The sequence below is a fragment of the Pseudomonas sp. TE3-3-F2023 genome, assembly GCF_036784815.1.
Lineage (GTDB): Bacteria > Pseudomonadota > Gammaproteobacteria > Pseudomonadales > Pseudomonadaceae > Aquipseudomonas > Aquipseudomonas pudica.
Genome location: NZ_CP145113.1, coordinates 3,707,679 through 3,765,349 on the forward strand (window position 1 = coordinate 3,707,679; position 57,671 = coordinate 3,765,349).

General features: G+C 63.4%; 49 protein-coding genes and 3 pseudogenes (2 of these 52 cut by a window edge). 30 read left to right on the forward strand and 22 right to left on the reverse strand.

The window, feature by feature from the left end:
* The 3 genes from V3314_RS16695 to V3314_RS16705 form a co-directional block, all read right to left on the reverse strand.
* A protein-coding gene (locus tag V3314_RS16695) for an Ig-like domain-containing protein (protein WP_338459319.1) crosses the window boundary here: on the reverse strand, positions 1-355 show its beginning. It extends 8,027 nt beyond the left edge of the window; 355 of the gene's 8,382 nt are visible here — the first part of the coding sequence; it begins with the start codon at positions 353-355; its stop codon lies beyond the left edge, outside the window.
* 409 nt (positions 356-764) lie between these two features.
* On the reverse strand, positions 765-1,076 hold the full coding sequence (locus tag V3314_RS16700) for a hypothetical protein (protein ID WP_046617246.1): 312 nt from the start codon (positions 1,074-1,076) through the stop codon (positions 765-767).
* A gap of 130 nt (positions 1,077-1,206) precedes the next feature.
* The gene (locus V3314_RS16705; protein ID WP_338459320.1) at positions 1,207-1,539 is read right to left on the reverse strand and encodes a hypothetical protein; all 333 of its coding nucleotides are present in this window, start codon (positions 1,537-1,539) and stop codon (positions 1,207-1,209) included.
* Positions 1,540-2,107: 568 nt separating this feature from the next.
* Here V3314_RS16705 and V3314_RS16710 point away from each other — a divergent pair.
* The 4 genes and pseudogenes from V3314_RS16710 to V3314_RS16725 all read left to right on the forward strand — a co-directional run bounded on the left by V3314_RS16710 (position 2,108) and on the right by V3314_RS16725 (position 6,274).
* Positions 2,108-2,773, forward strand: coding sequence for an SOS response-associated peptidase family protein (locus V3314_RS16710; protein WP_046617244.1), 666 nt, complete (start codon positions 2,108-2,110; stop codon positions 2,771-2,773).
* 86 nt (positions 2,774-2,859) lie between these two features.
* Positions 2,860-3,066, forward strand: a pseudogene (locus V3314_RS16715) (site-specific integrase); the annotation flags it as partial.
* A gap of 20 nt (positions 3,067-3,086) precedes the next feature.
* On the forward strand, positions 3,087-4,673 hold the full coding sequence (locus V3314_RS16720; protein WP_046617243.1) for an ABC-F family ATPase: 1,587 nt from the start codon (positions 3,087-3,089) through the stop codon (positions 4,671-4,673).
* A gap of 407 nt (positions 4,674-5,080) precedes the next feature.
* A complete protein-coding gene (locus V3314_RS16725) occupies positions 5,081-6,274 on the forward strand; it encodes an MFS transporter (protein ID WP_338459321.1) in 1,194 nt (397 codons plus the stop codon).
* Here the strand turns inward: V3314_RS16725 and V3314_RS16730 are convergent.
* The gene (locus tag V3314_RS16730; protein WP_085598655.1) at positions 6,236-7,282 is read right to left on the reverse strand and encodes a dienelactone hydrolase; all 1,047 of its coding nucleotides are present in this window, start codon (positions 7,280-7,282) and stop codon (positions 6,236-6,238) included. The two genes, V3314_RS16725 and V3314_RS16730, sit on opposite strands and share 39 nt — an antisense overlap.
* A gap of 200 nt (positions 7,283-7,482) precedes the next feature.
* On the opposite strand from V3314_RS16730, the pseudogene yghU reads away from it, so the two are divergent.
* The 6 genes and pseudogenes from yghU (at position 7,483) to V3314_RS16760 (ending at position 14,588) form a co-directional block, all read left to right on the forward strand.
* A pseudogene (yghU, locus tag V3314_RS16735) lies at positions 7,483-8,323 on the forward strand (glutathione-dependent disulfide-bond oxidoreductase).
* Between the two features lie 139 nt (positions 8,324-8,462).
* Positions 8,463-10,166, forward strand: a complete 1,704-nt coding sequence (locus V3314_RS16740; protein ID WP_108481696.1) for an amidase — start codon at positions 8,463-8,465, stop codon at positions 10,164-10,166.
* 122 nt (positions 10,167-10,288) lie between these two features.
* Positions 10,289-10,963 (forward strand): PAS domain-containing protein, encoded by a 675-nt coding sequence (locus tag V3314_RS16745; protein WP_108481697.1) that lies wholly within the window; start codon positions 10,289-10,291, stop codon positions 10,961-10,963.
* Positions 10,960-11,877, forward strand: a complete 918-nt coding sequence (locus V3314_RS16750) for a pyridoxal-phosphate dependent enzyme (RefSeq protein WP_046616558.1) — start codon at positions 10,960-10,962, stop codon at positions 11,875-11,877. The genes V3314_RS16745 and V3314_RS16750 overlap by 4 nt, the downstream gene beginning before the upstream one ends.
* Positions 11,878-12,214: 337 nt before the next feature.
* Positions 12,215-13,312: a carboxynorspermidine decarboxylase gene (gene nspC / locus V3314_RS16755; protein ID WP_013972889.1), complete on the forward strand. Its 1,098-nt coding sequence runs from the start codon at positions 12,215-12,217 to the stop codon at positions 13,310-13,312.
* 31 nt (positions 13,313-13,343) lie between these two features.
* Positions 13,344-14,588 (forward strand): saccharopine dehydrogenase family protein, encoded by a 1,245-nt coding sequence (locus tag V3314_RS16760; RefSeq protein ID WP_003248123.1) that lies wholly within the window; start codon positions 13,344-13,346, stop codon positions 14,586-14,588.
* Between the two features lie 99 nt (positions 14,589-14,687).
* Here the strand turns inward: V3314_RS16760 and V3314_RS16765 are convergent, their stop codons facing one another.
* Together V3314_RS16765 and V3314_RS16770 are read right to left on the reverse strand one after the other, a co-directional pair.
* Positions 14,688-15,734 (reverse strand): class I SAM-dependent methyltransferase, encoded by a 1,047-nt coding sequence (locus V3314_RS16765; RefSeq protein ID WP_046616560.1) that lies wholly within the window; start codon positions 15,732-15,734, stop codon positions 14,688-14,690.
* A 120-nt stretch (positions 15,735-15,854) separates the two neighbouring features.
* Positions 15,855-16,718 carry a type 1 glutamine amidotransferase domain-containing protein gene (locus V3314_RS16770; RefSeq protein WP_338459323.1) on the reverse strand — a complete coding sequence of 288 codons (864 nt, stop codon included), beginning with the start codon at positions 16,716-16,718 and terminating at the stop codon, positions 15,855-15,857.
* Between the two features lie 116 nt (positions 16,719-16,834).
* On the opposite strand from V3314_RS16770, the gene V3314_RS16775 reads away from it, so the two are divergent.
* The 3 genes and pseudogenes from V3314_RS16775 to V3314_RS16785 all read left to right on the forward strand — a co-directional run.
* Entirely contained in the window at positions 16,835-17,770 is a 936-nt protein-coding gene (locus tag V3314_RS16775; protein ID WP_338459324.1) for a LysR family transcriptional regulator, read from the forward strand.
* Between the two features lie 48 nt (positions 17,771-17,818).
* Positions 17,819-19,156, forward strand: a complete 1,338-nt coding sequence (locus V3314_RS16780) for a UDP-glucose/GDP-mannose dehydrogenase family protein (protein WP_338459325.1) — start codon at positions 17,819-17,821, stop codon at positions 19,154-19,156.
* Positions 19,144-19,329: pseudogene (locus tag V3314_RS16785) on the forward strand (GDP-mannose 4,6-dehydratase); the annotation flags it as partial. The gene V3314_RS16780 and the pseudogene V3314_RS16785, both read left to right, overlap by 13 nt.
* Positions 19,330-19,675: 346 nt before the next feature.
* Here V3314_RS16785 and mqo read toward each other — a convergent pair.
* Entirely contained in the window at positions 19,676-21,253 is a 1,578-nt protein-coding gene (gene mqo / locus V3314_RS16790; RefSeq protein WP_338459327.1) for a malate dehydrogenase (quinone), read from the reverse strand.
* Positions 21,254-21,399: 146 nt separating this feature from the next.
* Between mqo and V3314_RS16795 the strand changes: the two genes are divergently transcribed.
* The 5 genes from V3314_RS16795 (at position 21,400) to V3314_RS16815 (ending at position 27,259) form a co-directional block, all read left to right on the forward strand.
* Positions 21,400-22,620 carry a putative DNA modification/repair radical SAM protein gene (locus V3314_RS16795; RefSeq protein WP_196174563.1) on the forward strand — a complete coding sequence of 407 codons (1,221 nt, stop codon included), beginning with the start codon at positions 21,400-21,402 and terminating at the stop codon, positions 22,618-22,620.
* Complete coding sequence (locus V3314_RS16800) at positions 22,611-23,495, forward strand: TIGR03915 family putative DNA repair protein (RefSeq protein WP_046616570.1); 885 nt, start codon at positions 22,611-22,613, stop codon at positions 23,493-23,495. Before V3314_RS16795 ends, V3314_RS16800 begins: the two co-directional genes overlap by 10 nt.
* 30 nt (positions 23,496-23,525) lie before the next feature.
* Positions 23,526-25,592: a maltose alpha-D-glucosyltransferase gene (gene treS, locus V3314_RS16805; protein ID WP_338459328.1), complete on the forward strand. Its 2,067-nt coding sequence runs from the start codon at positions 23,526-23,528 to the stop codon at positions 25,590-25,592.
* A 328-nt stretch (positions 25,593-25,920) separates the two neighbouring features.
* Positions 25,921-26,547 carry a riboflavin synthase subunit alpha gene (locus tag V3314_RS16810; RefSeq protein WP_338459329.1) on the forward strand — a complete coding sequence of 209 codons (627 nt, stop codon included), beginning with the start codon at positions 25,921-25,923 and terminating at the stop codon, positions 26,545-26,547.
* 10 nt (positions 26,548-26,557) lie between these two features.
* A complete protein-coding gene (locus V3314_RS16815) occupies positions 26,558-27,259 on the forward strand; it encodes a YoaK family protein (RefSeq protein WP_046616574.1) in 702 nt (233 codons plus the stop codon).
* Here the strand turns inward: V3314_RS16815 and proP are convergent, their stop codons facing one another.
* From proP to glaH, 6 genes are all read right to left on the reverse strand, one after another.
* Positions 27,260-28,762: a glycine betaine/L-proline transporter ProP gene (proP, locus tag V3314_RS16820; RefSeq protein WP_153671088.1), complete on the reverse strand. Its 1,503-nt coding sequence runs from the start codon at positions 28,760-28,762 to the stop codon at positions 27,260-27,262.
* A gap of 162 nt (positions 28,763-28,924) precedes the next feature.
* Entirely contained in the window at positions 28,925-29,899 is a 975-nt protein-coding gene (hemB, locus tag V3314_RS16825) for a porphobilinogen synthase (RefSeq protein ID WP_013972900.1), read from the reverse strand.
* Between the two features lie 207 nt (positions 29,900-30,106).
* Positions 30,107-31,000, reverse strand: a complete 894-nt coding sequence (locus V3314_RS16830) for a PA4780 family RIO1-like protein kinase (RefSeq protein ID WP_196174566.1) — start codon at positions 30,998-31,000, stop codon at positions 30,107-30,109.
* A gap of 87 nt (positions 31,001-31,087) precedes the next feature.
* Positions 31,088-32,479, reverse strand: coding sequence for a GABA permease (gabP, locus tag V3314_RS16835; protein ID WP_338459330.1), 1,392 nt, complete (start codon positions 32,477-32,479; stop codon positions 31,088-31,090).
* A 151-nt stretch (positions 32,480-32,630) separates the two neighbouring features.
* Entirely contained in the window at positions 32,631-33,893 is a 1,263-nt protein-coding gene (gene lhgO / locus V3314_RS16840; RefSeq protein ID WP_338459331.1) for an L-2-hydroxyglutarate oxidase, read from the reverse strand.
* 115 nt (positions 33,894-34,008) lie between these two features.
* On the reverse strand, positions 34,009-34,986 hold the full coding sequence (glaH, locus tag V3314_RS16845) for a glutarate dioxygenase GlaH (protein ID WP_338459332.1): 978 nt from the start codon (positions 34,984-34,986) through the stop codon (positions 34,009-34,011).
* Between the two features lie 195 nt (positions 34,987-35,181).
* Here glaH and csiR point away from each other — a divergent pair, with 195 nt between their 5' ends.
* From csiR to V3314_RS16860, 3 genes are all read left to right on the forward strand, one after another.
* Complete coding sequence (csiR, locus tag V3314_RS16850; protein ID WP_015270630.1) at positions 35,182-35,877, forward strand: DNA-binding transcriptional regulator CsiR; 696 nt, start codon at positions 35,182-35,184, stop codon at positions 35,875-35,877.
* 210 nt (positions 35,878-36,087) lie between these two features.
* Complete coding sequence (locus V3314_RS16855) at positions 36,088-36,768, forward strand: response regulator transcription factor (protein ID WP_046616581.1); 681 nt, start codon at positions 36,088-36,090, stop codon at positions 36,766-36,768.
* Positions 36,746-38,137: a HAMP domain-containing sensor histidine kinase gene (locus tag V3314_RS16860; RefSeq protein WP_135002715.1), complete on the forward strand. Its 1,392-nt coding sequence runs from the start codon at positions 36,746-36,748 to the stop codon at positions 38,135-38,137. The genes V3314_RS16855 and V3314_RS16860 overlap by 23 nt, the downstream gene beginning before the upstream one ends.
* A gap of 134 nt (positions 38,138-38,271) precedes the next feature.
* Here the strand turns inward: V3314_RS16860 and cysS are convergent, their stop codons facing one another.
* Both cysS and V3314_RS16870 read right to left on the reverse strand, forming a co-directional pair.
* Positions 38,272-39,654, reverse strand: a complete 1,383-nt coding sequence (cysS, locus tag V3314_RS16865) for a cysteine--tRNA ligase (RefSeq protein ID WP_085598612.1) — start codon at positions 39,652-39,654, stop codon at positions 38,272-38,274.
* A gap of 9 nt (positions 39,655-39,663) precedes the next feature.
* On the reverse strand, positions 39,664-41,367 hold the full coding sequence (locus V3314_RS16870; protein WP_046616584.1) for a glutamine--tRNA ligase/YqeY domain fusion protein: 1,704 nt from the start codon (positions 41,365-41,367) through the stop codon (positions 39,664-39,666).
* 247 nt (positions 41,368-41,614) lie between these two features.
* On the opposite strand from V3314_RS16870, the gene V3314_RS16875 reads away from it, so the two are divergent.
* Both V3314_RS16875 and V3314_RS16880 read left to right on the forward strand, forming a co-directional pair.
* A complete protein-coding gene (locus V3314_RS16875; RefSeq protein WP_003259195.1) occupies positions 41,615-42,115 on the forward strand; it encodes a peptidylprolyl isomerase in 501 nt (166 codons plus the stop codon).
* Positions 42,112-42,834 (forward strand): UDP-2,3-diacylglucosamine diphosphatase, encoded by a 723-nt coding sequence (locus V3314_RS16880; RefSeq protein ID WP_046616585.1) that lies wholly within the window; start codon positions 42,112-42,114, stop codon positions 42,832-42,834. The genes V3314_RS16875 and V3314_RS16880 overlap by 4 nt, the downstream gene beginning before the upstream one ends.
* 121 nt (positions 42,835-42,955) lie before the next feature.
* Here the strand turns inward: V3314_RS16880 and V3314_RS16885 are convergent, their stop codons facing one another.
* Positions 42,956-45,271 (reverse strand): acylase, encoded by a 2,316-nt coding sequence (locus V3314_RS16885; RefSeq protein WP_338459334.1) that lies wholly within the window; start codon positions 45,269-45,271, stop codon positions 42,956-42,958.
* Between the two features lie 195 nt (positions 45,272-45,466).
* Here V3314_RS16885 and V3314_RS16890 point away from each other — a divergent pair, with 195 nt between their 5' ends.
* On the forward strand, positions 45,467-45,841 hold the full coding sequence (locus tag V3314_RS16890) for a fe2+ zn2+ uptake regulation protein (RefSeq protein ID WP_046616587.1): 375 nt from the start codon (positions 45,467-45,469) through the stop codon (positions 45,839-45,841).
* Positions 45,842-45,877: 36 nt separating this feature from the next.
* On the opposite strand, the gene V3314_RS16895 is transcribed toward V3314_RS16890, so the two are convergent.
* The gene (locus tag V3314_RS16895; RefSeq protein ID WP_003248064.1) at positions 45,878-46,066 is read right to left on the reverse strand and encodes a hypothetical protein; all 189 of its coding nucleotides are present in this window, start codon (positions 46,064-46,066) and stop codon (positions 45,878-45,880) included.
* Positions 46,067-46,217: 151 nt separating this feature from the next.
* Here V3314_RS16895 and V3314_RS16900 point away from each other — a divergent pair, with 151 nt between their 5' ends.
* The 4 genes from V3314_RS16900 (at position 46,218) to V3314_RS16915 (ending at position 48,673) form a co-directional block, all read left to right on the forward strand.
* Positions 46,218-46,676, forward strand: coding sequence for a hypothetical protein (locus tag V3314_RS16900; RefSeq protein WP_338459335.1), 459 nt, complete (start codon positions 46,218-46,220; stop codon positions 46,674-46,676).
* 251 nt (positions 46,677-46,927) lie between these two features.
* Entirely contained in the window at positions 46,928-47,308 is a 381-nt protein-coding gene (locus V3314_RS16905) for a Mor transcription activator family protein (RefSeq protein ID WP_046616589.1), read from the forward strand.
* Positions 47,309-47,373: 65 nt separating this feature from the next.
* Positions 47,374-48,048, forward strand: coding sequence for a DUF2589 domain-containing protein (locus V3314_RS16910; protein WP_046616590.1), 675 nt, complete (start codon positions 47,374-47,376; stop codon positions 48,046-48,048).
* Positions 48,049-48,118: 70 nt separating this feature from the next.
* On the forward strand, positions 48,119-48,673 hold the full coding sequence (locus tag V3314_RS16915; RefSeq protein WP_046616591.1) for a DUF2589 domain-containing protein: 555 nt from the start codon (positions 48,119-48,121) through the stop codon (positions 48,671-48,673).
* A gap of 19 nt (positions 48,674-48,692) precedes the next feature.
* Here V3314_RS16915 and V3314_RS16920 read toward each other — a convergent pair whose 3' ends face one another.
* Genes V3314_RS16920 through V3314_RS16930 form a run of 3 tightly spaced genes read right to left on the reverse strand, consistent with a single transcriptional unit; the run spans position 48,693 to position 54,809 of the window.
* Entirely contained in the window at positions 48,693-52,367 is a 3,675-nt protein-coding gene (locus V3314_RS16920; protein ID WP_046616592.1) for a translocation/assembly module TamB domain-containing protein, read from the reverse strand.
* The gene (locus V3314_RS16925) at positions 52,364-54,106 is read right to left on the reverse strand and encodes an autotransporter assembly complex family protein (protein ID WP_046616593.1); all 1,743 of its coding nucleotides are present in this window, start codon (positions 54,104-54,106) and stop codon (positions 52,364-52,366) included. Before V3314_RS16925 ends, V3314_RS16920 begins: the two co-directional genes overlap by 4 nt.
* Positions 54,107-54,158: 52 nt before the next feature.
* Positions 54,159-54,809, reverse strand: coding sequence for a GNAT family N-acetyltransferase (locus V3314_RS16930; RefSeq protein WP_046616595.1), 651 nt, complete (start codon positions 54,807-54,809; stop codon positions 54,159-54,161).
* A gap of 132 nt (positions 54,810-54,941) precedes the next feature.
* Between V3314_RS16930 and xthA the strand changes: the two genes are divergently transcribed.
* Positions 54,942-55,754 (forward strand): exodeoxyribonuclease III, encoded by an 813-nt coding sequence (gene xthA / locus V3314_RS16935; protein WP_046616596.1) that lies wholly within the window; start codon positions 54,942-54,944, stop codon positions 55,752-55,754.
* A gap of 85 nt (positions 55,755-55,839) precedes the next feature.
* On the opposite strand, the gene V3314_RS16940 is transcribed toward xthA, so the two are convergent.
* Complete coding sequence (locus V3314_RS16940) at positions 55,840-56,592, reverse strand: anti-sigma factor (protein ID WP_046616597.1); 753 nt, start codon at positions 56,590-56,592, stop codon at positions 55,840-55,842.
* Positions 56,589-57,110, reverse strand: a complete 522-nt coding sequence (locus V3314_RS16945) for a sigma-70 family RNA polymerase sigma factor (RefSeq protein ID WP_046616598.1) — start codon at positions 57,108-57,110, stop codon at positions 56,589-56,591. Before V3314_RS16945 ends, V3314_RS16940 begins: the two co-directional genes overlap by 4 nt.
* A gap of 124 nt (positions 57,111-57,234) precedes the next feature.
* Here V3314_RS16945 and V3314_RS16950 point away from each other — a divergent pair, with 124 nt between their 5' ends.
* Positions 57,235-57,671, forward strand: the 5' portion of a protein-coding gene (locus V3314_RS16950; RefSeq protein WP_196174249.1) for a catalase family peroxidase. 616 nt of this gene lie beyond the right edge of the window; 437 of the gene's 1,053 nt are visible here — the first part of the coding sequence; it begins with the start codon at positions 57,235-57,237; its stop codon lies off the right edge, out of view.

Here is a 57,671-nt window from a genome sequence, read left to right on the forward strand (position 1 = left end):
TGAGCGACTCGAACCCGGCCAGCGTGTCCTGGGGCACATAACCCGCCACCAGCGGCCCATCGGCAGCGACGGGTGGCAGGTCGACGGCAAGCAGTTTGTCCCGGTCTACCAGGTACAACTGGCTTACAGGCTGCCCCTCGACATAGAAATTGGCAATGCGCAGGCTTTCGCCAGACTTCAGTTGCACGATCAGATCGGTCCCACTTTTCGTGTAGCCCGCCACACTTTCCGGAGCGATATCCAGAACAATGTTACTGCTCTGAGTAAGCGTCAGGATTCCATTGTCGGGGATTGCGATGGGGGCGGCAGAAGTAACACTTTGGGTGAGGGGGGACACCTTGGCCTGAATCGACATACCTGACAGTCCTTTTGTCAACAGCACGACCGGGCGATCGCACGCGTATATCCAGAAATAGCACGCCCCACATAAAATTCCAGAGGGTTTTAAAATATTTCAGGAAGGTCTGTTGCGACGCGTCTACCACCAAGGCTTGCAACAACCGACTTCAACTAATACTTTTGAATTAGCCCCTTCCTCACTGTAGGATGGCGTAAGTAAAAGTTGGTCATAACAGGAAGGTATTAGTTAAAAAGTAGCTGCGCCAACATCTTGATAAATGCGGAAAAATTGCGTTTATTCCAAGCTCTGACGAAAGGTTAAACTTCAGCCTGGGCATGTAAGCCCGCCAACAAGGCAGCTTATCGAGCAACATGAGACATGTCGGCCGCTCAGTCTGGCCTTGAGCGGCTCGTTCAGCGGTTTCCTAGTTGAACTTGAGCTTGGCTACCTTGCTCAGTGCCCAGCCACTGAACACGTAGAACGCATCCAGGTAGAAGCGGCCTTCGTAGTTGGGTAGCGGTTCACGATTCAACAACAGCTCGGGCATGTCGGGCGACGGGGGAAACAGCGCATAAAAGCCGTTGGGCAACACCGCCAGCGCGATGAGCAGCAGGTAGGTCACGGTCCGCAGCATGGTGCCGCGGTTATCGGATTGCTCGGCCCATTTCAGGCCGAACCAGGCGATCAGGCCGGCAACCGGCAACACCCAGAAATGCGTCGGCATTCCAATGAACATTTCAGCGACTACGCTTCTTGCTTCCAACCTGGTGTTCTCCATTCAAATGAGCGGATTATTGCGGCTGGGGTCGGCAAATGCAAAAAGCCCGCTCTCGAGGGCGGGCTTTTTGTTCTCGAGGGTCAGTTGATCATGCTTTTGAACACATCAGCGCGGCGTCCAGCAGCCTGCCATGGTCGTACCAGGCATCGCGTTGATACGCCGCGAACTGGCGCTGGTTACCCGTGCCCCGCACCTCGACCAGGCCACCCGCCTTGTCGGGGTCGGTGCTATCGACGAACAGCCTGACCGAGTTATCGCCATCGACCTGGTAGGTTTTCACATTTCCTTGAAGTTCGCCTTTGACGCATCCCAGGTACGCAGGCGTACTTCTTTCCGTGGCCCCGGCCGCATAGCCATGGCCCTCACGCACATCGGGGTCATGTGCACAGCCTGCCATGAACAGTGTGGCGAAGGTGGACATCAGTATTGCACCTGCTACCGACCTTGAAGTCTTCACGCGACACGCTCCTGCCGCCCCATCGAGTAACTTGGGAAAGTGTTGCCAAGCCGCATGCACCTTTTTCGTTTTTGTCAGCCCATGTTACTGCTCGACGTCAGCCAGGCCATATGATTGTTTGCTATATCGGTTTCAGGGCGGCTTTCACCACGAAGATACTTTCGCCGTATGGCCATGAACCCGCCAGCGCGCGAACAATACCCGCCCCAAAGCGGATTTTCGTTGCGTTGTTGCCCCGATTACGGGGAAGACTGAGCCCACAATCGGGGGTCAGGCAATGGCCTTCAGGAACACCAGTGTCGCCACCAGATCCAGGAGCAGTACGGCAACCACAACGAAGACCATGTAATAGCGGTCATCCTGAGTCATTTTTGCGTTCTCCGAATGATCAGTGCCTCAGGGTCAAAGCAATTGCTGTTCCAAAAAAGTGACGCATCGATCAGGGTCGTTTCGTCCATGCCCGGCGCCTCAGCAGCCATGTGCCTGAAGCACCATGCCCTGGCCTATGCTCATGGTATCGGAGGAAGCGAATATGTGCGGAAGGCTCAGCCAGTACCGTGGCATCCACGACTTCGTTGAAACCCTGAGCCTGCCAGAGGCCTGGCGGAACAACGTCGGCGACCAGCCACTTGGCCGGTACAACATCGCGCCGACCACGCCGGTGGCGGTACTGCGGACAGATGACACAGGCCCACGAGCGGACCTGGTGAGGTGGGGATGGCGACCACACTGGGCGAACGACCGCGCTGCGCCGATCAACGCGCGGGTCGAGAAGGTGGCCCATGGCCCATTCTTTCGGGCGATCTGGCCATACCGAGCTATCACCCCAATAGACGGCTGGTACGAATGGGTTGATGAAGGTGGGCCGAAGAAGCAGCCGTACTACATCCGCCGCCAGGATGGGGGCCCTGCGCTTTGCGCCTCGATCGGCCAGTTCACCGGTACCGAGCACGACGGGTTCGTCATCATTACCGCCGACGCCCAGGGCGGAATGGTCGACGTTCACGACCGCCGGCCGGTCGTGTTGTCACCAGAACTGGCGTACGAATGGATCGCTGTAGCAATGCCGAGCGAGCACGCGGAACAACTGGTGCTCAACCTGGGTGAGCCGGCCGAAGCCTTCGAGTGGTACCGAGTGAATATCGCCGTGGGGAATGTGCGTAACCAGGGCGCCGAGCTGATAAACCCGCTTCGGTGAATGCAGGCAAATCTTTTCCGCGCGTCGACAAGCACCGAAGGCTGTTGATGGCGCCCTGCCCTCAACGGCCCGGTAATCAGATACCGCCCCCATATAACTGCCGTCGCACCTATGCGACAATATGCTCAATGTCTGGTCTCAACCCCGCATTTATCGCCCATCAGCTCGGGCATAGCGTGCAGATGCTCTTATCGACTCATGCGCGCTGGATTGACTCGTCCAACGACTGGCAGGTGATGGAAAAGCTCCTGACTGGTCCGAAATTGGTCCGACGCTGCGAAGAAGTCACGTAAGTTATTGATAGGTAAGCCTCTTGATCTCCACCGCCAACATCACCATGCAGTTCGGCTCCAAGCCGCTGTTCGAAAACGTTTCCGTCAAATTCAACAACGGCAACCGCTACGGCCTGATCGGCGCCAACGGTTGCGGCAAGTCGACCTTCATGAAAATCCTCGGCGGCGACCTGGAGCCGTCCGGCGGGCAAGTGATGCTCGAGCCGAACACGCGCCTGGGCAAGCTGCGCCAGGACCAGTTCGCCTACGAGGAATTTACCGTGATCGACACGGTGATCATGGGCCACGGCCAGCTGTGGAAGGTCAAGGCCGAACGCGATCGTATCTACTCGCTGCCGGAAATGACCGAAGAAGACGGCATGGCCGTCGCCGAGCTGGAAACCGAGTTCGCCGAGATGGACGGCTACACCGCCGAATCCCGTGCCGGTGAGCTGCTGCTGGGCCTGGGTATTCCGCTGGAGCAGCACTTCGGCCCGATGAGCGAAGTGGCACCGGGCTGGAAGCTGCGTGTGCTGCTGGCCCAGGCGCTGTTCTCGGACCCGGACGTGCTGCTGCTCGACGAGCCGACCAACCACCTGGACATCAACACCATCCGCTGGCTGGAAAACATCCTCACCGCACGTAACAGCACCATGGTGATCATTTCCCACGACCGGCACTTCCTCAACAGTGTCTGCACCCACATGGCCGACCTGGATTACGGCGAGCTGCGCGTATTCCCGGGCAACTACGACGAGTACATGACCGCTGCCACCCAGGCGCGCGAGCAGCTGCTGTCGGACAACGCCAAGAAGAAAGCCCAGATCGCCGAACTGCAGACCTTCGTCAGTCGCTTCTCGGCCAACGCCTCCAAGGCCAAGCAGGCCACCTCGCGAGCCAAGCAGATCGACAAGATCCAGCTGGCCGAGGTCAAGCCGTCGAGCCGCGTGAGCCCGTTCATCCGCTTCGAACAAACCAAAAAGCTGCACCGCCAGGCCGTCACCGTCGAGAAAATGGCCAAGGCCTTCGACGACAAGGTGCTGTTCAAGGACCTGAGCTTCACAATCGAGGCTGGCGAGCGCGTGGCGATCATCGGCCCCAACGGTATCGGCAAGACCACCTTGCTGCGCACCTTGGTCGGTGAAATGACCCCGGACAAGGGTGAGGTGAAGTGGACCGACAGCGCCGAAGTGGGCTACTACGCCCAGGACCACGCCCACGACTTCGAAGACGACATGACCCTGTTCGACTGGATGGGCCAGTGGACTTCCGGCGAGCAAGTGATCCGCGGCACCCTCGGGCGCATGCTGTTCTCCAACGACGAGATCCTCAAGTCGGTGAAGGTGATTTCCGGTGGTGAGCAAGGCCGCATGCTGTTCGGCAAGCTGATCCTGCAGAAGCCGAACGTGCTGGTGATGGACGAGCCGACCAACCACCTGGACATGGAATCGATCGAGGCGCTGAACCTGGCGCTGGAAAACTACCCCGGCACCCTGCTGTTCGTCAGCCACGACCGTGAGTTCGTGTCGTCGCTGGCCACGCGCATCATCGAGCTGTCGGCTGATGGCGTGGTGGACTTCAGCGGTACCTACGACGATTACCTGCGTAGCCAGGGTGTATTGGTCTGATTGATGGGGCGGCCTGGCCATCTTGTATGGCTGGGCCGGCCTCTTCGCGGGTAAACCCGCTCCCACAGGGACTGCGTAGCACTTGAGGCCAATGCAAATCCTGTGGGAGCGGGCGAGCCCGCGAATGACGATTATCTGCGTAGCCAGGGTGTAGTGGTCTGATTGATGGGCGGCCTGGCCATCTTGTATGGCTGGGCCGGCCTCTTCGCGGGCATGCCCGCTCCCACAGGAACTACGTAGCATTTGAGGCCTATGCAAATCCTGTGGGAGCGGGTTCACCCGCGAAGAATCCACCGCCGATCCCACAGGCTGGCACTGCCCGACGAATAATTCGTTAGCCTGCTTTCATTTCCTCCGCGCAACGGCCATGATGGGGCACGCCCAACCGCCCGCCCGCGAACGAGCCCATGACCGCGCAACAACCCGCCCCCGCCAGCAACACGCTGCAAATCACCCTGCAGATCCTGTCGATCGTTTTCTACACCTTCATTGCCTTCCTCTGCATCGGCCTGCCGATCGCCGTGCTGCCCAGCCATGTGCATGACCAGCTGGGGTTTGGCGCGGTGGTAGCCGGGCTGACCATTGGCCTGCAATACCTGGCCACTTTGCTCAGCCGCCCGTTTGCCGGGCGGGTCGCCGATACCCTGGGGGGCAAGCAGGCCATTCGCTTCGGTTTGCTGGGGATCGCCGGCTGCGGGGTGTTGACGCTGCTATCAGCCTGGACCCTGTCGCTACCGCTGCTGAGCCTGGCCCTGTTGCTTGGCGGGCGACTGCTGCTGGGCGTCGCCCAAGGGCTTATCGGCGTGGCCACGCTGAGTTGGGGCATCAGCCAGGTCGGGCCCGAGCACACCGCCAGGGTAATTTCCTGGAACGGTATCGCCTCCTATGGCGCCATCGCCATTGGTGCCCCCTTGGGTGTACTGGCCGTGGACGGGCTGGACTTCAGCGTACTGGGGCCGGCATTGATGGTGCTGGCGGTATTGGCCCTGCTGGTACTGCGCAAGCGGCCGGACGTAGTGGTGGTACGCGGTGAGCGCCTGCCCTTCTGGTCGGCCTTCGGCCGGGTCGCACCCTGCGGCCTGTGCCTGACCCTGGCCTCTATCGGCTACGGCACCCTGACCACTTTCGTCACACTGTATTACCTGGAGCGCGGCTGGGCGGGCGCGGCCTGGTGCCTGAGTGCCTTCGGCGTGTGCTTCATCATCTCCCGGCTGCTGTTCGTCAATGCGGTCAACCGTTTTGGTGGCTACAACGTGGCGGTCGCGTGCATGGCCACCGAAGTGCTCGGCCTGAGCCTGCTGTGGCTGGCACCGTCGCCGCCGTGGGCGCTGATCGGTGCCGGGCTTACCGGTTTCGGGCTGTCGCTGGTGTACCCGGCGCTGGGAGTGGAAGCGATCAAGCAGGTACCCAGCAGCAGCCGCGGCGCAGGGCTCGGCGCCTACGCGGTGTTCTTCGACATGGCCCTGGCCATCGCCGGGCCGGTGATGGGCGCGGTGGCCGCGCACCTGGGTTATGCCTCGATCTTCAGCGTGGCCGCCCTGCTCGCCCTGGCCGGTGTCGGCCTAACGCTGTTGCTGGCGCGGCGCGCCGCTCGCGGCTGAACGCTCGGCCGGCTGCGGTGCGCCCAACGCCTGGCTGAAGAACACCGCAGCATCACGTTGCAGGGAATGGTGGATGTGCCGACGATCCACGCCTGCGGCATCCTGGCACAGCGTCGGCATCCGCACGGACTGTTCGGCATCGCAATGGGCCATGAACACGAAGTGCCCGGCACCGGCCAGCAGGCGATAGTCCGGCGTCACCGGCAACTTGCGGGCAAGGGCTTCGGCGTTGCGGTCCACCGCCACCAACTGGTCGCTGTCGCCACTGTAGATCAGCGCCGGCACCCGTACCCCGGCCAGGGCATGGCGCCCGAACAGCAGGCTGAGCGGTGCCATCAGCATCACCGCCCCCACCCGCTGGTCGGCCTCTGGCACAAGCTCGCTGCGGTCGGCAATCATTACCCCGTGGGTCTTGCAGGCGTCGGCGTCGCCAGGGCGCTCCAGGCAGTACTTGCGCAGGCGGTCCAGGTCGGGGCGCGCGCCTGAGAGGATCAAGGCGGTTTCACCACCGGCCGAGTAGCCGATCACCCCAACCTTGCCACCGTTCAGATAAGGCCCCAGCAAGGCGTCATCGCGGGCGGCCGTAATCGCGGCACTGATTTGCAGCGGCCGGCCATACAGGTTGCTCAGGGTGCCCAGGCGGCTGTGGTCGCGGGCGTTGTCGCCGGGGTGGACCACCGCCACCACGATAAAGCCCTGGCGCGCCAGCGACGTCGCCAGGTAGTGCAAGGCCAGCGGGCTGCCGGTATTGCCGTGGGACAGCACCAGCAACGGGTACTGGCCCAACGCGACCGGCGCTTCTTCGCTCACTTCGATAGGGTAACCATCTATCCGGCTGATGCGGGTAGTGCCGATGGCCGGGTAGAACGCCAGCGCCTGCATGGGCTGGGCGTCGACTGGGTCGGGTAGCGTCATGTGGTGCAGGCCGGCAACCCATGGCGCAGCCTGGGCGTGGGCCAGCAGGCTGCCGAACAGGGCCAGCGTCAGCATGCAGCGTGAGAGCGTCATCGGCCGGCAGCTCCTTGCAGGGCGAAGAGATAGCCCAGAATAGAACCGGCCTGAGTTGCACCGGATGAAACCTGAATGAAACCGAAGTCATGCAATGCATGCCCGCGCCCTATGCATTTGCGCTTTTCGTCGAACCCGTGGCATAGATGCATGTCCACGTCTCTACGTGACCGTTTCGCGCCATTTAAGGAGATTCATGCATGAGCAAACCCGCCTACGTGCCACCCAAGGTCTGGCGCAACGACGCAGCGTCCGGTGGCCAGTTCGCCAGCATCAACCGCCCGGTTGCCGGCCCGACTCACGACAAGGAGCTGCCGCTGGGCAAGCACCCGCTACAGCTGTACTCCCTGGCCACGCCCAATGGCGTCAAGGTCACCATCGCCCTCGAAGAGCTGCTCGCGCTGGGCCACCTGGGCGCCGAATATGATGCCTGGTTGATCCGCATTGGCGAGGGTGACCAATTTTCCAGCGGCTTTGTCCAGGTCAACCCCAACTCGAAGATCCCCGCCCTGCTCGACAACAGCGTCGAGCCGCCAGTGCGGGTGTTCGAGTCGGGTTCGATCCTGCTGTACCTGGCGGAAAAGTTCGGTGCCTTGTTGCCGAAAGCGCCAGCTGCACGCACCGAAAGCCTGAACTGGCTGTTCTGGCAAATGGGCGCGGCGCCGTACCTGGGCGGGGGCTTTGGCCACTTCTATGTGTATGCGCCGGAAAAGTTCGAGTACGCGATCAACCGCTTCACCATGGAAGCCAAGCGCCAGCTCGATGTGCTCGACCGCCGCCTGGCCGAAAGCCCCTACCTGGGCGGCGAGGAATACAGTATCGCCGACATTGCCGTGTGGCCGTGGTATGGCCAGCTGGTGCGCGGCAACCTGTATGGCGCGGCGGAGTTCCTGGCGGTGGACGAATACCCGCATGTGCAGCGCTGGGCCGAAGAGATTGCCTTGCGCCCGGCGGTGCAACGTGGCACACGAGTGAACCGGACCTGGGGGGGATGAGGCCAGCCAGGTGCCGGAGCGGCATGTAGCGGCAGACCTGGATTGAGCTGCAATCGGGGCCGATACAGGCCCCGACAATGCCCGCCTGCAAAAAACCATTTGCCCCCGCGCAAACCTGCGCCCGCCAAGCCCTTCTTGTACACTCCTCGCATTAGCCCCCACCTGCACATTTTTTTGGTGAACGCATGATCGAGGTAACCGAGGTTTCCATTGCCGAGCTGCGCGACGCGCTCGAGTCGGGCCGCACGACGGCGGTCGAGCTGGTCCAGGCCTACCTGGCGCGCATCGACGCCTACGATGGCGCCGACACCGCTACTGCCCTGAACGCCGTGGTGGTGCGCAACCCCGAGGCGCTGAAAGAGGCCGCAGCCTCCGATGCCCGTCGCGCCAAAGGCCAGGTCCTGAGCCCGTTGGATGGCATCCCTTACACCGCCAAGGACAGCTACTTGGTCAAAGGCCTGACCGCTGCCTCCGGCAGCCCGGCCTTCAAGGACCTGGTGGCCCAGCGCGACGCCTTCACCATCGAACGCCTGCGCGCCGCCGGCGCCGTGTGCCTGGGCAAGACCAACATGCCGCCCATGGCCAACGGCGGCATGCAGCGCGGCGTGTATGGCCGCGCCGAAAGCCCGTACAACGCCAACTACCTGACCGCACCGTTCGCCTCGGGTTCGTCCAACGGTGCCGGCACCGCCACCGCCGCCAGTTTCAGTGCCTTCGGCCTGGCCGAAGAAACCTGGTCCAGCGGCCGTGGCCCGGCGTCCAACAACGGCCTGTGCGCCTATACCCCGTCGCGTGGGGTGATTTCGGTGCGTGGCAACTGGCCGCTGACACCGACCATGGACGTGGTGGTGCCCTATGCCCGGACCATGGCCGACCTGCTGGAAATCCTCGACGTGGTCGTAGCCGACGATGCCGACAAGCGCGGCGACCTGTGGCGCCTGCAACCCTGGGTGCCAATCCCGGCGGCCTCGACAGTGCGCCCGGCTTCGTACCTGGACCTCGCCGTGGATGCCAGCGCGCTCAAGGGCAAGCGCTTCGGCGTGCCGCGCATGTACATCAATGCCGATGCCGAAGCCGGTACTTCCGAGAAGCCTGGCATCGGCGGCCCCACTGGCCAGCGCATCAACACCCGCGCCACGGTGATCGACCTGTGGCAACAGGCCCGCCAGGCACTGGAAGCGGCCGGTGCCGAAGTGCTGGAAGTGGACTTCCCGCTGGTGTCCAACTGCGAGGGCGACCGCCCGGGCGCGCCGACCGTGTACAACCGCGGCATCGTCAGCAAGGAGTTCCTGCATGATGAGCTGTGGGAGCTGTCGGGCTGGGCTTTCGACGATTTCTTGCGCGCCAACGGTGACCCCAAGCTCAACCGCCTGGCCGATGTCGACGGGCCACAGATCTTCCCCCACGACCCGGGTACCCTGCCCAACCGTGAGGACGACCTGGCCGCCGGCATGGACGAGTACGTCAACATGGCCAAGCGTGGCCTGAAGACCTGGGACCAGATCGAGACCCTGCCCGACGGCCTGCGCGGCCTGGAGCAGACCCGCAAGATGGACCTGGAAGACTGGATGGACAACCTGGGCCTGGACGCGGTTCTGTTCCCCACCGTGGCCGACGTGGGCCCGGCGGATGCCGACGTAAACCCGGTATCGGCGGACATCGCCTGGAGCAACGGCATCTGGGTGGCCAACGGCAACCTGGCCATCCGTCACCTGGGCGTGCCGACCGTGACCGTGCCGATGGGCGTAATGGCCGATATCGGCATGCCGGTGGGGCTGACCTTTGCTGGCCGGGCTTACAGCGACAATGCGCTGCTGAGCTTTGGTGCAGCCTTCGAGGCGACCGGGTCGCGTCGGGTGATTCCGCCGCGTACCCCGCCCCTGGGCTGAGGGTCAAAGGGGCCGCTTTGCGGCCCATTCGCGGGTTTACCCGCGAATGGGCCTGGAAAAGCAAATCGCCTAATTCAACTTTATGTGTAAAAATACACAAAACGTTGATTTTGCGATCTGCCATGCCGATCACCCCAAGCGAAGAACGCCAGCTCACCCTCACCGTCCTCAAGGCCGCCATCCAGGCCCTGGGCAGCGTTGCCGCGCGCAACATGGAAATCCTCCTGCACGACCTCGACCATCCGGAACACTCCGTGGTGGCGATCGTCAACGGCCACCTTTCCGGCCGCAGCGTCGGTAGCCCGATCCTCGCCGCCCCGGAACAGGACCAGGGTTTCAAGGCGCTCATGCAGGCATCGGCCGATCAGCATGGCTGCGAGCCGGTGGTGCTGCCCGATTACCCCACCACGCTGAAGGGCCGCACGCTGCGCAGCGCCACGGCCATCTTTCGCGACAGCAGCGGCCACCCCTTCGCCAGCCTCTGCGTCAACACCGACGTCACCGGCCTGGACGCCGCCATGAACTTTCTTCAGCAGTTCCAGCCGCTAGGGGCCACACCTGCCGTCACTGAACCCGCCGACATGGAACTGCTGATGAGCGAGATAATCCACGCGTCCCTGCAGCGCAGCGGCCAGGGGCGAATGAACAAGCAGGCCAAGGTCGAGGCCGTGCGCGTGATGCAGGAGCGTGGCCTGTTCATCGTCAAGGGCGGCGTGGAGAAGGCCGCCAGCGCCCTGGGTGTGACCCGCTACACCGTATACAACTACCTCGAGCAACTGCGCGGAGCCAGCCAATGACCTTGCATGTCCACACCCCCCTGATCGAGTCCCGTCCGCTGTCGCTGGCTGCGGGCAGCAACGTCTGGCTCAAGCTCGACGCCCTGCAGCCCTGCGGCTCGTTCAAGCTGCGCGGTGTGGGCCACGCCTGCGAGGTGCACCATGCTCGCGGCGCGCGGCATTTCGTGTCTTCCTCGGGCGGCAACGCCGGCCTGGCAGTAGCCTATGCCGGGCGCAAGCTGGGCGTGCCGGTGACCGTGGTAGTGCCAGAGACCACCACTGAGCGCGCCAAGGACCTGCTACGCCTGGAGGGCGCCAAGGTGGTGGTGCATGGCAGCTCCTGGCAAGAGGCCAACGCCCTGGCGCAGACCTTGGTCGGCCCGGATGACGCCTTCATCCATCCATTCGATGACCCGCTGCTGTGGGCCGGGCATGCCAGCCTGGTGGATGAAGTGGCCGAAGCCGGCGTGAAACCGGATGCCGTTGTGTTGTCGGTAGGCGGCGGCGGTTTGCTCAGTGGCGTGGTCGAGGGGCTGAAACGCAACGGTTGGGACGATGTGCCTGTGCTGGCGGTGGAAACCGAAGGTGCAGCATCGCTGCATGCGGCCATTCAGGCGGGGCATTCGGTGGAGCTGGAGCGTATTGCCTCGGTGGCGACGTCGCTGGGGGCCAAGCGTGTGGCTGACCAGGCGCTGGTGTGCGTGCAGCAGCATCCGGTGCACAGCCACCTGGTCACTGACCGCGCTGCGCTGGAAGCCTGCGAGCGGTTCCTGCTGGACCATCGCGTGCTGGTGGAGCCTGCATGTGGGGCGGCTTTGGCGTTGGTCTATGCAAAGGGCGCCCTGGCGCAGTACCAGAATGTGCTGGTGGTGGTTTGTGGCGGGGCTACCGCCACGCTGGAGCAGATCCAGGCATGGTTGCAGCAGGTTGATTGAGGTTGCCTGTACCGGCCTCTTCGCGGGAAAACCCGCTCCCACAGACTGGACTGCGCAAGGTCTGAAGCAAGCGCATTCCCTGTGGGAGCGGGTTCACCCGCGAACACCGGCGGAGCCGGTGCCATCCAAATGCAACACTCATCGGATTCTCCTTGCGGCACCCGGTTGCTGCTTACGATAGTCACATGCCGCTGTTCTACTGAGCCCGCCGCAACCGGAAAAATCCTCTCGCAACGGCGTCAACCACGACGAAATGCGTAACCCACCCTTTCGGTCTGCGGCAAGTGAAGGCACAATGCGTGTCCTTTTTTTGGCCGGCCTGGCCGGGGGCCTTTAAATGATCAAGACGCCGTACTACCTCATCGATAAAACCAAGCTGCTGGGCAACATGGAGAAGATCGCCTACGTGCGCGAACACTCCGGTGCCAAGGCCCTGCTCGCCCTCAAGTGCTTTGCCACCTGGTCGGTCTTCGACCTGATGCAGCAGTACATGGACGGCACCACCTCTTCGTCGCTGTACGAGCTCAAGCTCGGCCGCCAGAAGTTCGCCGGCGAAACCCACGCCTACAGCGTGGCCTGGGCCGACGACGAGGTCGAGGAAATGCTGGAGAACTGCGACAAGATCATCTTCAACTCGATCGGCCAGCTGCAGCGCTTCGCCGAACAGTCCGAAGGCAAGGTCCGTGGCCTGCGCGTCAACCCGCAGGTCAGCAGCTCCGACTACCTGCTGGCCGACCCGGCCCGCCCGTTCAGCCGCCTGGGCGAATGGGACCCGGCCAAGGTCGAACAGGTGATCGAGCAGATCTCCGGCTTCATGTTCCACAACAACTGCGAAAACGGCGACTTCGGCCTGTTCGACAAGATGCTCACGCACATCGAGGAGCGCTTCGGTCACCTGCTGCACAAGGTCGAGTGGGTAAGCCTCGGTGGCGGCATCCACTTCACCGGTGAAGACTACGCGCTGGACGCCTTCTGCGCGCGCCTGAAAGCCTTCTCGGAAAAGTACGGCGTGCAGGTGTACCTGGAGCCGGGCGAAGCGGCCATCACCAACAGCGCCTCGCTGGAAGTGACCGTGCTCGACACCCTGTACAACGGCAAGCACCTGGCCGTGGTCGACAGTTCGATCGAAGCGCACATGCTCGACCTGCTGATCTACCGCCTCAACGCCAAGATGGCCCCCAACGACGGCGCGCATACCTACATGGTCTGCGGCAAGTCGTGCCTGGCCGGTGACATCTTCGGCGAATACCAATTCGATCGTCCGCTGGCCATCGGTGATCGCCTGTCGTTCGTCGACGCGGCGGGTTACACCATGGTCAAGAAAAACTGGTTCAACGGTCTGAAAATGCCATCCATCGTGGTCAAGCAACTCGACGGCAGCGTCGAAGTGGTGCGCGAGTTCGGTTTCGAAGACTACGTTTCCAGCCTGTCGTAAGACCGGCTTTCAGTAAGGAGCAAGGGATAAATTGAAGAAGAACGTTCTTATCATTGGTGCAGGAGGTGTCGCCAAGGTGGTGGCCCACAAGTGCGCGCAGCATAACGACGAACTGGGTCGTATCGCCATCGCGTCACGGAACATCTCCAAATGCCAGGCCATCATCGACAGCGTCAAGGCCAAGGGTAGCCTCAAGGTACCCGCCGACATCCAGGCCTTCTCGCTCAATGCCCTCGATGTCGAGGCAACCAAGGCGCTGATCCGCGAGACCGAATCGCAGATCGTGATCAACGTTGGTTCCGCCTTCCTCAACATGTCGGTGCTGCGTGCCTGCATCGATACCGGTGTCGCCTATCTGGACACCGCCATCCACGAAGAGCCGGGCAAGATCTGCGAGACCCCGCCGTGGTACGGCAACTACGAGTGGAAACACCTCGAAGAGTGCCAGGCAAAGAACATTACCGCCATTCTCGGCGTCGGTTTCGACCCGGGTGTGGTGAACAGCTACGCCAAGCTGGCGCAGCAACAGTATTTCGACAGCATTGACTCGATCGACATCCTCGACGTCAATGCCGGTTCGCATGGCAAGTACTTCGCCACCAACTTCGACCCGGAAATCAACTTCCGCGAGTTCACCGGGCAAGTGTGGAGCTGGCAGAACAGCCAGTGGACCAGCAACACCATGTTCGAAGTCAAGCGTACCGACGACCTGCCGGTGGTAGGTTCGCAGAACCTGTACCTGACCGGCCACGATGAAGTTCACTCGATTTCGAAGAACCTCAACGTGCCGAACGTGCGTTTCTGGATGAGCTTCGGCGAGCACTACATCAACGTGTTCACCGTGCTGAAAAACCTGGGCCTGCTCTCCGAGCAACCGGTGAAAACCGCCGAAGGCCTGGAAGTGGTACCGCTGAAAGTGGTCAAGGCCGTGCTGCCGGACCCAGCCTCGCTGGCCCCGGGCTACACCGGCAAGACCTGCATCGGTGACCTGGTCAAGGGCACCAAGGATGGCCAGCCGCGCGAAGTGTTCATCTACAACGTGGCCGACCACGAAGAAGCCTACGCCGAGACCGACAGCCAGGGCATTTCCTACACCGCCGGTGTACCGCCAGTGGCTGCCGCCCTGCTGGTCGCCCGTGGCGAGTGGGATGCCAAGCGCATGGTCAACGTCGAGGAGCTGCCAGCCGAGCCGTTCCTCAAGGCGCTGGACGTGATGGGCCTGCCGACCCGCGTCAAGGATGAAAAAGGCGATCGCCCCTGGGACGCTGAAGCCTAAGCAGCAAGAAAGAGGGGCGCCATCAAGGCGCCCCTTCTGTTTTTGCAGGCCCGGCCCTTTCGCGGGTGTGCCCGCGAAAGGGCCGGCACAGGCTTAACTCTACTTCCGAGCCTCCAGAATGAGGTTGAACGGCGTCTGCGTCGCCCGCCGGAACCGGCTGAACCCCGCCTCCTCGAACACCGCCCGCAACCGCGCTTCCCCCGCCTGCGCGCCCAGCCCCAGCCCCACCTCCTGCGACAACGAATTGGGCGTGCAGATAAACGTCGATGCCGCATAGAACAAGCGCCCGACCGGTGTCAGGTTGCCATCCAGCGAGTCCTCGGCATAAGGCTCCACCAACATCACCGTGCCGTCTGCCTTCAACGCGCGGTAGGCATGTTTCGCGGCCCCCACCGGGTCACCCATGTCGTGCAGGCAATCGAAGAAGCACACCAGGTCATGGTCATGCCCCGGGTAGTCCTTGGCACTGGCCTGCTGGAAGCTCACACGCCCCGCCAACCCCGCCTCGCGGGCACGCTCGTTGGCGGTGACGATGGAAGGCCCGTGGTAGTCGTAGCCGACGAAGGTGGATGCCGGGAACGCCTGGGCCATGACCAGCGTCGAAGCACCGTGCCCACAGCCCACATCCGCCACCTTGGCGCCCGCCTGCAGCTTGGCTACCACGCCTTCCAGCGCCGGTAGCCATTCGGCCACCAGGAAGGTGCGATAACCCGGCCGGAAGAACCGCTCGGTGCCACTGAACATGCAGGGGTGATGGTCGCCCCAGGCCAGCCCGCCGTCGCCGCGCATGGCCGCGACCAGCTTGTCCTTGTCATGGAACAGCGCTGCCACCACTGCCGCGCCACCGGCCATGTAGGCCGGCGAATCCTCCAGCGCCAGGGCCATGGCCTGCTCTTCAGGCAACACGAAAAGGCCCTTGTCATGCACCATGTAGCCCGATGCGGCCTGGGCGCTGAGCCATTCGCGCACCAGCCGCGGGTGGCAGCCGGTCTTTTCCGCCAGCGCCTCGGGGGTGGTCGGCTGGCTGTCGGCCATGGCCCGGTACAACCCCAGTTCGTCGCCAAGAATCACGTTGGCCAATGTCGCCGCCGCGCCCATGTCACCCACCAGCTTGCCCATGAAGTCGTGAAGCCTTGCCTCGTCCATGACCTGCCCTCCTCTGCAAAGAAGGCCATCGCCAGCGAGGGACATCCGCTCCGGGGAGGCGGTGGTCGGTTGAATGGTATCGGCCTGCCGAGCGTTGCCCGGTGCAGGCCACTTGTAAGTCTAGATGCCTTGATCAGAGGGCTTTGCCTGCCCAGCCAACTTTTCCAGCAATACTTTGGCCAGCGCCTTGTCCGAGAACGGGTTCTGCCCGGTGATCAGTTCGCGGTCCACCACCACATTGGGCTGCCAGGCCTTGGCGTAGCCCATGTCGCCTCCTGCCATTGCCATGGCGTTGGCCGGGTAGAACAACAGCCGCTGGTCCTTGAGCGAACTCTCGAACACCTGCTCCTCCGGGTCGGAGAAGATGGTCATCCTGTAACCCTTGTACAGCCAGTCGGTGGCTGCCGGCTTTTCACCACGCGCCAGCGCCGACTGGTAGCTCGCCGGGTCCTGCTGGGCCGAGAGCAAGGCAATGGGGCCGTGGCAGATGGCGGCTGTGGGCTTGCCGGCCTGGTGGAAATGCCGCAGCAAGGCGCCCACGTCCGGGTTGTTGGCCAGGTCGATCAACGGCGCATGGCCGCCGGGGATGAACAGCCCGGCATAGCGCTCCAAGTCACCTGCCAGGACTTCCTTCACCGACAGGGTATCGTCAATGCCCGGCAGGCCTTGCACGACCTTCTCGATCCGCCGCATCTCCGCCGCATCACCGGCAAAGTAGCTTGGATCGATCGAACGCTGGTCGACGCGCGGGGCATTACCCTTTGGGGTAACCAGCACCAGCTTGTAGCTAGCCTTGAGCAACTGGTCGGCAGGCACGCCGAACTCGTTGAGGTAGTAGCCGGTGGCGTAGCGCTTGCCCTCCTGCAGCGGCAGCTGGTGCTCGCTGGACAGCAGCACCAGCACTTCACCTTTGGGTGCGGCATGGGCACCGGCGGCAAGCAGGGTGCCAGCAACAGCCAAGGCAAGCCGGGATATCTTGGTCATGCAACAATCTCCAGATCAGCAAATAGGCCTTCCGCTCACGTTGGCGGGATGCATTCATGCTAATGGCAAGGCTATGATTCGTTAATTCGAAAGCTCTCATGTCTGCGATCCATAAAATGAATATCTCCAGCAAGGACCTCAACCTGCTGTACCTGTTCCATGTGCTGTATCAGGAACGCAACGCCACCCTTGCCGCCCAGCGCATGGCGCTGAGCCAGCCCGCGCTCAGCCACAAGCTCAACAAGCTGCGTCACCAGTTTGGTGACCCCCTGTTCGTCCGCGCGCCCAGGGGCCTGACCCCGACACCACGTGCCCACGAACTGGCGCCCGAGGTAGAGCGCCTGGTAGTGGGCCTGGAGGGTTTCTATGAACGCTGCGAAGGCCGGGATTTCCTCGCCCGCCCTGCCCGCCTGCACCTGTACAGCACCGACTATGTAGAACAGACGCTGTTGCCCAGGCTGCTGCCGATCCTGCGCAGTCAGGCACCGAACCTGACGCTGGTGACCCACAACACCCGTGGCCAGCTCCCTCGCGAAGAGCTGGAGAAAGGCACCTGTGACCTGGCCGTTGCCGGGTTCTATACCGACCTCCCGGAAACCTTCCACCAACAGCGCCTGCTCACCGAACACTTCGTTGTGCTGGCCTCGCGCAGTCATCCAGCGGCGGACCAGGGCCTGGACCTCGATAGCTTCCTCGCCAGCGATCACCTGCTCACCACCCTCACCGGCGACCTCGATGGCCTGGTCGACCGCGCCTTGCGCAGCCAGGGCATGCAACGGCGGGTCGTGGCTGGCCTGTCGAGCTTCGTCGCCCCCTCGCGCCTGCTGCGCGGCAGCGACCTGCTGCTCACCTGTTTGCGCTCGCTGGCCATCGAAGCCACAGAGCGTGATGACGACCTGCTCATGTACCCGCTGCCGCTGGCATTGCCAGCGATCGAGGTGATGCAGATATGGCACGAACGCACTCACGCCGACCCCTTGCGGCGCTGGTTCCGCCAGCAACTGTGGAGCGCCGCCCAGGAGGCAGCGGCCTGCGCAAGTAACAAGATCTAAACAACGATGTGACATGTTTTTTCAGCTTTCTCGCCAAGGAGCTGTCAAATGAAGGTCACGGTTTTCGGTACCGGCTATGTCGGCCTCACCCAGGCGGTGTGCCTGGCCCAGGTGGGGCATTCGGTGTTGTGCATGGATATCGACGCCGAGCGGGTCGCCAGCCTCAATGCAGGCCATTGCCCGATCTTCGAACCCGGCCTTGCGCCGATGCTGGAGAAGAACCTGGCCTGCGGTCGCCTGCGCTTCACCACCGACGCCAGCGAAGCGGCCAACTACGCCAGCTTGCAGTTCATTGCCGTCGGCACCCCGCCACAGGCCGACGGCAGTGCCGACCTGAAGCACGTATTCGCCGTGGTCGACAGCATCCTCGAACATGCCGACGGTCCCAAGGTGATCGTCAACAAATCCACCGCGCCGGTCGGTACGGTGCACCGCATCAAGGCGCGCATCGCCCAGGCCGTGGCCGACACCAGTCGCTTCCGCGTCGTCAGCAACCCCGAGTTCCTCAAGGAAGGCTCGGCAGTCGATGACTGCATGCGCCCGGAGCGCATCATCATCGGTGGCGCGGAACCAGCCGAGGTAGAACTGCTGCGCGAGCTGTACCTGCCGTTCAGCCGCAACCGCGAAAAGCTCATGGTCATGGATGCGCGCAGCGCCGAGCTGACCAAGTACGCGGCCAACTGCATGCTGGCGACCAAGATCTCGTTCATCAACGAAATCGCCAACCTGGCCGAGCACCTGGGCGCCGACATCGAAATGGTACGCCGTGGCATCGGCTCGGACCCGCGCATCGGCTACGACTTCATCTATGCCGGCTGCGGTTTTGGTGGCTCGTGCTTCCCCAAGGACCTGCAAGCCCTGCGCCGCAGCGCCGAGGCCGAAGGCTTCGAGCCGCAGCTGCTGCGTGCGGTGGAATCGGTCAACGAGCAGCAAAAGGGCCGACTGTTCAGCAAGATCCAGCGCCACTACCCACGCGGCCTGCGGGGCAAGGTCTTTGCCTTGTGGGGGCTGTCGTTCAAGCCCAACACCAATGATATCCGCGAGGCCTCCAGCCGGGTCCTGCTGGAGGCGCTGTGGGCCGCCGGCGTGCGGGTACAGGCCCATGACCCACAGGCCATGGAAGAGATCCAGCGCCACTATGGCCCGCGCGCCGACCTGCAACTAGTACCGTGCAAGGACGATGCGCTGCGCGGCGCCGATGCCCTGGTGATCGTCACCGAATGGCAGGATTACCGTGTACTCAACCTGGAAAAGGTGCCGCAACAACTGGCCGACCGGGTGGTGTTCGACGGCCGCAACCTGTTCGAACCCGAGCACATGGCCGCTGCCGGCCTGACTTACTACGGCATCGGCCGTGGCCAGGTACAGCCAGCATGCCCGTACTGATTACCGGCGTGGCCGGCTTCATCGGCTACCACGTTGCGCGGCGCCTGTGCGAAGCAGGCATCGAGGTGACAGGCATCGACAACCTCGATGCCTACTACAGCGTCAAGCTGAAGCTGGCTCGCCTGCAGCGACTGTTCGGCTTTGCCCATTTCCGCTTCCACACCCTCGACATCGCCCACCCGAGCGCACTGCCCAATCACAACAAGACCACAGGTGATCGCGCCACTGCTGCCGTGGCTGCCCAAGCGCTGCCTTTGGGGCAGGCCTGGTGCAGGACGTTCACTGCCATGGCCCTGGTATGGTTCGCGCGCGGCTTCGTCGAGTCGCTGAAGGAAGGCCGCAACCCACACATTGCAAGAGCAGCCTTGTGCTGCGAAGAAGCCGGTACACGCAATGAACAGCCTTTGCCAGTATCGACCTCTTCGCAGCACAAGGCTGCTCCTACAGAACCTCACTGAACCAGCGAGTCATGCGCAGTTCATGGGAGTGAGCTGCCCGGAAGGGCCGCACGGTACCTTGCTACGGCGTAACGACGCTCTCGGGAACGCTCAGCTGCAACACCTCGTTGGTGTACGCCCACTCTTTCTGCACCTGGTCCGGGTGGTCGTTTAGGCGAATGCCGTAGGACGGGATGATCTGCCTGATCTTCGCCTGCCACTGCGGCGATGCCATCTTGTCCTTGAACACCTTGCTCAGCACATCGAGCATGATTGGCGGCGCGGTCGAGGCGCCAGGCGAAGCCCCCAGCAAGCCGGCAATGCTGCCATCGCTGGACGCCACCACTTCAGTGCCGAGCTTGAGCACGCCACCCAATGCTTCGTCCTTCTTGATGATCTGCACCCGCTGCCCTGCCTGCCACAGCCGCCAGTCTTCCTTCTTCGCCCCGGGGAGGTAGGTGCGCAACGCTTCGAAACGGTCATCGTCGGATTGCAGCACCTGGCCGATCAGGTACTGCACCAGGTCGAACTCGCGCACCCCGACCCTGACCATAGGCCAGGCATTGTGCACACTGGCGCTGGCGAACAGGTCAAGCAGCGAGCCCTGCTTGAGGAACTTGGTCGAGAAGGTGGCGAACGGCCCGAACAGGATCATGCGCTTGCCATCGAGCACGCGGGTGTCCAAATGCGGCACCGACATCGGTGGTGCGCCGGTGGCGGCGATACCGTAGGCCTTGGCCATGTGACGTTGGGCGATGGCCGGGTTGTCGGTGACCAGGAACGAACCACCGACCGGGAAACCGGCATAGTCCTTGGCCTCATCGATGCCCGACTTCTGCAGCAATGGCAGCGCTGCACCACCGGCGCCGATGAACAGGAACCTGGCGTCGGTGGCCGAGCTGCTACCGTCCTTGAGGTTCTTGTACTCGACATGCCAGGAGCCGTCGTCGTTGCGGGTGATGGCTTGCACTTCGCTCGACAGCTTGAGGTCGAAGTTCGGCCGGGTCTGCAGATAACCCACGTACTGCCGGGTGATTTCGCCAAAGTTGACGTCGGTGCCGATCGGCGTCCAGGTCACGGCCAGTTTCTGGTTGGGGTCACGGCCTTCCATCATCAGCGGTACCCACTTGCGGATCTGTTCGTGGTCCTCGGAGTACTGCATGGGCTTGAACAGCGGGCTGGCCTGCAGCGCCTCGTAGCGCTTCTTCAGGAAGCGAATGTTGTCGTCGCCCCAGACGAAGCTCATGTGCGGGGTGGTGTTGATGAAGGAATGCGGGTTCTTCAACACGCCCTGCTTCACCTGCCAGGCCAGGAACTGGCGGGTGACCTGGAACGACTCGTTGATCTCTACCGCCTTGCTGATATCGATCTTGCCGTCCTTCTCCGGGGTGTAGTTCAGCTCGGCCAGGGCCGAGTGGCCGGTGCCGGCGTTGTTCCAGCCGTTGGAGCTTTCTTCGGCGACCTTGTCCAGGCGCTCGACCATTTCCATCGACCAACCCGGCTCCAGCTCATTGAGCCAGACGGCCAGGGTTGAACTCATGATGCCGCCGCCCACCAGCATGACATCGACCTTCCTGGTTTCCGCGGCCTGGGCACCCAGCATGCCGAATGCCAAAGCCAGCCCGGTCAGCGCCACTGCCGGCTTGATGGTGATCTTCATAACCTCTCCCTTGCCTCGTTGCCATCCGTAGGTTCAGCCACAAGCTTAGATGACGGATTCAGTCGGGCATGGCCGGCGCACAATCACTTGCAATCCGTCACATCTCAAAATACTGTATGAATACTCAGTATCACAGGTCAGCCGCCATGCAACTCATCGCCAAACTCGGCATCCTTGCCGATGCTGCCAAGTACGACGCATCCTGCGCCAGCAGCGGCGCGCCCAAGCGCAACTCGCGCGGGGCTGATGGCCTGGGTGCTACCAATGGCATGGGCATCTGTCACAGCTACACCCCCGACGGGCGCTGCGTCTCGCTGCTCAAGGTGCTACTGACCAACTTCTGCCTCTACGACTGCCAGTATTGCGTCAACCGCCGCTCCAGCAACGTGCCACGCGCGCGCTTCAGCCCCGAGGAAGTGGTCCGGCTGACCCTGGATTTCTACCGGCGCAACTGCATCAGCGGCCTGTTCCTCAGCTCCGGCATCATCCGCTCGGCGGACTACACCATGGAGCAGCTGATTCGTGTGGCGCGGCTGTTGCGCGAAGAGCATGAGTTCCGCGGCTACATTCACCTAAAGACCATCCCCGATGCCGACCCGCTGCTGATCGAAGAGGCCGGGCGCCTGGCAGACCGGCTCAGCGTCAACATCGAGTTGCCGACCGACGCCAGCCTGAAACGCCTGGCACCAGAGAAACAGGCGCACACCATTCGCCAGGCCATGGGCGTGATCCATCAGGGCCAGCAAGCCGTGGCCCACGAACCCAAGGCGCCGCGCTTTACCCCAGCCGGGCAAAGCACCCAGGTGATCGTCGGGGCCGACAGCACCGACGACAGCACATTGCTGCGCAATGCCGAATCGCTGTACCAGGGCTACGGCCTCAAGCGCGTGTACTACTCTGCCTTCAGCCCCATTCCTGACAGCCCCGACAGCGTTCCCCTGGCGGCACCACCGCTGCTGCGCGAGCACCGCCTGTACCAGGCTGACTTCCTGCTGCGTGGCTATGGCTACAAGGCCGGCGAGCTGCTGGGCCAGAGCGGCAACCTGGCACTGGACATCGACCCCAAGCTGGCCTGGGCGCTGGCCAACCGCGAAGTGTTCCCGCTGGACGTGAACCGTGCCGAGCCAGCGCTACTGGCGCGCATCCCCGGCATCGGCCTGCGCAGCGTGCAGCGGCTGGTAGCCCTGCGACGCGAACGGCGCATTCGCTACGATGACCTGATCCAGCTGCGCTGCGTACTGGACAAGGCGCGGCCGTTCATTGTCACCAGCGACTACCGCCCGGCCCAGGCCGAGCTGCGCAGCGGCCTGCTGAGAGCGCGCTTGCGTGAACCGCAGGCGCCGGTGCAGATGGGCTTGTGGGGATGATCGCGCTCGACTGCGACGGCCTGTTCGCCACCTGGCGTGACCAGGCCCGGGTGTTGCTGGGGCATGGCATCGACCCGTCGGAGGTGACCTGGGCGCAAGGGCCGGTGGCTGATTTGCTGGCCGTACCGACAGCGCTGCCTGAGGGCTCCGGTCCGTTTCGCGCCAAGGTGCCAGCGGCGCTGCTGAGCCAGCTGGAACAGGCCGCCCGCTACCGTGGCGAGCACCGCTGGAACCTGCTTTACGAGGTACTTTGGCGGGTGGCCCATGGTGACCGTACTGCAATGCTGGCGGGTGACCGACTGGGTAGCGAGCTGCAAAGACGGATCAAGCAGGTCAATCGCGAAGCACACCACCTGCATGCGTTTGTGCGCTTCGTGCCACTCCCCGAAGTTTTGGCCGAACAGCTGCAACTTGACCTGGTGGCCTATCACGAGCCGGCGCATGACGTTCTGGAAAGCGCCAGTGCGCATTTCGCTGACCGCCTTGGGCGTTTGCGCTGGGTGATTGCCACGGCGCACGACGGCATACGCTTCGATGGCCAGGCATTCGACTACCAGCGCCAGTGCCCCGAACCCTGGCGCCAGTGGGCCCGCAACGCCGAAGACCCTGGCGCCGAATTATGGCGCACCTACTATCGTCATACCTTCAACCCTGCGCGCCTGAACCCCGACGCCTTGCGCCTGCACATGCCCGGGCGGTTCTGGCGACATTTGCCGGAGGGCATGCTGATTCCGCAGCTTGAAGGCCTGGCTCGCCAGGGCAAACAACGGGACGGCCAAGCCCTGGAAGTCGCCTCCCAGGCTGGCAAACAGATCAGCAAGCCCACGAAGCATTCTCAAGCCGAACGATCAGCCGCCACAACCGTCATAACCTGAGCCGCTGCCGACACGCAAAGAGGACGCGAAATGACCCAACCCGACCCGTCATACGTCAAATGGCTCGAAGACCGCGCCATGCTCAGGGCCTCCCAGCAACGCACCCATCTGTACTCGGGCCAGTCGCGCCTGTGGCAGCAACCCTACGCCGAAGCCCAACCCCGACGCGCCACTGAAATCGCATCGGTCTGGCTGACCGTCTACCCCGATGCCATCATCGCCCCCGAAGGCTGTTCAGTGCTCGGTGCGCTGGCCCACGAAGCGCTGTGGAAGCGCTTGTCGGAGATCGGTATCCAGGGCCTGCACACCGGCCCGATCAAGTTGTCCGGCGGCATTCGCGGGCGTGAACTCACACCCAGCGTGGACGGCAACTTCGACCGCATCAGTTTCGACATCGACCCGCTGTACGGCAGCGAACAGGAGCTGATCCAGATGAGCCGCATGGCCGCCGCGCACAACGCCGTGACCATCGACGACCTGATCCCCTCGCACACTGGCAAGGGCGCCGACTTCCGCCTGGCCGAACTGGCCTACGGTCCCTACCCGGGGCTGTACCACATGGTCGAAATCCGCGAGGAAGACTGGCCGCTACTGCCCGAAGTGCCTGCCGGGCGAGATGCGGTCAACCTGCTGCCGGCCCAGTGCGACGAACTCAAGGCCCGCCACTACATCGTCGGCCAACTGCAACGGGTGATCTTCTTCGAACCAGGCGTGAAGGAAACCGACTGGAGCGCCACACCGCCGGTGACCGGTGTGGATGGCAAGACCCGACGCTGGGTGTACCTGCACTATTTCAAGGAAGGCCAGCCGTCGCTGAACTGGCTGGACCCGACCTTCGCCGCCCAGCAGATGATCATTGGCGATGCCCTGCACGCCCTGGACTGCCTGGGTGCGCGCGGCCTGCGCCTGGATGCCAACGGCTTTCTCGGCGTGGAGACCCGCGCCAGCGGCACTGCCTGGTCGGAAAGCCACCCGCTGTCGATCGTCGGCAACCAGCTGATCGGCGGCATGATCCGCAAGGCCGGCGGTTTCAGCTTCCAGGAACTGAACCTGACCCTCGACGACATCGCGCAGATGTCCAGAGGCGGTGCCGACCTGTCCTACGATTTCATTACCCGGCCGGCCTACCAGCATGCACTGCTGACCGGCGACACCGAGTTCCTGCGCCTGATGCTCAAGGAGATGCATGCCTTCGGCATCGACCCAGCTTCGCTGATCCATGCCTTGCAGAACCATGACGAGCTGACCGTGGAACTGGTGCATTTCTGGACCCTGCATGCACATGACATGTACCTGTACAAGGGCCAGACTTTGCCCGGCGGCATCCTGCGCGAGCACATCCGCGAAGAGATCTACGAACGGCTGTCGGGCGAACATGCGCCGTACAACCTGCGCTTCGTCACCAATGGCATATCCTGTACCACGGCCAGCCTGATCGCCGCTGCACTGGGCATCCGCGATCTTGGGCAGATCGGGGTGGCAGAAATCGAGCTGATCCAGAAGGTGCACCTGCTGCTGGTCATGTACAACGCCATGCAGCCAGGTGTGGTGGCGCTGTCCGGCTGGGACCTGGTGGGCGCCCTGCCCTTGCCCGCCGAAGCGGTCGCGCAGCGGATGCTCGATGGCGATACCCGCTGGATTCACCGCGGCGGCTACGACCTGGCCGGGCTCGAGCCGCAGGCTCAGACGTCTGTGCGCGGCATGCCCCGTGCCCGGGCGCTGTATGGCAGCCTGGACAGCCAGCTGGAAAACGGCAATTCGTTTGCCTGCAAGGTGAAGAAACTGCTGGCGGTGCGTCAGGCCTATGGCATCGCCACCAGCCGCCAGGTGCTGGTGCCCGAAGTCAGCAGCCCCGGCTTGCTGGTGATGGTGCATGAGCTGCCGGCCGGGCGTGGCATCCAGATCACTGCGCTGAACTTTGGCCAGGAAGTGATCGCCGAGGAGCTGCAACTGACCGGGTTCACGCCGGGGCCGGTGGTGGACATGATCAATGAAACGGTCGAAGGGGATTTGACCGAGGATGGGCGGCTGATGATGAACCTGGACCCTTATGAGGCACTGTGCCTGCGGATCGTCAACAGCAGCGGCCATGTCTGAATTGTATTTGCCCCATTGCCTTCGCCGGTGAAGCTCGGAACGAAAGCCACGCGATACCTGTGGGAGATTGCCCAGCCCTTCAGGCCGCGCTGTCGCACAGATAACTGAATTCGCAAGCGATCCTCGTACTCCGTGGGAGCGGCTTTAGCCGCGAAGAATCCAACGCGGTGCATGGCACCGGCTGCGCCGGTGTTCGCGGCTAAAGCCGCTCCCACAGGGTCCCTGCTAATTCAATGAGTTATGTGCAGTTCCAAATGGCCGGCTTGCTTTTACCGCTCCACGGGCATAGCGTTCGGAAGTTTTCTTTTCCGTGCCCAGGAGCAACTCCATGTACACCGGCATCGTCCAGGCCGTCCGCCCTCTGCTTGATGTGACCACCTACCCGGGCCACAACCAGTTCACCATCGACCTCACCCCCGAACTGCTCGACGAACTGAAGATCGGCGCCAGCGTCAGTGTCGAAGGCACCTGCCTGTCGGTCACCGAAATCCACGGCACGCAGGTCAGGTTCGACGCCATGACCGCCACCCTCGAGCGCACCAACCTGCGCAACTTCAAGGCCGGCCAGGGCGTCAACATCGAACGCTCGGCGAAGATGAACGCCGAAGTCGGCGGCCACCTGATGGCCGGTCATATCGCCACCACCGCCGAAATCGTCGAGCTGTCGATCAAGGAAACCGGCGCTTTCATCAAGTTCCGCATGCCACCGGAATGGGGCAAGTACGTGTTCCCACGCGGCTTCATCGGGGTCAACGGCTGCAGCCTGACCGTAGCCGATGTCGATGACAATGTGATCACCATCAACCTGATCCCGGAAACCCTGCGCCAGACCACCTTCCCCAGCTACAAGGCCGGCGAGCTGCTCAACATCGAAGTGGACCACCAGACAATGGTGCTGGTCGATGTAGTGGAGCGCACCATCAAGAGCACCCTGGCCCGCGAAATGCCTCGCTGAGCTCCCGAGCATGCTGCCCAACACCCTCCCCGCACGCACAGCCAAGCGGCTGCGCCTGCAGATGCTGCGTGGTCGCGTGGGCCTCGGCCTGGTCGCCGGCCTGTCCGTACTAGCCGGCATGACCGATGCCATCGGCCTGCTAGCGCTGGGCGACTTCGTGTCGTTCATGAGTGGCAACACCACGCGCCTGGCCGTCGCCATCAGCGATGCGGACCTGGCCCTGGTGCTGCGGCTGAGTGCTGCGGTGCTGGGCTTCGTCGTCGGCAACGCCCTGGGCGTGCTGCTGGCGCGCGCTTTCCGCCGCAGGGCCTGGCCGGTGCTGCTGGTAGTCGCCGCCCTGCTGGGCTTTGCAGCCGCATGGCCCTTGGCTGCGACCTTTCCAGCGCTGCTCGCTGCCACGTTGGCCATGGGCATGATCAATGCCGTGGTCGAACAGGTGAACGGCCTGCCCATCGGCCTGACCTACGTCACCGGCGCCCTGTCACGTTTCGGGCGTGGGCTGGGGCGCTGGCTGCTGGGCGAGCGGCGCAATGGCTGGCGGGTGCAACTGGTGCCTTGGGCCGGCATGCTGCTGGGCGCCGCGCTGGGTGCCTGGCTGGAGCGCCACCTGGGCCTGCAAGCGCTAGCCGGCAGCTGCTCGCTGGCCTGCGTGCTGGCCCTGGTGTCGCGGTTCATTCCGCGGACATGGCAGCGTGGTTACATGCCAAACTGATCACTCGATGCGCGGGTGCTGCTGCACCAGCAACTTGCGCTTGGCCTCCAGTTCGGCAATCTGCGCATCGATGTCCTCGATCCTTTGCTCGATGTTGTCGTGGTGTTCCTGCAGCAACTCACGCGCTTCCTCGATATCCGATGCTGCCGGTGCCGCGCCGCGCAGCGGCTTGTTCGCGGTTTCCTTCATGGTCAGGCCGGTAACCAGCCCCACGGCGGCGATCACCATCAGGTAATAGGCCGGCATGTACAGGTTGCCAGTACTTTCCACCAGCCAGGCGGCGATGGTCGGGGTGAGGCCGGCGATCAGCACCGAGATATTGAAGGCGCTGGCGAGGGCGCTGTAGCGGATGTGCGTGGGGAACATTGCCGGTAGCGTCGAAGCCATCACGCCGATGAAGAAGTTCAGCAGCACGGCGATGATCAGCAGCCCGGCAAAAATCACCCCCAGTACGCCGCTGTTGATCAGCATGAATGCCGGAATGGCCAGCACGAACAGGCCGACGCTGCCGACGATGATGAACGGACGACGGCCGAACTTGTCGCTGAGCAGCCCGATCATCGGCTGCACGAACAGCATGCCGACCATGATCGCGATGATGATCAGCACGCCATGGTCTTCGCTGTAGTGCAGGTTGTGCGACAGGTAGCTGGGCATGTACGTGAGCAGCATGTAATAGGTGACGTTGGTGGCGATCACCACGCCAATGCAGGTCACCAGGCTGCGCCAGTGCTGGGTGGCCACCTCCCTGAACGACACCTTGGGCCCGGTCGCCAGGCCTTCGCGGTCGCCTTTCTCCAGCTTGTCGACGTGCTGCTGGAAGGCTGGTGTCTCCTCCAGCGCATGGCGCAGGTACAGGCCGATGATGCCCAGCGGCAAGGCGAGGAAGAACGGCAGGCGCCAACCCCATTCGAGGAACTTGTCTTCACCCAGCACCGTAGAGATCAACACCACCACACCGGCACCCAACACGAACCCTGCAATCGAGCCGAAGTCCAGCCAACTGCCGAGAAACCCGCGTTTACGGTCAGGGGCATATTCGGCGACGAAGATCGACGCGCCGGTGTACTCGCCCCCCACCGAGAAGCCCTGGGCCATCTTGGCCAGCAGCAACAGGATCGGCGCCCAGATACCGATGCTGGCATAGGACGGTATCAGGCCGATGGCGAAGGTGCTGAGCGACATGATCACGATGGTTGCAGCGAGAATTTTCTGCCGCCCGAACCGGTCGCCCAAGGCACCGAAGAACAGCCCGCCCAGAGGCCTGATCAGAAACGGCACCGAGAACGTGGCCAACGCCGCGATCATCTGCACGCTTGGGTCGGCATTGGGGAAGAATACCTTGCCCAGGGCGTAGGCGACGAAGCCATAGACGCCGAAGTCGAACCATTCCATTGCATTGCCCAGTGCCGCCGCGGTGATTGCCTTGCGCATCTTGCCGTCGTCGACAATGGTGATGTCCTTCAGGCCGATTGGCTGGAGGCTTTTCTTGCGAGGTTTCATGTCCGTATCCCTGTCGATGAATGCTCTAAGGGATGAGATACAACGGGACACTAAATAATTCAGCGCTTACGGATTTTTTGTGTTTTTCCTCTCACCGGTTGCTGCGCAGGTAAAGAAAAAGCCGCTGCGATGGCAGCGGCTTGCATGGGCATCGGCTCGCGATCAGATACCTTCGCGGGCCAGGTCCATGGCGAAGTAGGTGAGGATCAGATCGGCACCGGCACGCTTGATCGCACCAATGCTTTCACGCACCACCCGGCCTTCATCGATAGCGCCGGCCAGGCCGCCGAACTTGATCATCGCGTACTCACCGCTCACCTGGTACGCCGCCAGCGGCAGGCGGGATGCGGCACGAATATCGGCAATAACGTCCAGGTAGGCACCGGCCGGCTTGACCATCAGCACATCGGCCCCTTCCTGCTCGTCGAGCAGCGACTCGCGCACGGCTTCGCGGCGGTTCATCGGGTTCATCTGGTAGCTCTTGCGGTCGCCCTTCAGCGCGGTACCACCGGCTTCGCGGAACGGGCCGTACAGCGACGAGGCGAACTTGGTGGAATAGGCCATGATCGCGGTGTCGTGGAAGCCGGCACCATCCAGCGCGCTGCGGATGGCCTGGACCTGGCCGTCCATTGCCGCCGACGGGGCAATGAAGTCGGCACCGGCAGCGGCGGCGATGACCGCCTGCTTGCCCAGGTTGGCCAGCGTGGCGTCGTTGTCCACGCCGTGGTCGTGCAGCACGCCGCAGTGGCCGTGGCTGGTGTATTCGCAGAAGCAGGTGTCGGACATCACCACCATTTCCGGCACGGTGTCCTTGCAGATGCGCGACATGCGCGCGACCAGGCCGTTTTCGTTCCAGGTGTCGCTGCCGACGGCGTCCAGGTTGTGCGACACGCCAAAGGTCATCACCGACTTGATACCGGCGCGGGCATAGCGCTCGATTTCCTGAGCCAGCAGCTTCTCGGGGATGCGGTTGACGCCCGGCATGCTGGTGATCGGCACGAAATCATCGATGCCCTCTTCGACGAAGATCGGCAGGATCAGGTCTTCAAGGCGGAACTCGGTTTCCTGGAAGATCGTGCGCAGGGACTCGTTCTGGCGCAGGCGGCGTGGACGAACGGACGGAAATTGGTTGGACATGACAGCTCCAGGGAATTTGAACGGCGTATACCTTATGCCTGTCGCGCGCCAGTGAAAAGGCCAGATGACGAGATATTGTCTTGCGTCAAAGGCAATGGCTGCATTTTTCCTGTGCCGGCCTCTTCGCGGGCATGCCCGCTCCCACAAGTACTGCGCGATTCCTGTGGGAGCGGGCGTGCCCGCGAAGAGGCCGGCACAGGCAACACATCACTGCAGCCAGGGCGGCGCAGGCTCCTCTGCCCTGGCCGCCCCATGCTCAGACTCGGCCCGCGCGGCGCGCCGGCGCGCATCATCCAGCCGGGCCGCATCGATCTCGCGCATCACCCCGGCCACGTCAGCCGCATGCTCGTCATCCTCGAACAGCCCCGTCAGCGGGCTGTCCGGGCGCAGTTCGCCCGCCTCGTACAAGGCCCACATTTCCTGCGCATATCGGGTGTTTTTCAGCTCTGGCGCAAAGCGCCCGAAATAATGGGCCATGTTGTCCACGTCGCGCTGCAGCATGCTGAAGGCATGGTTGTTGGCCGCTGCATCCACTGCCTGTGGCAGGTCGATGATCACCGGCCCGTCCGGGCCAAGCAGCACGTTGAACTCCGACAGGTCGCCATGCACCAGCCCGGTACACAGCATCAACACGATCTGGCGAATGACGAAGGCATGGAACTCCCGGGCTTCCTCGGCTTCGAGGTGCACGTCGTTCAGGCGCGGGGCCGCGTCACCGTCGGCATCGGTCACCAGCTCCATCAACAGCACGCCGTCCTGGAAATCGTAAGGCTTTGGAACCCTCACGCCAGCGCCGGCCAGGCGGAACAGCGCCGCCACTTCGGCGTTCTGCCAGGCGTCTTCGGCCTCCTTGCGCCCGTACTTGCTGCCCTTGGCCATAGCCCGGGCCTGACGGCTGTTGCGAACCTTGCGGCCCTCCTGGTACTCGGCAGCCTGGCGGAAACTGCGCTTGTTGGCTTCTTTATAGACCTTGGCGCAGCGCACCTGGTTGCCACAGCGCACCACATACACGGCGGCTTCCTTGCCACTCATCAACGGCCGCAGTACTTCGTCGACCAAGCCGTCTTCGATCAGGGGTTCGATTCTTTTGGGTGTCTTCATCAGGCTGCGTTCGGGGTCCTGGCTGTGATGACGGACATCCTCTCACAGCCTGATGCGACTTGCTCGTCTGTCTTCAGGCCGAACGGCTCAGGCGCCCTGCCCTACGCGGCCTACCACCACCTCGCGCGCCCGACGCCGTGTGACCAGAAGGCCCGAACACACCACCAGCACCGCCAGTACCATGGTCGATACCACTTCCAGGCGGTGATCCGGGCGGAACAGCATCAGCACCAGTACGCTACTGATGAACAGAATCACGCCCCAGGTCAGCCACGGGAACAGCCACATGCGGTAGCCCAGTGTCTTGCCCTGTGCAATCAGGCGCTGGCGCAGGCGCAACTGGGAAACGGCGATCACCAGGTACACCAGCAAGGCTATCGCGCCGGAGCTGGCCATGAGGAAGCCGAACACCTTGGCCGGTACCAGATAGTTGGCGATCACCGCCAGGAAAGCTGCGCCAGTGGACAGCAGCACAGCTACCACGGGAGTGCCGCTGCGGCTGGTCACCTGGGCACAGGCCGGTGCATCGCCGCGGCGGCTCAGCGAGTAGACCATGCGCGACGCGGTATACAGCGATGAGTTGAGGCAGCTGGTCACCGACGTAAGCACCACGAAGTCGATGATGGCCTTGGCATTCGGCACACCCAGGGTGTCCAGCACCGTGACATAGGAACCTTCGGTGGCCAGGCGCGGGTCGGTCCACGGCACCAGCGCGATGACGATGAAGATCGACAGGATATAGAACAGGGTGATCCGCCAGATCACCGAGTTGGTGGCCTTGGAAATATGCTTGCCCGCTTCGTCGGATTCGGCTGCGGCGATGGTCACCACCTCGGCGCCGAGGAAAGAGAACATGGTAATCAGCATGGCGCTGAGCACCGCACCAAAACCGTTGGGCATGAAGCCGCCGCTATCCCACAGGCGTGACACACCGCTGACACCGGTGCCTGGCAGCAGGCCGAAAATGGCGCACACCCCCAGCGCGATGAAACCGACGATGGCCACCACCTTCACCAATGCCAGCCAGAACTCGAACTCACCGTAGTTCTTCACGCTGAACAGGTTGGTGGCGGTCAGCAACAGGGTAATCACCAACGACAAGACCCAGATTTCCAGCTGCGGGACCCAGGAGTTGATGATGGTGGCGGCAATATTGGCCTCGATGGGGATGATCAGTACCCAGAACCACCAGTACAGCCAGCCGATGGTGTAGCCGGCCCACTTGCCGATGGCAAGGTCGGCATAGGTAGAGAACGAACCGGTGTCCGGCGAGGCGACGGCCATTTCGGCCAGCATGCGCATCACCAGCACCACCAGCGCGCCGGCCAGGATATAGGCCAGGATGGTGGCGGGCCCTGCTTCGGCAATCGCGCGGCCGGAGCCGACGAACAGGCCGGCACCGATCACGCCGGCAATGGACAGCATGGTGACATGCCGTGATTTCAATCCATGACTCAAATTGTTCTTGTGGGTTTGCATGGCGCTACCTTGTTGTTTTTGTCTTGCCCACGCAGGGGCCGTCGGCTTGCACGTCACCGACGCAGGCGCGAAAAAGCCCGCCCTGCCCCAGATGGTGAGTAGGGCAGTACGGGTTGAGTAAAACGAAACCGCAGAACGTATTGCGGGTAGGTCAGCCGGCTGCCCGCTGACGGGGCGCTAGGTCGGCCTTGGGGAAACCACTGCCCTGGCGGCCAACCTGCTCACAGACCTTGTCGACGATGTAGGCGCCGATCGGGATGGCGGAGGTGGCGGCCGGAGACGGCGCGTTGCACACGTTGACGCTGCGAGCGGTGTTGACGAACAGGAAGTCGTCGATCAGCTTGCCGTCACGCGACACGGCCTGGGCACGCACACCAGCCGGGTAAGGCGTGAGGTCGGCCTTGGTGATGCTCGGGCAGTACTTCTGGACCTGCTTTAGGTAGCCACCCTTGAACAGCGAGTTCTTCATCTCGATCAGGCCAGGGCGGAAGTTCTTCGCCAGCACCTTGAGGATGCCGGGGGTGGTCAGGGTCTGGAACAGGTCGCTGGGGCTGACGTCGCTCTTGCGGTAACCCTCGCGCTTCATTGCCAGCACGGCGTTGGGGCCAACGGTGACGGTGCCGTCGATCATGCGTGTCAGGTGCACGCCCAGGAACGGCATGGACGGGTCGGGAATCGGGTAGATCAGGTGGTTGACGATCTGGTTGTGCTGCTTGGGCAGCAGGTAGTACTCGCCACGGAACGGGCAGATGACGAATTCGGTACGCAGGCCCAGCATGCTCACCACGCGGTCGGCCATCAGGCCCGAGCAGGTCACCAGGAAACGGCTGCGCAACTCATCGTCATGATGGTCGCCACGCGTGCGCACGACCACTTCGCTGGCCAGCTCCTGCAGGCCGACCACCTCGGCGCCATAGCGGATTTCACCGCCGGCGCGCTGGAACTCGGCGCCCATGGCTGCAGTCACTTCGGCGTAATTGACGATGCCGCTGGAGGGCACGAAGATGCCGCCCATGCCAACGATATTGGGCTCGCGCTCGCGCAGCTCGGCCGCCGACAGCCAGTAGCGCTCCAGGCCATTGGCCGCGGTGCGCTCCCACAGCGCCTTCATGCGCTGCATTTCCAGGTCGTTGGTGGCCACCAGCAGCTTGCCGCACTCATCGAAGCGGATACCGTGCTGGGTGCAAAAGGCCTTGGTGGCCTTGTTGCCTTCCAGGCAGAAGCGCGCCTTGAGGCTGCCGGGGGTGTAATACACGCCGGCGTGGATCACGCCGCTGTTGTGGCCGGTCTGGTGGCGGGCCGGGCCGGACTCTTTCTCCAACAGGAGAATCTTCGCATCCGGGTAGACCTTGATCAGGTGCATGGCCGTGGACATGCCCACAATGCCACCGCCAATGATGATGAAATCGTACACAGCCTTTACCTCACACGCAGGCATTGCCTGACTGGCTCACCAAGGCCCGCGCGGGCCCTGGTGGCATCGTTTTGTGCAAAGACGCGTGGGCGGGCGCCCGCCCCGCGCCCTGTCATTATTGCCCGCGCTGGTACAGCGGTTTTGGGAAGGCCACGTAGCCGCGCTGGCGCATCAGCTCGCGGCGCAGGCCTTCGTGCGGCGTGAAGCGGTCGCGGCCATGCAGCCAGAATAGGTTGTTGATCAGCAGGAAGCTACCCACGCCAACCGGTACCGAAAGCTTCTTCTGGCTGCCTTCCAGCGACTCGGACAGGGCGTTCAGCCAGATGCCCTCCTCGTAGTTTTCCGGCTGCACGAACTGGTCGATGTAGCGCATGGTCGGGCGGCCTTCGGCATCGGTGTCGAATACCGAGTGGAACACATCTTCGGACACCTTCTTGCTCGGCGGTGCGGTCCAGCGCATTTCGCGACGGGCCAGCGGGTGGCGGAAGAATTCGTCGCACTGCTCCCAGTCGTCCAGGTGCAGCAGCAGCGAGTTGCCGCCTTCCATGTTCTTTTCGTCGATCTTCAGCATCAGCACGTAATCGGTGATCTGGTTGACGAAGGTGCCATCGTTGTGCAGCTCCATGACCCGGTGCGGCTGACGCAGGTAGCTGTCGGAATTGTCGGTGTTGACCACCACGAAGCGGGCATAGAACTGGCCGCTCATGGCGTCGTAGTTGGAGCGGCCGATCAGATGGGCGCAGGCGGTGGTGAACTTGACCATGTCCTCGGCCTGGCTCACGTCATCCAGGCCGACCGGGGTGATCAGCATGCCGCCGCTGGCGCGGTTGAGGATGGTATTGAGCAGCACCGGCCGCAGGGTGCCCTGGCACAGCTCGTCGAGGATCTCGCCAACCCGGAAGCGCAGGAACGACTTGTACTCCAGCGCCTGCACCGGCCACTGGGCAACCGCCTGGACGAACGCTTCGACCGTTTCACGGGTAAAGGTGAGCTCAAGCAGGCGCGGCGACTGTTTCGAGGGGGCGATGGTGAAACCACGCGGTTCGAGCGGCAGTGGCATCACAAGTTCGTCGATCTGCGTAAAAGCGTTCATGGCAGTGTCCTTGTAGAGAAAGTGGGTGGCGCCGTCCGGTGGTGACCTGGATCAGTGCGGGCGAGCTAAAATTATCGCCATAAACACAAAATGTCTACATTTTTATTTTTCAACGACAAACATCGAATTTGTCCATTGTTTTTCGCCAGCGAACGCTTTCGGTATGATCGACAAAACCGTTTGAGGAACAGGACCTTGGAAGCGCTCGCCCCCCGACAAAACTCAGCATTCAGCGGGTATGAGAGGCTCAAGAAGGACATCATCCGCGGCGTGTTCAAGCCCGGAGAAAAGCTGCTGATGAGCACCCTGAAGGAACGCTATGACCTGGGCGTGGGCCCGCTGCGCGAAGCGCTGTCGCAACTGGTGGCCGAGCATCTGGTCAATGCGATCAGCCAGAAAGGCTACCGTGTGGCGCCCATGTCGCTGGACGAGATGAACGACATCTACGATGCCCGCGCCAACCTGGAGGCGATGATCATCACCCTGGCCATCGAGCGGGGCGACGACGCCTGGGAGGCGTCGGTACTGGCCCACTCGCATACCCTGGCCAAGGTGGTAGAAGTGAAGACCCGCGAGCAACGCCTGGATGTATGGGACGAACGGCACAAGGCGTTCCACACGGCCATTGCCTCGGGCTGCGGCTCCAAGCACCTGCTGCAGGCGCGCACCTACCTGTTCGACCAGGCCGAGCGCTACCGCCACCTGTGGCTGACCCAGACGGTGTTTTCCGAACAGGCCCTGGAGCTCAAGCGCCAGGAGCATGCGGCACTGGTGGAAGTGATTCTGGCCCGGGACGCCAAGCGTGCCAGTGCCATGATGCGTTCGCACCTGATGACTCCGGTGCCGATCATTGCGCAGATCATGCACGCCGAGGGTATCGGCGCACGCTAGAGGGTTGCTTTATGCCTTTCAGGGCCCTAACGCCGGCAAGCCAGCTGCCACAGGTACTGCGCTGCCTTCGGGGCCTGGGGGGCTCTGTGGGAGCTGGCTTGCCGGCGATAGGGCCAGTGCAGGCAAAACACGCCAGATGAATTTTTCTTAAATCGCCGCTTGGCTATTCTTTGGCACAATCAAGTCTCCATTAGATGCCCGGGAACCAGCATGCCTCGCGTACTGACCATCGAAGACGACGCCGTCACCGGCCAGGAAATCGTCGCCGAACTTACCAGCCACGGCCTGGAGGTGGATTGGGCCGACAATGGCCGTGAAGGCCTGGCCAAGGCCATTGCCGGCGGCTACGACCTGATCACCCTGGATCGCATGCTGCCAGAGGTCGATGGCCTGACCATCGTCACCACCCTGCGCAGCCTCAAGATCGCCACGCCAATCCTGATGATCAGCGCCCTCTCCGACGTCGACGAGCGGGTACGCGGCCTGCGTGCCGGGGGTGACGACTACCTGACCAAACCGTTCGCTTCCGACGAGATGGCCGCGCGGGTCGAAGTGCTGCTGCGCCGCAACAGCGTGCCCATGACCCAGACCCGCCTGCAGGTTGCCGACCTGCAACTGGACCTGATCAGCCACGAAGCCCGCCGCGGCGAACAGACCCTCAACCTGCTGCCCACCGAGTACAAGCTGCTGGAGTACCTGATGCGCCATAGCGGCCAGGTGATCACGAGAATGATGATTTTCGAGGAAGTCTGGGGCTACCACTTCGACCCGGGCACCAACCTCATCGATGTGCACATCGGCCGCCTGCGCAAGAAAATCGACTCACCCGGCCAAACGCCGCTGATCCGTACGGTACGGGGCTCCGGCTATGCCATTGCTGAACCCGTCTAAGGGCTGGAGCTCCTCGACCAGCCGCCTGCTGGCGCTGTACAGCTTTCTGTTCGTGGCCTGGAGCAGCATCCTCATGGGGGTGCTGTACTTCGAGGTATCCAGCTACCTGAACAAACTCACCCGCCATTCGATGCTGCAGCGCCAGCACCTGTTCGCGCACATGAGCGGCAAACAGCTGGACGACGCTCTGGTCGCCAGCCAGGCCTTCGAAGAGCGCAGCTTCGATGCCTACGGCTTGTTCGACAACCAACTCAACCCGATTGGCGGGCGCATTCGTGCCATCCCGCCGGAGCTGGGGCTGGACGGCAAGGTTCACGAACTCAAGCGCTGCCTGGACGCCGACGACCCGCACATGCCGCGTGACAGCTGCGACGCGGTGGCGATCAAGGTGCAGGATGGCCGCTGGCTGGTGCTGGTGCGCGACAACGGCTCGCTGTTCGTGGTCACCCGGATCATCCTGCATGCCCTGCTCTGGGGTATCTCGCTGACCCTGATCCCCGGATTTGCCGGCTGGTACCTGCTCAGGCGGCGCCCACTCAAGCGCATTCGCGCGATCCAGGCCCAGGCCGAACTGATCGTCGCCGGTGACCTTACCCACCGCCTGCCGCTGTCGGCCCGGCGTGACGAGTTGGACATGCTGGCGGCCATCGTGAACGCCATGCTCGACCGCATCGAGCGGCTGATGCACGAGGTCAAGGGCGTATGCGACAACATTGCCCACGACCTGCGCACCCCGCTCACGCGCCTGCGCGCCCAGCTGTACCGCATTCGCCAGCAAAGTGACGTCGACTCCACCCAGGCCGAGGCACTGGACCAGGCCATCGGCGAAACTGACACCCTGATGGCGCGCTTTCGCGGCTTGTTGCGCATCAGCGAACTGGAAGACCGCCAGCGACGGGCAGGTTTCGTCCAGCTTGACCCGTACGAACTGCTAGTGGAGTTGCATGACTTCTACCTGCCTTTGGCCGAAGATGGTGGCATCCGCCTGGAACTGCAGCAGCCGGCCGAACTGCCAGCATTGCATGGTGACCGCGAGCTGCTGTTCGAGGCATTGGCCAACCTGGTGGGCAACGGCATCAAGTTCACGCCCGAGGGTGGGCTGGTGCGGATATCTGCGACGCAGGACGACAAGGGCCTGCACCTGGCCATCGAGGACAGCGGGCCGGGTATTCCGGAAGAGGAACGGGCAGCAGTGCTGAAGCGCTTCTACCGTAGCGATGAAGGCCACCGCCATGCGGGGTTCGGGCTGGGGTTGTCGATCGTTGCGGCGATCGTCGACCTGCATGGGTTCGGGCTGGAGGTGGGGGAAAGCGAGCTGGGTGGGGCCAGATTGGTGTTGCACTGCCCGCTTGCCGGGCTAGCCAAATAGAAGCTGGGGCCGCTATGCGGCCCATCGCCGGCAAGCCAGCTCCCACAGGGACTGCGCAGTTCTTCAGTATTGCGCGGTTCCTGTGGGAGCTGGCTTGCCGGCGATGGGCTGCGCAGCAGCCCCAATGACATCGATCAGTCAGCCAGACGCCAGGTAGTCCCACCCTTGCTGTCTTCCAGCACCACACCCATGGCGGTCAGCTGGTCGCGAATGCGGTCGGACTCGGCCCAGTTCTTGTCCGCACGCGCCTGCAGGCGCGCCTGGATCAAGCCCTCGACCTCAGCGGCATCCACCTTGCCTTCGGCACCGGCGCGCAGGAAGTCATCAGCTTCCAGCTGCAGCACACCCAGCACATCACCCAACTCGCGCAAGCGACCGGCCAGGCCGGCCGCAGCCTCCACGTCGCTGTCGCGCAGGCGGTTGATCTCGCGCACCAGGTCGAACAGCACGGCGCAAGCTTCGGGGGTGCCGAAGTCGTCATTCATGGCCACGCTGAAGCGCTCGACAAAGTCTTCGCCACCCTTGGCCGCCACCCGTGGCAAGCCACGCAAGGCGTGGTAGAAGCGCTCCAGTGCGCCCTTGGCATCGCGCAGGCTGTCTTCCGAATAGTTGATCGCGCTGCGGTAGTGGCTGGCCACCAGCAGGTAGCGCACCACTTCAGGGTGGTACTTCTCGAGCACGTCACGGATGGTGAAGAAGTTGTTCAACGACTTGGACATCTTCTCGCCATTGATCCGGATCATGCCGCAGTGCATCCAGGCGTTGGCGTACTGCTTGCCGGTGGCCGCCTCGCTCTGGGCAATCTCGTTCTCGTGGTGCGGGAACTCCAGGTCGCTGCCGCCGCCGTGGATGTCGAAGCTCTCACCCAGGCAGCAGGTGGACATCACCGAGCACTCGATGTGCCAGCCCGGACGCCCCGGGCCCCATGGCGATTCCCAGCTTGGCTCGCCCGGCTTGACGCCCTTCCACAGCACGAAGTCCAGCGGATCCTGCTTGGCTTCGTCGACCTCGATACGGGCACCGATGCGCAGGTCTTCGATCTTCTTGCGCGACAGCTTGCCGTAGCCGACGAACTTGCCGACGCGATAGTACACGTCACCGTTGCCCGGTGCGTAGGCATAACCCTTGTCGATCAGGGTCTGGATCATCGCGTGCATGCCGGCGATATGGTCGGTGGCACGCGGCTCCTGGTCCGGCGGCAGGATGTTCAGGCGGCGCTCGTCTTCGTGCATCGCGTCGATCATGCGGGCAGTCAGGGCATCGAAGCTTTCGCCGTTCTCGTTGGCCCGGTTGATGATCTTGTCATCGATGTCGGTGATGTTGCGCACATAGGTCAGCTCGTAGCCGCTCTTGCGCAGCCAGCGGGTGACCAGGTCGAAGGCCACCATGCTGCGGCCATGGCCCAGATGGCAGTAGTCGTATACGGTCATGCCGCAGACGTACATGCGCACCTTGTTGCCATCCAGCGGTTTGAAGGTTTCCTTCGCTTTGCTCAGCGTGTTGTAGATGGTAAGCACGGCGGTTCCTCAGCTGCCCCAGGAGTCACGCAGAGTGACAGTGCGGTTGAACACCGGGCGGCCCGGCTGGCTGTCTTTCAGGTCGGCGCAGAAGTAGCCTTCGCGTTCGAACTGGAAGCGGTCCTCGGGCTGCGCCTGGGCCAGCGACGGCTCGGCACGGCAGCCGCTGAGCACTTGCAGCGAGCCTGGGTTGATGTTGTCCAGGAAGGTGCCGCCCTCCTCGGTCTTTTCCGGGTTCGGCGAGCGGAACAGGCGGTCGTACAGGCGCACTTCGCACTCGACGCTGCCCTCGGCCGGTACCCAGTGGATCACGCCTTTGACCTTGCGGCCTTCCGGGTTCTTGCCCAGGGTGTCCGGGTCGTACGAGCAGCGCAGCTCGACGATGTTACCGTCGGCATCCTTGACTGCCTCGTCGGCGCGGATCACGTAGCTGCCGCGCAGGCGCACTTCACCGGCCGGTTCCAGGCGCTTGTAGCCCTTCGGCGGCTCTTCCATGAAGTCGTCGCGGTCGATGTACAGTTCACGGGAGAACGGCAGCACGCGCACGCCCATGTCTTCCTTCGGGTGACGCGGCAGTTCGAGCTGCTCGACCTGGCCTTCCGGGTAGTTGGTGATGACTACCTTCAGCGGGCGCAGCACGCACATAGCGCGCGGTGCGGTGCGGTCCAGGTCGTCACGGATGCTGAACTCGAGCATCGACATGTCCACCACGCCGTCGGAACGGTTGGTGCCGATCATTTCGCAGAAGTTGCGTATCGAGGCCGGGGTGTAGCCACGACGACGGAAGCCGGACAGGGTCGACATGCGTGGGTCGTCCCAGCCTTCGACGTGCTTTTCGTCCACCAGCTGCTTGAGCTTGCGCTTGGAAGTGATGGTGTAGTTCAGGTTCAGGCGGCTGAACTCGTACTGGCGCGGGTGTGCCGGCACCGGCAGGTTGTCGAGGAACCAGTCGTACAGCGGACGATGCCCTTCGAACTCCAGGGTGCAGATCGAGTGGGTGATGCCCTCGATGGCGTCCGACTGGCCATGGGTGAAGTCGTAGTTCGGGTAGATGCACCACTTGTCACCGGTCTGGTGGTGGTGGGCATGGCGGATACGGTACAGGATCGGGTCGCGCAGGTTCATGTTCGGCGAGGCCATGTCGATCTTGGCCCGCAGCACGCGCTCGCCATCCTTGAACTCACCGGCCTTCATGCGGGCGAACAGGTCGAGGTTCTCGTCAACGCTGCGCTCGCGGAACGGGCTGTTCTTGCCCGGTTCCTTGAGGTTGCCACGGTACTCCTTGGCCTGCTCGGGGGTAAGGTCGCAGACGTAGGCCTTGCCACGCTTGATCAGCTCGACCGCCCAATCGTGCAGCTGATCGAAGTAGTCGGAGGCGTAGCGTACATCGCCGGCCCAGTCGAAGCCCAGCCACTTGACATCGCTCTGGATGGCGTCGATGTACTCCTGGTCTTCCTTGGCCGGGTTGGTATCGTCGAAACGCAGGTGGCAGACGCCCCCAAATTCCTTGGCCAGGCCGAAGTTGACGCAGATCGACTTGGCGTGACCGATGTGCAGGTAGCCATTGGGCTCCGGCGGGAAACGGGTGACGATGCTGCTGTGCTTGCCCGAGTCCAGGTCGGCCTGGATGATCGGCCGCAGGAAGTTCGCAGGGACAGCGGGGGCGCCTTTGGCAGCGGCGTTGGGCGCGTTGTCGGCAGTGGGCTTGCTCATAGGATCCTTGAATGCACGTGTCCGGCCTGGGTAGGCCGATTGAATCAAAGGGCCTATCATAGCCGAAGCAGTCAAGCTGCTGACAGTCGGGCCCGGACAAACTGGCGTGATTTATCACGGCTTTTTGCCGCAGCCTGGCAAAATGGCCAGTGCGCGCCATGTGTCGCGATCGCCTGATCCTGCGTCAGGTGATAACCCGCGCCCTGCGCACCCTAATTCCGATTGCCTTGAAAGAGCGAGTTTCAGCATGTCCAAAGTCAAACTGAGCACCAACCACGGCGACATCGTCCTGCAGCTGGACGCCGAGAAAGCGCCGCTGACTACCGAAAACTTCGTTCAGTACGTCAAGGACGGCCACTACAATGGCACCGTGTTCCACCGTGTGATCAAGGGCTTCATGATCCAGGGCGGCGGCTTCGAGCCTGGCATGAGCCAGAAGAAGACCCGCGCCAGCATCCAGAACGAAGCCGACAACGGCCTGAAGAACAAGAAGTACAGCATCGCCATGGCCCGTACCATGGAACCGCACTCCGCCTCGGCGCAGTTCTTCATCAACTCGTCCGACAACGACTTCCTCAACCACAGCGGCAAGAACGTGCAGGGCTGGGGCTACGCGGTATTCGGCGAAGTGATCGAAGGCCGTGAGATCGTCGACGCCATCGAAAAGGTCGCCACCGGTTCCAAGGCCGGCCACCAGGACGTGCCGAAGGACGACGTGATCATCGAGAAAGCCGAGATCGTTGAGTGATCCTGCTGATCTCCGATCTGCACCTGCAAGAAGAACGCCCGGACATTACCCGGGCGTTTCTTGATCTGCTCGATGGCCGTGCCCGCCACGCCAAGGCGTTGTACATCCTTGGCGACTTCTTCGAAGCCTGGGTCGGCGACGATGCCATGACGCCCTTCCAGCAGTCGGTCTGCCAGGCCATGCGTCAGCTGAGCGACAGCGGCACGGCCATCTACCTGATGCATGGCAACCGTGATTTCCTGATTGGCCAGGCCTTCTGCGACGCTGCGGGCTGCACGTTGCTGCAAGACCCCAGCGTGATCGAGCTGGGTGGTGAGCAGGTGCTGCTGATGCATGGCGATACCTTGTGCACCCGCGACCTGGCCTACATGAAAATGCGCCGTTTGCTGCGCAACCCGCTGAGCCTGTGGGTGTTGCGGCACCTGCCGCTGTCTGCCCGCTACAAGCTGGCCCGCAAGCTACGCAGCGAAAGCCGTACGCAAACGCGGATGAAGTCCACCGAAATCGTCGATGTCACGCCGGAGGAAGTGCCGAAGGTAATGGCGGCGCATGGTGTACGTACCTTGGTCCATGGGCATACCCACCGGCCGGCGATACACAAGCTGGTGGTCGACGGGCAACCGGCACGGCGTATCGTGCTGGGCGACTGGGACCGCCGCGGTTGGGCCTTGCAGGTTGACGAACAAGGGTTTCAGCTGGCGCCGTTCGAGTTTTCCTGACCAACCGAGTCTCCTTCTTCGCGGGTAAACCCGCTCCCACAGGTACTGCACCAAAGCTGCAAGCGGCACGATACCTGTGTGAGCGGGCTTACCCGCGAAGAGGCAGACACAGGCTAACGCCTCAAGGCCGGCTGACCACTGCCTCCTTGTCCCGCTCACTTATCACCACTTCCCGATACTCCGGATCAGCCTTGATCTGCGCCTCGGTAAACGGAATCACCACCAGTTGCCCGGCCGCAAACGCCTTGGTCTGGTCAGCGGCATGCACCGAAGCCGCTTCACTCGACTGGGAAAACGCCAACAGCCCGCGGGCCTGCGGCCCCTTGTCGGTAAAGCTGACCAGTTGCAGGTAGCTGGTACCACTGACCACCAGCCGCTTGCCATGCCCGTGCGGCACGCTGTAGATCGCGTTGTAAACGCCCAAAGCCTGCGGGCCACCCGGCACCGGTGTACCATCGCTCGCCTGTTGCACCTGCCCCCAGCGCGCATCCCCTGCCATGCCGCTGTCACTCACCTGCTTGTGCGACGCCAGTGCGGCCTGGTGCAGCAACTTGCGCACGGCCGCCTGCTCTACCGCCAGCCCTCGTGGGGTATGCTGCGGGTCGGCCGGGTCGAAAGCCACCCGCCAGCTTTCCGGATGCTCGGCCAAGATATCGAATATGTTCAGGAAATGCACCAGGCCAATGCCGCTGTCCAGGTCAGCCTTGCCATTCCAGGCCGCCAGGCTGCTGCATACCGCCTGCACATCCGCATCGGCGCCCTTGCACCACTGCAGCAGGTCAGGCAATACCAGGCTGGCCAGGTAGACCTCGTCATCGGTCACCATGCGCTGCAGGTCGTCAACGCCCAGGCGGGCAGTGCCCTGCAGGCGTTGCAGGGCAAAGCGGCCACGCATGCCCAGCGGCTGGTCACTGCGGCTGACCAGCGGCGAATAACCGGTCAGCGGCTGCGCCGGGTTGGCCATCCAGGCCGGGTCGTTGGAGTTCTGCACGAAATCTTCGCGCTCCAGGCTCGGCAGCAGCCGCGCAGGGAAGATTCCCGGCTGCGCGGCCTGCGCATCGACCTTCCACTGGCACGCACTGCGTGAGCCATCCAGTACCACCAGGCGCCCCTGTGCCTGCGGGTTGCTGCACGCACTCAGCAGTTGCTGATCCACATAAGGCACCACTGACTGGTTCAGGTACAAGGCCTTGCCTGCCGGGTCCACCGCCAGCGTGTTGACCCAGGGAATACCCTGGAGCTGCTCGATCGAGCCTTTCAACGTAGCCAGGCTGTCGGCATGGTTGATCTGGTACCACTGCTGCAACACCCGAGTGTTCTCGAGGTTGGGGTCGCGCAGGCTGTAGGCGGCATGCGCATCCCAGTCCAGGCGCCCCGGCCATTGCACCACCGGGCCGAACTGCGAACTGTAGACCTGGCGCTGTACCTGGCTCAGGCTGCCATCCTCGGCCTTGACCGCAACGCTGACGGTTTGCCGGGCCAGCGGCAGCGACTTGCCATCGAGCAGGTAGCGGGTCGGGTCCTTGGGGTCGAGTTGCAGGCGGTACAGGGTGAAGTGCTTCGATGTGTCGACGGTGTGCGTCCAGGCCAGATGCTGGTTGAAACCGATGTTGACCACCGGCAGGCCCGGCAATGCCGCCCCCATCACATCGAGCTGACCGGGAATGGTCAGCTGCATCTGGTAGAAGCGCATGCCACCCATCCACGGGAAGTGCGGGTTGGCCAGCAACAGGCCGCGGCCATTGGCCGAACGTTGAGCCCCGACGGCCACTGCATTGCTACCGCGCTCAGCAGCAAAACGCTGCTGCCTGGCCAGCGCCGCGGCAAACCCTGCCGGCACCTGCTGGCTGGCCAGCATTGGTGGTTGCGCTCCCGCCAGCGCTTCGACGAACTGCCCGACACCGCCTTCGGCGAGCAGTCGACGGGTCAGCTTGACCAGGTCCTCGCTGCTGATCGGCCGCAGCCACTCGCCGTTGCCACATTCGCCAGGCAACCCCTGACTGCGGCGCTCGGCCAGCGCACGGTTGTAGCCACTGGCATAACCTGCCAGCAGCGCCTGTACCGGCGCGGGCTGCGCCTGCAAGAACGCCTCGACTGCCGCCGGTGTGTTGAGCCAGGCGAAGAACACATCGCTGGCCAGGTTGTCACGCTGCTCCAGGGTCTTGCCCTTGGCACCGAAGTAGCGCGAGCGCTCGCCACTCACGGTAAGCACTTCATTGGCCAGCAGGCACAGGTTGTCCTGGGCATAGGTGTAGCCGATGCCATAGCCCAGGCCGCGCTCGTCCTTGGCAACGATGTGCGGCACTCCGTAAGTGGTTCGGCGAATCTGCGCACTGGCATCGGCTGCGGCCGACTGCACCGGCGCTGCGCCGACGCTGAAGGCTGCCAAGGCGGCAGCCAGGCCTGCGCAAGTCATGGGACGGGAAAGTGGAAGCACGGGCAATCCTCGGGTTCGGGGGTCATCCCGATCAGACGAATGGCCAGATGAAAATTTTACGTATTACAAGGCAACGGAACGTCTTGAACAGAACCAGGCTTTTTTTTGCGCGTGGGCTGCAGTTTTTCCGTTCTCATTCGTCCTACTAAGTGAGGCACCCAGATTTCGGGTTCGTCCACGAAAAGGAGCATTCACATGTACAACCCGCAACCCTCGATCCAGGCTGGGCGTGTCCCAGGCAAAACGCCCACGGAACGGGACGTTTTTGCTGACGAACGCATCGGCAACGAACAGATCCGCGAGCTGTTGCGCAGTTTCGGCCTGCGTACCAGCCTGATCCGCCTCAAGGTCATCGATGCCTTGCACGCCGCCGACCGCAGTGGCCGCAGCATTGGCGTGCGCGGCGTACACGCACAACTGGAACAGCTGGATATCCCGCTGTCGTTCCTCAGCGTGCGCGAAGTGCTCAAGCGGTTGTGCAGCGAGGGTGTCATCCAGCTGGGTAGCGACAAATGCTACAGCCTCGACCCGCAAGCGCGCGCTGTGCTCGAGCGAAGGCCTTTGCGCTGAGCGCGTGGCCGGCCATGCCTGGCCGGCCCGGCAAGGTCAGGGTTTGACCTTGCGCCGCAGTATGCCGTTGATCACCACGACCACCACGGCGATGGCGATGGCCAGCATCTGGAAGGTCTGCTCACTGATCGTGCCCTGCTTCTGCAGGTGGGACAGGCCCAGCATCAGGCCCAGTACCACCAGGATGATCAGAAGGGAATATTTGAGGCGCTGCACGTGTGTCATCGAAGGTTCCTTGCAACATCAGGGGCAAATGGCTCGCAACGAGCCGCGGCAATGATACAACGGCCACCGGCCCCGGCGCTGCATTTCCTGCTGGGTGGGGCGGCGCCGGCCTGAAAGCATGGGGCTCCCAAGCACCCATGCCGGAGGCACCATGTACAAACCCCTTCTGTTCGCGTCGCTGTTCCTGACGCCCTTTTCCCTTCATGCGCTGGACACCTTGCAGACCCCGCCCGAGCAACTGCTCGAACTGGGCCGCGAACTGGCTGCCAGCGCGGGCGCCAGCCAATGGCAACAGCTGTGGCAGCGCGTGCGCCAGGCCGGTTACCTGCAGGCAAAGGGTGCGTCGTTACATTTCACTGTCCCCCCCGCGCAACTGCCCGAGCTGGCCCGGCAAACCCTGGCCCAGGCCGACCAGGTACAAGCACAGCTGCAGACCCAGGCACTGTACCGCCGCAGCTTTGCCGACCAGGTCATCGGCCACCGTGACGGGCAGCCGCTGCATGCGCTGTGCCTGCTGGTCGATTGGCGTACGCTGCCACAAGGCATGCGCGACTCCCCCCAGGCCTACCTGCGCAGCGCCAGCCTGCTGAGCAGCTATCCGTGCGACTGAGGGATACCACACCCAACGCCCTGCACAGGGAGTGACGTGATGGGAAATCACCCGCCACAGCCAAATGTTGAAGCCATGTCCTACAACGCCGGATATCGCTGCCTGCAAAACCTGTTCGCGGAAACTACAAGCCCCAACCCATATGGCGCCTAGCGACATGCCTCGGCTGTCACTGAAAATCCAGCCACACCTTCGACATAACGCCGCTGGTGATCGGTTAGCACAGCCCATCCGTCCCGAAGGAGCGCCATATGCAACTGCCAGACTTGAGCCACATCGATATCAGCCAACTGCCCCACTCGCTGCAGGCCCTGATCGACTGCATCGGCATCGACAACGCCTACCAGCTGACCTGCGCCTACGGCGGCAGGCCCAAGTACATCCCCAAACACCGCGAGCGCACCAAGCTTGCCGACGTGCTGCCGGCCGAAGCGCTCGACGCACTGATCAAGCGCTTTGCCGGTGTCGCCCTGGAAATTCCCAAGGCTGACCATTTCATGCGCCAGTTGCGCAACCTGCAGATCCAGAAGGAAAGCGCCAGCGGCTTGTCTCGCAGCCTGCTCGCTGACAAGTACGGCCTGAGCCTGCGCCAGATCGGCAACATCCGCCGCCAGGAACATTGCGCGCGCTGAAGCCCAGGCATCGTGACCACGATTGATAGCCACGTTTTTAACCCAACCAGAAAGAGAACCCAGCAATGTCGATAGATAACAGCCTCATCGGTTCCGTAATCAATGCCCTGCCGATGGACCGCATGATCGCAGGCCCCCTGCAGGCCATGGTCCAGGCCCAGGTCACCGCCAGCAAATCCTACGCCGACTTCCTGATGCAGGTGTGCGTCCAGGACGGCAAGGCTGTGGCCATCCAGTTCGACTACGACGAAACCATCGTCGACGAACAAGGCGAGTACAAGGGCGTGGTCAGCAAGACCATGAAAGTGCCGCTGGTGGCAGCCATCACCCACCCGAACATTTCCATCGAAGAAGGTAATGTCGAGTTCGAGCTGGTCATCAACCAGATGTCGGAAGACGTTTCCAGCAAGGACATGAGCGCCGAGGCAAGCGGTTCGCTGGGCTGGGGGCCGTTCAGGCTCAGCGTGAAAGGCAGCGTCAGCCACAAGTCCACGCAAACCCGCAAGACTGACACCCGCGCCCGCTACGCCTTCAACACGACCTTGAAGCGCCAGGACCCGCCTGAAGCGATGATGCGGGTGATCGACTTCCTGACCGACGCCGCGACAAAGCCGACCGTGGTCAAAACCGCCAAACTGGACAGCCAGGACGTAATTTCCCAGGCCGATACCTTGAAGAGCCCAGCAGCTACCGGTACTGCAGCCACCGGTGCTCCGACCCCCGGCGCAAGCACCCCTTGAGGCACGCCCCCCTGCCCCGAACAGCCCCCCTGACCAGGGGGGGCCCCACCTGGCCTGAGGAGTCGAATCATTGGATAAAGCCCCTACCCCCATGACGTCAATCGACCTGCGCGAAATCACCCGTGGCCTGCAGGAAGCCGCCAGTGCTACCAACAGCCTGATCGCGCAGCAGTACATCAACCTGTTCGACCAGTTCTTCGAGTGCGACACCGAAGCGCTGGGCGCGCCCATGAAAGCCAAGATGGTCGAAGTGGCCATGGACGGCCAGCACATCATGCGCGTACCGCTGTTCGCGCTGGTGTCACCCAAGGGCCTGGCCCTCGAGCGCATGCAGGTCGACCTTTCGGTAAGGGTCAAAGGCACCGAAGCACAGCAGGCACTGCTGACCGCAGGCGAAAACAAGGCGGCCAGCTTCAAGGTCACCATCGGTGGCCAAAGCCGTCAGGGCGACAACCGTGACCCCGATGAAGTGCAGATCCGCATGCAGTTCCAGGCCAGCGAACCACCGGAAGCCCTCAACCGGCTGATCGAGGAGTACACCAGCCTGATCATCCCGGTACGCGCGCCCAGCCCGCCGCCCTCCCCCGACACCAATGAGTTCATCGAGGCGGCCATCGTCCGTTGACGGCCGCCCCCGTGACGGCTCAGAAGTCGCGCTTGTAGAAGATGTCCAGTGAGCTGGCCAGCCCGCTGGCAGCCTCGAGGTACACCTTCTTGCTCAGCTTGTAGCGCAATGCAATGGTGTTCGCAGGCTCGAACACCCCCACCCCATAGCGCAGGCTCAGTTTCTCGGTGAGGTTGCCGCTGGCGACCACGCTGGTGGTATTGCCCGAACCTTCGGTGTCCAGTTGGAAGTCATCGATACCCAGGCTCGAGGCCAGGCTGCCGGTGATACCGGCGCTACCCGCCAGGCCCAGACCCAGGGCCGCTTCGGCAAGCATGTTGTTGTCTTCGCCGGACGCGCCCAGAGGCCGCCCCAGTACCAGGTACGACAGCGCCTGCTCCTGGCTCATGGCCGGCTCCGAGAACACGTTGCTGGTGGGCTGCTCGGCACTGCCGCTCAGACGGATACCGGCAATCACGTCGTCGACCTTGCGGATCGCTTCAATGTCCAGATACGGCTGGTCGATCGGGCCTGCGAACAGCAGCCGCGCACGGCGGATGGTCAGGCGCTGGCCGTAGGCACGGTAGCGGCCGTCGGCCAGGCTCAGCTCGCCACGGGTGTCGAGGTTGTCGCCAATGTGCACATGGCCGAGCAGGTTGGCCTTGAGGCCAAAGCCACTGAACGAAAGCTTGTCACGGCCCACTTCGACATCGATGTCCATGGCCATCGCCATGGGTGGCTTGCCCTCTTCGGTCTGGTGGCCGACTATCACCGTGTCATCCGAGACCTTGACGGTGGACGGTGGCAGCTCGCGTACAGTGATCGTGCCCTTGGGCACCTCTACCTTGCCGGTCACCGCCAGCTTGTCGTCGATCAGGCGCAAGGTCAGGTCCGGGGCAACCTCCAGCGTCGCATAGGGTTCGACCGTGACGGGCAGTTGCTGGCCCTGCAGACGCAGGTCCATGCCCAAGGCCTGGCCCCAGGTGAGGTAGCCATTCAACTGGCCCCGCCCCGCCTCGCCGCTGCGCCAGCCGCCATTGAGCTGTACCTGCTCGCCGGCAATCAATGCCTGCAATGACAGGTCCTCGAGGCTGACCGGCAGCTCGGCACCGCTGACTTCGCCACCGCTGAGCATCAGGTTGCCGTTGACCTGCGGCGCCAGCAAGGTGCCCGACAGCCGGCCACTGCCATTGAGCTGCCCGGCCAGGCGCTCGACCATAGGCACGAACGGGCGCGCCACCGACAGGTCGAGACCGGCCAGGCGAAAATCACCCGATAGCGGTTTGTTCTTGCCCAGTGGATCGAGGCGGGTGTTGACGTTCAGCTCGCCCAGGCGCTCGCCGCGGAACGCCAGGCGGGTATCGATGCGCCGCGGCGCCAGCGTGCTGTCCAGGCGCAGGGCCTGGTACGGGAAGTCGACCCAGCGGTCCTTGTCGCGCACGCGCAGGGTACCGCCACTGGCATCGACGACGATGTTGCCCTTGGGGCCGCTGGCCGGGATGTCCAGATTGATGTCGGCATTGAGCAGGCCCTGCCAGGCGAAGTCCTTCGGCAACCACTGGGCCAGGCTGTCCAGCGGGAACTGCTTGAGGTGGTAGCGCAAGCGTGGCTCGGGGGCCAGACGCTGGTCGTCGCCACACAAGCTGGCCTGGCCGGAGCGCCAGCAGTGCGCAGCAAAGTCCAGCTGGCCGCTGGCCAGCCGCTGCAGGCGAGCCGGTGCCTGCAACTGCCAGTCCTGGCCGCCGGCCTGGATCCGCCCACTGGCCAGGCGCCCACGCCAGTCACCCTTGTTCAACTGGCCATCCAGGCCGAGGTCGAGTTTGAGCTGCGGGCCGTCCAACGCCAGGGTCAAGGCTTGCTGGCGAATGTCGCCTGTGCCGTTGGCCTGCAAGGTCCCCAATGCCGTGTCACCCAGGTGAATGCCGCTGGCCTTGAGTTCGATCACGCCACGCTGGGCGTTGTCCAGCCGGGCATCCAGGTCCAGCTGCTGCAGGCGGTTTTCCGCCTGGGCCAGCCGCTGGCCCTGCAGTGTCAGCGTACCTTGCGGGGCCTGCAAGGTGCCGGCGACGTCCAGCCGGCCCTTGACCTGGCCCTGCAATCTTGGCCACAACTGGCCCAGGCGCGGCAGGTCCAGGTCGACCCGCCCGGCCAGGCGCTGCTGCAGGCTGCCGCTGCCATTGATGCGGTTACTCCCGAGCTGGATTGCCAGCGCGCCCAAGGTCCAGCTCTGCCCTGCCCCTTGGGCCTCGACCTTGAGCATCGCCGGCTGGCCGCGCAGGCGGCCTTTCAGGTCAAGCTGGGCATCCAGGCTCAGGGCATCGCCTTTCATCTCGCCTTTGCTGCGCAGCGGCCCCGCCAGGGTACCCGGCAGCTCGGCCAGCCAATAGGCTGGGTCGAGCGCCGACAACTGCAGGTCGACATCCCATGCCAGGGTGTCGGCAAAGCGCACGGCGACACTGCCGGCAGCCTTGCCTTGCCCGGCGCTCAGCGCCAACTGCGGCAGCTTCACCTGGTTCAGGTCACCTTCGAACGGGCTGGCCAGGCTGAACGCGCCGGCCGGGCCATCCAGATCGCCATTGAAGGTGCCCTGGTAGTTGCCATCGCGATAATGCACCTGGGCCATGAACCGCTTGAGGGTAACCTCGGGCGGCGTCTCCAGTGGATACAGGCGCAGCCACGGGAAGTCCTGCCAGTCCAGTCGGGCGTCGGCGACCAGGCCTTGCTGCCAGTCAGCCGTGGCTTGCAACTTGACCCGCTGGGTATCGCTGGCGTTCAGGTCCAGGGCATCGAGCCTGGCGCCTTTGCTGTCGACCAGCCCGGACAACAGCAAGGCGATCGGCGACTGCTCGGCCGGCAGGCTGGCCGACCCCGACAGTTGATAGCCCTTGAGCAGGTCGCCCCGGGCGTCGAGCTTGAGCTGGTTGAACTGCACGGTGTCGGGCAACGAGGCGGCCGGCTTGAATGCCTCGGAGCGGATCTGCAAGGTCGCCGGCAGGTGCTCGGTCAACGCCTGCAATTGCCCGTTCAGCGTGGCGTCAAGGTAACCACTGCTGGTGCCGGTGAGTTTCAGGGTTTTCTGCAGCTCGCCGGTGGCGGTCAGCGCCAGCTGCCAAGGTTTGCCGTCCACCGCTGGCAATTGCAGCTGCGCCTTGAGTTGCACCGGCCAGTCAGCTTCGGGCTGCAGGTCGCCCTGCAGGTTCAATTGCAGGTCATCGCGCTGCAGGTGCAGGCTGTCGATGCGCAGCCCGGTATTGGTCCAGTGCGCCGCCAGTTGCAAGTCGCCAAGCAGGTCGCTGCCATCCAGGCGCAACTGGCCAACCTTGACCTCACCCAGTTCGATGGCCAGTGGCAAGCGCAGGGCCGGCAACTGCAGCGGGCCACTGTCGGCCGATTCGGCGCTGGGCACAAAGGCCATGTCGATGCGCTGTGCCTGCAACTGGTCAATGCACAAGGTAGAGCGCAGCAGGCATGCCGGCGACCAGGCCAGCAGCGGTGCCTGCACCTCTACGGTGCTGCCGGCATCGGCCCAGCTTAGCCGGCTGGCTTGCCAGCTACCGGCCAGGCGGCCCTGGAAGTCAGCCACCTCAAGCCCGGGCACCTTGCCCAGCACCCAGCGGCTGCCGGCCTCGGTCCCCAGCAGCAGGCCGAGTGCCAGGCCCAGGCTTGCGGCAACCCCGAGCAGGCCCGCCAGAAGGTACTTGATCACGCGTTTCACAGCTCAGGCCCCATGGAAAAGTGCAGGCGAATTCCCCCTTCATCATCCAGCGCCTTGGCCAGGTCCAGGCGCAGCGGCCCGACCGGCGACACCCAGCGCACGCCAAAACCGACACCGGTCTTGAGGCTTGGCAGCTCCAGATCATTGAATGAGTTGCCCTGGTCGACGAAGGTTGCCAGCCGCCACTTTTCGGTCAGCGAATACTGGTACTCGACACTGCCGGCGACCAGGTAGCGCCCGCCAATGCGGTCGCCGTCGCTGTTCTTCGGCGACAGGGTCTGGTAGTCATAGCCACGCACGCTCTGGTCGCCACCGGCGAAAAAGCGCAGCGACGGCGGAATGTTGTTCTTGAAGCCATTGGTCGCGCTGCCACCGAACTGCACCCGGCCGAGCAAGCGGTGGTCATGGCCAAGTGTTGTCAGGCCCTTGAGCAGCACGTTGCCATGCAGCAGGTTGGTGTCCGAGACCAGCCCTTCCTTGGCCACCTGCACATCGAACTGCAGGCGGTAGCCGTTATGCGGGTCGATGCGGTTGTCACTGCGCAGGAAGGAGTAACTCACCCCCGGCATCAGCAGGTTGCTCAACCCGGAGTCATCACCCAGGCGGTACTCCTCGCGCTGGTACTTGAGGGAAATCACCCGCTGCCAGCCGCTTGGCAGTTTGCTGTGCCACTCGGGGCCCACCGTCAGCAGTTTGCTGAGGGTGTCGGTGCCGGCAATTTCTTCGTTCTGGTAGCCGCCGGCAAAGCGCAACTTGTCGGTCAGCGGCGGGTCGAGGGGGATGTCGTACCAAAGGCCGACGTTCTGCCGGGGCGCCGACAGTTCGGTTTCCCAACCGTAGCTATGGCCCTGCGGGTTGACCCAGTGGCGGGTCCAGTTGGCCTTGCCGCGTGGCCCGACGTCGGTCGAGAAGCCCAGGCCCAGGCCCATGGTGCGCGGTTTGCGGGTTTCCAGCCGGACATCCACGGGGATTTCTTCGCCCACGGCGGCGGTAGGTGCCGCATCCACGCGCACGCCTTCGAAGTAGCCGCTCGATTGCAGGTCATTGTTCAGCTCGGCGATCAGTTCCGAGTCGTAAGGTGTGCCTGGCTTGAACGACACCATGCGCTGCAGCAGGTCGTCGTCCAGCGGTGTGTCGCCACCGAAGGTGACGGCGCCCAGGTGATAGCGCGGGCCGCTCTGGTAGACCAGTTCGATATCGGCCACACCCGCCTGAGGGTCGACCGCCAGGCGCTGGCGGCTGAAGCGCCCACTGAAAAAGCCATAGCGTGACGCCTGGTTCTGGATCAGCCGCTTGGCATCTTCATAATGGCCATGGTTGAGCTGTTCGCCAGCGCGCAGGGCCTTGCTGTCGGGCACGCGAAAGGCCTTCATCTCGCTGGCAGGGCCTTCGATGCGTATGGTCACGTTGCGCAGGCGAATCGGCTCGCCGGGGTCGATGGTGATGATCAGTTGAGGGGAACGGTCAGCCTCGCTGGCGGGCTTGACCTCTGTATCGATCTGCGCCTGGTAGTAGCCAAGTGCCTGCGCGGCTTTGCGCGCCTGCTCCTGGGCGCCGCGACTGAAGCGCAGCAGCGCTTCTTCATCGCGGTCGCCAAGGGAACCGATATAGCCTTCGACATTGGCCTTGAGCGCTTTGTTGGCCGGTTTGACCTTCACCAGCAACTCGCTCTGGCCCCATGCTGCGAAACTGGCGACCCAGATAACCAGGCCCCAGGTCAATCTTCCTGAATACGTCATGCGGCGAATGCTACCAGAGCCGGGCGCTCAAGGGAGCCGCCGCGCAGTCTGCTCAGGCAAAAGCAGAATTGGAAGAGACCGGATTGGGATGGAAGAACACCCTCTCGCGGATTGGTCCTACAGCCACCTCGCCAATTTCCTCATAGCCCTGACGCTGGTAAAAGGCCAGGTAGTGCTCGTTGCCGGTGTCCAGCACCACACCCTGGGTACCAGGGTCGTCTGCGCACCAGTCATGCACAGCTTGTAACAATTGCTCGCCGTAGTGCTTGCCCTGAAATTGCGGGTGCACGCCCAACAGCGGTAGCACATGCACCTCCTCGGTGGGCAGGCAGGTGGCCAGGGCGGCCTGGTAGTCCATGTAGCGGCGCGTACAGCGCAGGCCGGTGCCCATCATCATGCGCAGGCGCCAGGCCCAGCTGTCGGCCACCCCCAGCCGGCGCATCGGCGGCACGATCAGGGCCAGGGCTATCAGGCGGTCCTCCACCAGCAAGCCGATGGCGGGCAGTTGCAGGTAGAAGTGCTGGCGTACCCACTCGCGCACCATCACCCGCAAGCGCCGCTCGTAACCTGGGCGCTGGGCCTCGAAGATATAGGCGAATGTAGGTTCGTGACGGTAGGCGTTGTACAGCAGCGAACGCGCCTCGCGGCTGTAGCCGTCATCGAGCAGGCAGACACGGGCCGGGGTAGCAGTGGTTTCGGGCATTGCGGGCAGTCCTCCTGGAATGGGCTTACAGTGCCCTGGAAAGGACGTTAGCAGCAGGCACCCGAAGCCGCCATGCTGGTGATGGCAAGCGATGTCGGCTAGCATCGCGCCTTTTACCGGGATTATCTTTCCATGAAGATCGTCTGTTTCAACATCAACGGCCTGCGGGCCCGCCCGCATCAGCTGGCGGCGCTGATCGAAAAGCACCAGCCGGACGTGATCGGCCTGCAGGAAACCAAGGTCAGCGACGATCAGTTCCCGCTGGCCGACGTGCAGGCGCTGGGCTACCACGTGCATTACCACGGCCAGAAAGGCCACTATGGCGTGGCCCTGCTGTCGCGCCAGGCACCGCTGAGCCTGCACAAGGGCTTTGCCAGCGATGAAGAAGACGCCCAGCGCCGCTTTATCTGGGGCACCTTTGCCGATGCCGATGGCAACCCTGTCACCATCATGAACGGCTACTTCCCCCAGGGTGAAAGCCGCGACCACCCCACCAAGTTCCCGGCCAAGCAGCGCTTCTACAGCGACTTGCAGGCCCTGCTGGAAGGCCAGTTTCGCAACGACCAGCCGCTGCTGGTGATGGGCGACATGAATATCTCGCCGCAGGACTGCGACATCGGCATCGGTCCGGACAACGCCAAACGCTGGCTCAAGACCGGCAAGTGCAGCTTCCTGCCGGAAGAGCGCGAATGGATGGAACGTTTGAAAGCCTGGGGCCTGGTGGACAGTTTCCGCCACCTGTACCCGGAGGTTTCCGACCGCTTCAGCTGGTTCGACTACCGCAGCCGCGGCTTCGAGGACGAGCCCAAGCGCGGCCTGCGCATCGACCTGATCATGGCCTCGCAGCACCTGGTGCCGCGAATCAAGGATGCGGGTGTGGACTATGAGCTGCGCGGGATGGAAAAACCGTCGGACCATGCGCCGATCTGGCTGGAGTTGAGCTGATCGTCAGCTGAACGCACAGTACCTGCAGGAGCGGCTTTGTGTTGCGATGGGGCTGCCAAGCGGCCTTATCGTGACCGCGCATCTGTCACAACCCCAACCGCAACGCCTCCCCCACCCCCGCCCGGCGCACATCGTCCGCCGCGCTGACCAGAGCAAAGTTGTAGGCCCCATGCGACCAATAACGCGCCTCCAGCTGGCCATCCACCCGCTGCCCGTCCGGCATGCGCCGGTACTGATCGCCCGGTGACCGCAGGAACAGGCTGATGCGCTGGCCCTTGCTATCCTCGAACACCAGCAATGCCGCCGGCCCTCGCTCATTGCTGAGCAGGCGCGCACCCACCGGTTTGAAACCGTAGCCGGCCAGGTCCGGCAACTGGCCCACGCTTTTGAAGTGTCGCCCCAGCCAGTCGCGCAACTGGCCCGGGTCGCTGGCCTGAATATCCAGTGCCTCGCTGCCGGCAAACAGGCGGTGCGCCTGAACCGCATCGGCCATCGGCAGGTCAACACGCGCCAAGGTGGCATCGCGCACCTGCCAACCACCCAGGCCACCCACGCCCAACGCCAATAACAATACCGCCGCTGTTGCCCAGCGGCGCTGGCGGCGTTGGCGCAATTGCCGGCGCAACTGCCCCAGGTCCAGCTGCGCAGCCCCGGGCACTTCGCCAAACCCGGCCAACGCCGCACGCAGGCGCCGGGCGTCGGCACGCCAGCCCTCGACCTTGGCCGCAGCCTGCGGATTTGCCGCCAGCCAGGCCTGCACCTCGGCCCGGCGCACAGGCTCCAGGCGCTCGTCGACGTAAGCGTGCAGTTCGTCTTCGCTTGGGGTCAGGCGCGTCATTTCAGTCTCCGCAAGGCCGGGGGCTGGGGGCTGCCCTCGGTCAGTTCGCGCAAGGCATTGCGGGCGCGCGACAGGCGCGACATCACAGTGCCGATAGGGATACCCAGGGCCTGGGCGGCCTCCTTGTAGCTCAAACCTTCGATGCTGACCAGCAGCAGCAACGCACGCTGTTCTGCCGTGAGCCGGGCGAAAGCCTGCAGGTCTGCCTGGGCCAGGACAATGGCCTCGAGGTTGTCGCCAACTGGCTCGTCGTCGCGCTCGCCGCGGCCGAACCAGGACAGCCAGCGCGCATGCAGGCGCTCGCGGCGCTTGCCGTCGAGGAATAGCCGATAAAGGATGGTGAACAGCCAGGCCCGCAGAGCATCGGCGTCGCGTTGCTGGTCGCGCCGGCTCAAGGCCCGCTCGACCGTGGCCTGCACCAGGTCATCGGCGCTACCCGGCTCGCGGGTCAGCCATACGGCAAAGCGGCGCAGGCGGGCCAGCAGCTCGCGCCACTGGTGGTCATCCAGATCATGCATGGCAAAGTCCCGGCCTCTGGGGCTGTCAGTGTAAGAGGCAGACGCCTGTGAGGAAAATTTATTCCCGGCAAGGGAATAAGTTTTTCCCTGCACCGTCGTACCGGCACCTTCACCTAACCGGACAATGACCATGAACTCACCCCTGCACGGCCCGGCCAAGGCCCTGCGCCTGGCCGCCATCGGCGCCGTGATGCTGGGCGCGGGCGCCGCCTTTGCCTATGCCGCCGGCTGGTTTGGCGAAACCCGCCTGACCCCACAGCGCATCATCGACACCTTCGAAGCCCAGGCCGGGCATTACCCGGGTTACCGGAAAAACCACGCCAAGGGCCTGTGCGTCAGCGGCTACTTCCAGCCCAGCGGGCAGGCCGCCAGCCTGTCCACGGCGCGGGCGTTCAGCCAGCCGCGGGTGCCAGTGATCGGCCGCTTCGCCATTGGCGGCGCCAACCCGTTCGCGCCGGACACCGGCATACCGGTGCGCAGCCTGGCCATCGAGCTGAGCACCGACGACGGGCAGGTCTGGCGTACCGGCATGAACAACCCGCCGGTACTGGCTGTAAGTAC

Coding starts and splice junctions, on each gene's coding strand:
- V3314_RS16830 (WP_196174566.1), bottom strand. CDS start 31,000: ATGAAGACACCCAAAAGAATCGAACCCCTGATCGAAGACGGCTTGGTC.
- V3314_RS16730 (WP_085598655.1), bottom strand. CDS start 7,282: ATGACGCTCTCACGCTGCATGCTGACGCTGGCCCTGTTCGGCAGCCTG.
- glaH (WP_338459332.1), bottom strand. CDS start 34,986: ATGAACGCTTTTACGCAGATCGACGAACTTGTGATGCCACTGCCGCTC.
- nspC (WP_013972889.1), top strand. CDS start 12,215: ATGATCAAGACGCCGTACTACCTCATCGATAAAACCAAGCTGCTGGGC.
- V3314_RS16925 (WP_046616593.1), bottom strand. CDS start 54,106: ATGACGTATTCAGGAAGATTGACCTGGGGCCTGGTTATCTGGGTCGCC.
- V3314_RS16810 (WP_338459329.1), top strand. CDS start 25,921: ATGTACACCGGCATCGTCCAGGCCGTCCGCCCTCTGCTTGATGTGACC.
- gabP (WP_338459330.1), bottom strand. CDS start 32,479: ATGCAAACCCACAAGAACAATTTGAGTCATGGATTGAAATCACGGCAT.
- V3314_RS16750 (WP_046616558.1), top strand. CDS start 10,960: ATGACCTTGCATGTCCACACCCCCCTGATCGAGTCCCGTCCGCTGTCG.
- V3314_RS16780 (WP_338459325.1), top strand. CDS start 17,819: ATGAAGGTCACGGTTTTCGGTACCGGCTATGTCGGCCTCACCCAGGCG.
- V3314_RS16700 (WP_046617246.1), bottom strand. CDS start 1,076: ATGTTCATTGGAATGCCGACGCATTTCTGGGTGTTGCCGGTTGCCGGC.
- V3314_RS16870 (WP_046616584.1), bottom strand. CDS start 41,367: ATGAGCAAGCCCACTGCCGACAACGCGCCCAACGCCGCTGCCAAAGGC.
- V3314_RS16900 (WP_338459335.1), top strand. CDS start 46,218: ATGTACAAACCCCTTCTGTTCGCGTCGCTGTTCCTGACGCCCTTTTCC.
- V3314_RS16860 (WP_135002715.1), top strand. CDS start 36,746: ATGCCATTGCTGAACCCGTCTAAGGGCTGGAGCTCCTCGACCAGCCGC.
- V3314_RS16745 (WP_108481697.1), top strand. CDS start 10,289: ATGCCGATCACCCCAAGCGAAGAACGCCAGCTCACCCTCACCGTCCTC.
- V3314_RS16875 (WP_003259195.1), top strand. CDS start 41,615: ATGTCCAAAGTCAAACTGAGCACCAACCACGGCGACATCGTCCTGCAG.
- V3314_RS16795 (WP_196174563.1), top strand. CDS start 21,400: ATGCAACTCATCGCCAAACTCGGCATCCTTGCCGATGCTGCCAAGTAC.
- V3314_RS16815 (WP_046616574.1), top strand. CDS start 26,558: ATGCTGCCCAACACCCTCCCCGCACGCACAGCCAAGCGGCTGCGCCTG.
- V3314_RS16940 (WP_046616597.1), bottom strand. CDS start 56,592: ATGACGCGCCTGACCCCAAGCGAAGACGAACTGCACGCTTACGTCGAC.
- V3314_RS16930 (WP_046616595.1), bottom strand. CDS start 54,809: ATGCCCGAAACCACTGCTACCCCGGCCCGTGTCTGCCTGCTCGATGAC.
- treS (WP_338459328.1), top strand. CDS start 23,526: ATGACCCAACCCGACCCGTCATACGTCAAATGGCTCGAAGACCGCGCC.
- xthA (WP_046616596.1), top strand. CDS start 54,942: ATGAAGATCGTCTGTTTCAACATCAACGGCCTGCGGGCCCGCCCGCAT.
- mqo (WP_338459327.1), bottom strand. CDS start 21,253: ATGAAGATCACCATCAAGCCGGCAGTGGCGCTGACCGGGCTGGCTTTG.
- V3314_RS16890 (WP_046616587.1), top strand. CDS start 45,467: ATGTACAACCCGCAACCCTCGATCCAGGCTGGGCGTGTCCCAGGCAAA.
- V3314_RS16945 (WP_046616598.1), bottom strand. CDS start 57,110: ATGCATGATCTGGATGACCACCAGTGGCGCGAGCTGCTGGCCCGCCTG.
- V3314_RS16740 (WP_108481696.1), top strand. CDS start 8,463: ATGATCGAGGTAACCGAGGTTTCCATTGCCGAGCTGCGCGACGCGCTC.
- V3314_RS16710 (WP_046617244.1), top strand. CDS start 2,108: ATGTGCGGAAGGCTCAGCCAGTACCGTGGCATCCACGACTTCGTTGAA.
- V3314_RS16725 (WP_338459321.1), top strand. CDS start 5,081: ATGACCGCGCAACAACCCGCCCCCGCCAGCAACACGCTGCAAATCACC.
- V3314_RS16765 (WP_046616560.1), bottom strand. CDS start 15,734: ATGGACGAGGCAAGGCTTCACGACTTCATGGGCAAGCTGGTGGGTGAC.
- V3314_RS16775 (WP_338459324.1), top strand. CDS start 16,835: ATGAATATCTCCAGCAAGGACCTCAACCTGCTGTACCTGTTCCATGTG.
- V3314_RS16910 (WP_046616590.1), top strand. CDS start 47,374: ATGTCGATAGATAACAGCCTCATCGGTTCCGTAATCAATGCCCTGCCG.
- V3314_RS16705 (WP_338459320.1), bottom strand. CDS start 1,539: ATGTCCACCTTCGCCACACTGTTCATGGCAGGCTGTGCACATGACCCC.
- V3314_RS16905 (WP_046616589.1), top strand. CDS start 46,928: ATGCAACTGCCAGACTTGAGCCACATCGATATCAGCCAACTGCCCCAC.
- proP (WP_153671088.1), bottom strand. CDS start 28,762: ATGAAACCTCGCAAGAAAAGCCTCCAGCCAATCGGCCTGAAGGACATC.
- V3314_RS16895 (WP_003248064.1), bottom strand. CDS start 46,066: ATGACACACGTGCAGCGCCTCAAATATTCCCTTCTGATCATCCTGGTG.
- V3314_RS16855 (WP_046616581.1), top strand. CDS start 36,088: ATGCCTCGCGTACTGACCATCGAAGACGACGCCGTCACCGGCCAGGAA.
- V3314_RS16770 (WP_338459323.1), bottom strand. CDS start 16,718: ATGACCAAGATATCCCGGCTTGCCTTGGCTGTTGCTGGCACCCTGCTT.
- hemB (WP_013972900.1), bottom strand. CDS start 29,899: ATGTCCAACCAATTTCCGTCCGTTCGTCCACGCCGCCTGCGCCAGAAC.